Origin of the sequence: Ancylomarina subtilis, from assembly GCF_004217115.1 — a bacterium.
GTDB lineage: Bacteria > Bacteroidota > Bacteroidia > Bacteroidales > Marinifilaceae > Ancylomarina > Ancylomarina subtilis.
Map to the genome: position 1 here is coordinate 1 of NZ_SHKN01000002.1, position 57,671 is coordinate 57,671.

Here is a 57,671-nt window from a genome sequence, read left to right on the forward strand (position 1 = left end):
TTAAAGGGTCGTTGGAGACGACAACGTTGATAGGTTGCAGATGTAAAGGCAGTGATGTCAAAGTCGAGCAATACTAATTACCCATAAGCTTATGAGTGCTGAGGTCCATGGTTGGATTCTTAATGAAGTTTACAACTACTTTTTTTTCAATATGTCTATGATATTTGTTGACAGCTAGTGCACAGCACCAAGCGATAGTTAACTGAAGATTTCAGGTATCTATAGCAATGGGGTTCCACCTCTTCCCATCCCGAACAGAGAAGTTAAGCCCATTAGCGCCGATGGTACTGCCGAAAGGTGGGAGAGTAGGTCGATGCCAACCTTTAAGCGTCTTATTCCTCATGGAGTAAGACGCTTTTTTTATGCCCAAAACTTAAAAGAAAGCATTACGAATTGTTCCTCCCCGCTGGTTTCAGCAGAATTTTACTCGTACAGGCTTTATCATATCCTATATCTTAATAAGTCAGTCCTGCTCAGGATTATATTTTCAGGTACTATAGCAATGTGCTTCCATCTCTTCCCGCAACAATTCCCGGGAACAGAGAAGTTAAGCCTGCATTCCCGATCCATCGGGAATGGTACTGCCGAAAGCTTGGAGAACCGAGCGCAGCGAGCTCATGAACACCAGAAATTTTATGAGTGAATAATAGTCGATGCCAACCTTTAAGCGTCTTATTCCTCATGGAGTAAGACGCTTTTTTTATGCCCAAAACTTAAAAGAAAGCATTACGAATTGTTCCTCCCCGCTGGTTTCAGCAGAATTTTACTCGTACAGGCTTTATCATATCCTATATCTTAATAAGTCAGTCCTGCTCAGGATTATATTTTCAGGTACTATAGCAATGTGCTTCCATCTCTTCCCGCAACAATTCCCGGGAACAGAGAAGTTAAGCCTGCATTCCCGATCCATCGGGAATGGTACTGCCGAAAGCTTGGAGAACCGAGCGCAGCGAGCTCATGAACACCAGAAATTTTATGAGTGAATAATAGTCGATGCCAACCTTTAAGCGTCTTATTCCAATCAGGAGTAAGACGCTTTTTTTATGGACTAAAGTCAAATAACCTATACGAATTAGTCTTCGCAGAAATCTTTCCTGACTAGATAACCAATCTATTGTGAGTCTTAAAATGCAGAGTTAATCTTTTAAACCTCTATGATAAATTCATTTTTGTATACTTGCATTTTGATTCGAAGGTTGAGTTTTACTGTTTCAATTCGGAATTGTTGAAATTCATTGCATAAAAAAAGAGACCATCTAAAAAGATAGTCTCTCTAATATTGTTTTGAATAAACTCTAGAATTGATCCTCGATAACCAGACTAAGAATATCGCTAAGTTCACGATTCATCGCTTTAACTTGTTTAGGAATAAAGCTATTTGCAGTCATACCAGGAATGGTATTTGCTTCGAGCATGTATATTTCATCGTTTTTAATGATATAATCAATTCTAACAATTCCCTTACATTTTAAAGCATCATAGATTTTTGAAGTAAGACTTTGAATTTTATCTGTTAGTTCCGCTGATATTCTGGCAGGTGTTATTTCTTCTGCCATTGTTGGATCATACTTAGCTTCAAAATCGAAAAATTCATTTTTAGGAACGACTTCGGTAATCGGAAATACAATTTCTTCTTTGCTCGTTTTTACAAGGCCACAAGTTACTTCCAATCCTTCGATGAATTCTTCTATGATGACTTCGTTGCCTTCGTTAAAAGCTTTTAAAATGGCGTTTTCAAGTTCATGAAATTGATTAACTTTTGATATACCAAAGCTGGAACCATCCGCATTGGGTTTAACGAAACAGGGTAAACCAACGGTTTGTTCGATTAATTTACAATCGAATTTTTCATTTTTCTTAAGAAGTATTGATTTTGCAAACTGATAGCCTAAAGCTTTCAGATATGTGTTGCAAGCGTGTTTGTTAAAAGTTAAAGAACTACTTAATACATCGCAAGTCGAATGTGGAATATTCATCAAGCTAAAATACCCTTGTAATATACCATTCTCACCAGGTGTTCCGTGAATAGCGATATAAGCAAAATCGAATTTAATTTTGTTGGCAGCAACTGTAATACTGAAATCATTCTTGTCAATATCATACTGATGATCTTCAAGATTGACTTTCCAATTTTGCCCTCTAAAAACAGCAAGATAAACCTGATATTGTTTTTTATCAAGTGTGTTGAAAATGTGCTGCGAAGTTTGCATTGATATCTCAAACTCGGCAGAATCTCCTCCGGCAATTATTAGGATATTTCTCTTCATAAATTTTATACAAACAGTTAGTTATTCTTCACGCATTGATGTGTATTCTCTCCACTTGGTGATAAGTGTTGCCATATCTTCAGGAATTTCAGAGTCAAACGAAATATATTCGTTGGTAGCTGGATGAATGAATCCTAGCGTTTTTGCGTGCAGAGCCTGACGTGGACAAATTTTGAAACAGTTTTGTACGAATTGCTTGTACTTTGTAAATGTTGTTCCTTTTAAAATTTGATCTCCGCCGTAATCCGCATCATTGAAAAGTGGATGTCCGATGTGTTTAAAGTGGGCACGAATCTGATGCGTACGGCCTGTCTCAAGAACACATTCTACTAAATTAACATAACCAAGTCGTTCTAAAACGCGATAGTGTGTCACAGCGTGCTTGCCATATTCTCCGTTAGGGAAAACATCCATGACCTTCCGATTTTTCAAATTACGACCAATATGACCTGTAATTGTTCCTTCATCTTCTTCCATATTTCCCCAAACCAATGCACGGTATTTACGATCGCTGGTTTTGTTGAAAAACTGCAGGGCAAGTTTCGTCTTAGCCTCTTCGTTTTTAGCGATTACGAGGATACCTGAGGTGTCTTTGTCGATACGATGAACCAAACCTGGACGCGGATCTGTTGAATTAAACAGAGGCAAATTCTTAAGATGAAAGGCTAAGGCATTCACCAGTGTCCCTGAGTAGTGCCCATATGACGGGTGTACCACCATGCCTGGATTCTTATTCACAATAATGAACGAATCATCTTCGTAAACAATATTCAAAGGAATATCCTCAGCAATAATTTCGATTTCTCGTGGCGGATAGCTCAGTACGATTGTGACAACATCATGTGGCTTTACCTTGTAGTTGCGTTTCACAACAACATCGTTGACAAAAATATTGCCGTTATTGGCTGACTCTTGAATTTTATTTCGCGATGCATTTTGCATGCGATCAACCAGGTATTTGTCAATTCTTAATGGCGTTTGGCCAGGATCGACTTCAAAACGGAAATGTTCGAAAGCTTCCTGATTTGGATTTTCATCCCCAATATTATCGAATTCTAAATTTTCTTCTTCTTGCATTATATCTAATTCTGTATAATCTATTTCAATAACTGACTTTCAAAATACGCTTTAGCATCTTTTATTTTGATACTGTCAGTCGTCAACCAAATATTGATTCTGCTACCTGGTGCAATCTTGGAGTTCTCATCATAAGCATTTGATTGCTGATAAACCTGTGCATTCAATGAATCCGATAAGTTTCTCACCGAATTGTCGAAATTCACTCGTCCAATATTTAAATTTGATAGTATGATACGCTCTTGTGCATCAGCGTAATATTTTCCGATTAATTCCGGAGTTCTTACTTTCACGTTTTTCCCTTTTCCCAAAACGAGATCGATGCTTGATCCTTTATCAATTAAATCGCCCTGTTTAATTGAATCACCTTTAAATTTGGGGTATAAAACCAGATTGTAGTAGTCGTAATCGACGTAATCGAGCGTGCCAATTTTAAAACCATTGGTGATTAATATTTCGTAGGCCTGTCTAAATGAATTGGCAACCAAATTCGGGAATCTGACTTGTTCCGGTTTTTGTGAATTGATGGTTAAAAATAAATTTCGATTGCGTTTTACCAAGGCGTTTGCTTTTGGACTTTGGTCGAGAATGCAACCAGCAGGTAGGTTGGGATTGTAAACCGAGTCGTAAACGGTATAGCGTAATTTCGTTTCTTTTATTAGGTCTGTGCCTTTCTCTAAACTAAGGCTATATAGGTTTGGAACTTTAATTTCTTCACCATGATTGGTGTATAAACTTAAGCTTTGTAGGGTAATCCACAAGAGGGCTCCGGTAATAAGAATTGAGAGACCCAGGTGTTTATAGAAGGTTTTGCTTTTTAAAAATTGTTTCAGTCGCATATGTATCTAATTTGCTTTTTTAGTCATTTTGAGTATTCGGAATGAAAAAGTTCTCATTAAATGAATAGTTACAAAAATAAGAGAGATTTTTTGATAAATGATGGTTATGCAGGTAAATTATAAAGAATCTGATTGAGATAGATTCATTTTTATAAAAATGAGTTTACTCTCTCATAATGAAAGAGGTTCTGTTCTTGTAGCGGTATTTGTCAGTCAGGTAAAAGCAAAAAAAAAGAGCTCCCTGGGAACTCTTTAAATTTTTTCTAAGAAACATGTAAACACAAAAAAGTAAAGAATGATTCATTCTTTACTTCTTTATATTTTTGAAAGCTAATTAAGCTTTATGTCTACGCTCGCTAGAAACAGATAATTTTTTTCTGCCTTTTGCTCTTCTACGAGATAATACTGCTCTTCCGTTTGCAGAAGCCATTTTGTCTCTGAAACCGTGCTTGTTTCTTCTTTTTCTATTTGATGGTTGAAATGTTCTTTTCATCGCGAAATATTTTTATCGAATAAAGTGATTATATGCGTTGATTTTGGTCTGCAAAAATAAGTATTTTTTTTATCTGGCAAAAGATTAAACCGAAATAATTTGGTTTAAAGTGTCATATGGACAACCTTTTTTGTCTCAAAGAAGTCCTCAGTAAAGAAATCCGTGCAATTGTAGAGGCTTATTTTTTTTCCATATGGCTTGATTTCTGCCTCAAAATCGCCCCCTTTTATATATATGATTCCGTTTGGTAGTGCGTTTTTATTTTCTGACTTACAGTTTTTCTTCACCATATTGACAAAAGCTGGGAAAGCTGTAACGGCACGACTAACTATAAAATCGTATTTGGTTTTGACTTGTTGCACACGTGTATGCTCGGCTTTTACATTTTTTAATCCCAAGGCATTTGCAACTTCTGTTACAACCTTAATTTTTTTACCAATTGAATCAACTAAATGAAAGTTGGTTTCAGGAAAAAGTATCGCAAGAGGAATGCCTGGGAATCCGCCACCCGTACCAACATCCAAAACGTTGGATCCTGGAGTGAATTGGATAACCTTCGCAATGGCTAAAGAATGCAAAACATGATGCAGGTAGAGAGAATCAATGTCTTTTCTGGAAATGACATTGATTTTATCGTTCCACTCTTTGTAAAGATCCTTAAGTTGAGTAAGCTGATTGGTCTGCTCCTCAGATAAATCTTTGAAGTATTTTAAAATTAATTCCATGCTGTAATTTATAATGCACGACAAAGATATAATTATAATTTTAGAGCAGAAAGGATATTAAATAAGCTGAAATGTATTGGGGTGTATTTTCAACACATGATGAGTTATAATCCCTGATCGCTGATATTATCGAAAAGGAGTTTCCTTGCTCTGAAAAGTTGTGCCTTTATTGTACCAATAGGAAGGTTCATTTCTTTGGCAATTTCTTCGTAAGAATATTCTTTAAAGTAGCGTAATTCAATTAAAATGCGATAACGATCCTTCAACTGACTCACCTGACGCCTCATAAACATTGCATTCTGTTTGTTTATAATCTGTTGTTCAGGCGATGGTGTTTTACTTTCGTATGAAGGGTTATCAATGTTATTGTCATCTTTTGTTTCAAATTTGATGATGTTTTTTTTCTTTTTGCGAATAAAATCGATACTGGTGTTTGTCGCTATCCGGAAAAGCCAGGTACTAAAGGCGTATTTTGTTGAATATTGATCGATATTTCGAAATGCTTTCCCAAAACATTCAAGTGTTAAATCTTCGGCATCGGTTCTGTTGTTGATTGTGCGGAGTAAAAAATAGAAAATAGCATCCTTGTACCTCAAGAACAGTTTCTCGAAAGCTTTCTGATTGCCTTTCAACGCTGCTTGTACATTTAGCAAGTCTTTTTTGGCATTATCCGATAAGTTGGAACTCTGATTCATACAAGTAGCTTATAGGGTTGATTGCAGTCGGTAAAATAAGTGATGAATAATTCTATTTTAAAGTGAAATAGTTGTGTGATAAAAGCCTGTAGATAAAATGAGCTCGGTTTATAAAGCCAAGCCTGTTGACTCAATATAGCTTAATAAGTTGAGTGTTTGTTATTCTATTTGACAAATAGAAATACATCTTAGGTAGATGTTTAGCAAAAGCTTGCCTAGGGAATTCTGATATGGCCTCACTTCCACAATTATAAATAAGTTTCAATGCCGATATTATTGTCTATATTTGCAGACTGTTTTTAAATGGGAATAAGTCGAGGTTTAAGATTTATTGACCCAATTTTACTGAAGTTGATATGGATTTTAAATTACACAATACTGACGATAGATCAGGCGCCAGAACGGGTGAATTAACTACTGATCATGGTACAATTCAAACGCCAATATTCATGCCGGTAGGAACCTTGGGTTCGGTAAAAGGCGTTCACCAAAATGAATTGAAAGAGGATATTAATGCTGAGATTATTTTAGGGAATACCTATCATTTATATTTGCGTCCGGGCTTGGATATTTTAGAACAAGCAGGAGGTTTGCACAAATTTAATGGTTGGGATAGACCCATCCTGACTGATAGTGGAGGGTTTCAGGTTTTTTCATTAGCTGAAAATCGTAAACTGACTGAAGAAGGCGCTATTTTTAGATCACACATTGATGGATCAAAACATATGTTTACGCCTGAAAATGTGATGGATACACAGCGCACCATTGGAGCTGATATCATCATGGCCTTTGATGAATGTCCTCCTGGAACGTCGAGTTATGAATATGCTAAAACATCTTTGGGACTGACTCAGCGCTGGTTAGAACGATGTGTTGATCGTTTTGATCGTACAGAAGGAAAGTATGGTTATTCACAGACTCTATTCCCTATTGTTCAGGGGTGTGTGTATAAGGATTTAAGAATAAAAGCAGCTGAGCATGCAGCCTCTTTGAACAGAGAAGGGTATGCCATTGGCGGATTGGCTGTAGGTGAGCCAACACAGGATATGTACGACATGATTGATGTTGTGAATCAGGTTTTACCAGAGGATAAACCACGATATTTGATGGGGGTAGGAACGCCGATCAATATTTTGGAAGCAATTTCCCGAGGTGTGGACATGTTTGATTGTGTGATGCCAACCCGAAATGGTCGAAATGGAATGATATTCACCAGTGAAGGGACGTTAAATATGAGAAACCAGAAATGGGCAAATGACTTTTCACCACTCGATCCTAATGGAACGTCTTACGTCGATCGTTTTTATTCAAGAGCTTATGTCAGACATTTGATTCGATCGAATGAGTTGCTTGGCGGTCAGATTTGTAGTATCCATAACCTTGCTTTTTATTTGTGGCTGGTTCGTGAAGCCAGAGAACAAATTAACAAGGGAACTTTCTCTGATTGGAAGAAAGTAATGGTAGAAAAACTGGGTAGACGTTTATAAGAATAATGTTAAAAAAGCTTGATTGTGACATCTTGAGCTTGACATTTGGCTAATATGGTCTAAATTTAAGCTCGATAAGTTGCTTTTTGTTTGTTAGGATGGGGCTATCTCGGATAAAAAGCAGAAAATAAAAAACCGATATAAAGGATGTTTGGGAAATTAGATTTATATATCATTCGAAAGTTTTTGGGAACTTTCTTCTTTGCAATAATCTTGATCATTAGTATCACAATCATTTTTGATTTTTCAGAAAAGATTGACAATTTTATTGATAAAGAAGCACCTTTTAAAGCTGTTATTTTTGATTATTACGTCAATTTTATCCCCTATTTCGCTAACCTGTTTAGTGCTTTATTTACATTTATCTCGGTTATTTATTTTACCTCTAAAATGGCTTACGATACCGAGATTATTGCGATTCTGAGTTCCGGAGTGAGTTTTAAGAGACTGATGTTTCCTTATTTTATATCGGCTTTGATCATTGGGATTTTTTCTTTTTTCCTCAGTAATTTCATTATCCCTCCTGCCAATGCCAAGCGATTAGAATTCACGGATACATATTTAAAAAAACGATTTGTAAATAAGGAACGAAATATTCATCGCCAGATTGAACCGGGTTTATTTATTTATATGTCAAACTTTGAAACGTCCAGTAAAACCGGATATAAGTTTTCACTAGAGAAGTTTGAAGGGAAACAATTGGTTTCAAAACTAACATCACGTTCTATTAAATGGAATGAAGATAAGGAGAAGTGGACCATTAAAGATTATTTTATCCGTAATATAGATGGGGAAAAAGAGAGTTTTGAAAAGGGTAGATCCATTGATACGCTTTTAAATTTTGGACCTGAAGAATTTAGCAGACGTACAGATGTCGTTGAAGCCATGAATATGTTTGAGCTTGATGATTTTATTGATGAGCAGATTATGAGGGGAGATAGCAATATCAGTGCGTATAAAATTGAAAAATTCCGACGCATAGCCAATCCTTTTTCAGCATTTATCCTGACTTTAATAGGGGTGTCTTTAGCCTGTAGAAAAGTAAGAGGAGGGATGGGTTTACATCTTGGAATAGGTTTAGCCTTGAGTTTTTCATTTATTCTTTTCCAGCAAATTTCTACGGTTTTTGCCACAAATGGAAGCATGGATCCATTGTTGGCAGTCTGGTTACCCAATATTCTTTTTTCCTTTATTGCAGCCTACCTTTATCGGGTTGCTCCTAAGTAAACCTATTCTAAATAATGTCTGTTAAAGATCTTGCTTTCCTACTGAAAAAGCGGTAATTTAGCCTGTTGGTTATTTGTGATGGGGTTCGTTAATTTTTTTGTAGAACAAAAAATGAGTATCCTTGCAGACTATATTGATAAGATATTCGATCTGAAATTTAATTATCTGTTCGAATTGATTTATAATTGGACCACTCCAAAACGGGTGTGTCTTTACCCTAAATGAACAATCAGTCCGTGTTTATTTTCTTTTAAATCTAAAGAAGATGAATGGGGCATGTTTTGTGCTTTAGCGGTAAAATGTTAAAGTTTGGACAAACTTGAAATACAACTAAATGTATACTCGAAAGTATACGGTTTTTAACTAAATGTACGTAATATGTCATTGAAACGAAACATTCTTGATCTGAGAAAGAGAAAAGAAAAAGTGCTTCAAGGTGGTGGCGAAAAAGCTATCCAGAAGCAAGTTGCAATGGGTAAATTGACTGCGCGTGAGAGAATTACATCAATTGTTGATGAAGATTCTTTCCATGAATATGATTTATTCGTTGAGCACGAAGCCCGCGACTTTGGCATGGAGAAGAAACAACTTCATGGTGATGGAGTTATCATTGGAACCGGAACGATTTATGGTCAGCCTGTCTGTCTTTTTGCACAGGACTTTACTGTAGCTGGTGGTTCTCTTGGTCTGATGCATGCACGTAAAATTACAAAAATCATGGATCATGCATTGAAAATGCGTGTGCCTTTGATTGGTATTAACGATTCGGGTGGAGCTCGTATTCAGGAAGGTGTGAATTCACTTGCTGGTTATGGTGAAATCTTTTTCCGTAATACTTTGGCATCGGGAGTTATTCCTCAATTGTCAGTTATTCTAGGTCCTTGTGCTGGTGGAGCCGTTTATTCTCCTGCCCTTACCGACTTTGTGTTTGTAGTAGAAAACATTTCCAAAATGTTTATTACCGGTCCTGAGGTAATAAAAACTGTTTTAGGTGAAGAAATAAGTATGGAAGAACTTGGTGGTGCGAAAGTACACAGCGAGATCACCGGTAATGCTCATTTCTATGCGCTAAACGAGCTTGAATGCTTTGAGCAAATCAAGAAACTACTTACATTCATCCCTTGGCACAACGAGAAGAAAGCACGTCCTTTCCCTCCAAAACCACCTAAGGCTGAATACAAAATTGAAGAAATTGTTCCTCACGATCCAACTCAACCTTACGATATCCGTAACGTCATCAGAGCGATTAGTGATGATTCTGACTTCTTTGAAGTAATGGAAGGCTTTGCACGTAACATTGTTATCGGTTTCGGTCGTATGAACGGTGAGACTGTTGGGTTTGTGGCAAATCAACCACTGGTACTAGCTGGTGTACTTGATTGTGACTCATCTGATAAAGCAGCGCGTTTTATTCGCTACTGTGATGCCTTTAATATTCCTTTGGTAACGCTTGAGGATATGCCAGGTTACTTACCAGGTGTTGATCAGGAGCATGCAGGTGTGATTCGTCATGGTGCGAAAATTCTTTATGCATACTCAGAGGCTACTGTACCTAAAATTACTGTGATTGTGCGTAAGGCATATGGTGGAGGTTATATCGCTATGAACTCTCGTCATATGAAAGCTGACTTCATGTTTGCTTGGCCAACTGCTGAGATTGCTGTAATGGGACCTGAAGGAGCTGCTAACATCATCTTTAGAAAAGAGATTATGTCAGCTGAAGATCCTGAAGCGATGCGTCAGGAAAAAGTTGCAGAATATAAGGAGAAGTTCGCTAACCCTTATGTGGCTGCTGCCAAAGGTTATATCGATACAGTTATTGAGCCGGAAGAGACCCGTAAAATGTTGTTACACTCTCTTGAGGTGTCTATGAACAAAGTTGATAGAAGACCAAGTAAAAAACACGGTATTCCTCCATTTTAAATCGAATTGATTATGAGCAATTTAAAAGAGTTCAACATTGATGGAACCATCTATACAACAGAGGTGCCGGAAAGTGTTGCGAATAGAAAGAAATGGGAAAGACCAAATCCGAACCATATTAAATCTTTTATTCCAGGAACAATTGTTGAGATTTTCGTGAAGGAAGGACAAGAAGTTAAAGAAGGTGAATGCCTTATGATTCTTCAGGCAATGAAGATGAAAAATAAAATTTTGATGCCTTTCGATGGAATAATCGAAAAAATAAACGTTAGCGTTGATGAGAAAGTGCCAAACCGTTTGGTGATGGTTGAGATTAAAGCTTAATTTTCTTCGTTTAACAAGCTATATAAAAAGGCTGTTCTCTTTATTGAGGACAGCCTTTTTTTTGTTGATTCAGCTAGCTCAATTGAAATTGATATTCTATAAAATATATTATTTTCATTATAGGTTATTTACATATTGCAAAACAATATGTTTATCTTTCGAGCTTTAATTATTGATGCTTTAAAATTTGAAAAAACATGAAAATTATTAAATACCTTGGAATCAGCATAGCTGCAATAATTGTTTTGTTTTTAATATCCTTTGTAATAACACTAGCTTCTAGTGAAAGTACTGAAGAGAATATTGAATTAGAACGAATTACCATTACTGAGCCGACCAAGTCCTTTATGGAAGTGGAATTAAAATCCCCTGGAAAAGATCCCTACATTGTAGGGAAATGTAATTTCCCTGATAGTACAAAGTTTTCGATATCTATAATAGATGAAGGATCTGTAATAGGGGGGGGAGCTGTATGGGTTGATAATGGAGAATTTTTATTTTCATTTACAGAAAAAATGATTAATTCAGATAGTCTTTCTATTACTTGTACAAAGCATGAAAACTTTCACAGTCCAAATTTATTAGATCAATTAAAGTTAATCGATCAAGAAATTTATCAGATAAAGTATAAATTTTGTATGCTGGATTTAAAAAGAAAATTTTATCAAAAGTTGTTTGAATACGAAGCACCTCAGAACTTAAACATGAAAACTGTTAAAGTAGAGGATTGGATTCAAAAATACGATTATGCCACAAACGGGATTTGGAAAAGAAAGAATATTAAAATTAAGGCTGATCCATCAATAGGAAAGGACGAAATTACAAAGCAAATGAAACATCTGATGATTGAAGAATTGGTGAAAGATGCCACAGTAATAGGTGTAAGTGCGAATTTATGTGATCAGGAAGGTTATACTCGGTGGAGACTTGTATTTGCCCCCAATGGAGATTGGGGACAAGTAGAGTTCGAAAGTTATTCAGACTACAAATTGGTTACTGAGAAAATATACTAATTGAACAAAGAAGCAAAGCCCTTTATTTAAGGCTTTGCTTTTTTTATTAGACTATTAAAATTGTTCTTGCCAGCAAAATTGTTTTTTCCACTGCAGCAAAATTTGGGGCTCATCTTTAAAAATTCCAAACATACTAGAACCACTACCCGACATGGCTGCATAAACAGCGCCTTGTTCGTAAAGTTCTTTTTTTATCTCAGCTAATTGTGGGTGTTTTGGAAAAATGCTCGCTTCAAAATCATTTTTGATCGTTGCTTTCCAGTTTTCGATGGGTTGTTGTATTAAGTCTCTCAGAGAAATTTCTGTTTTTTTAGGGGTAATATTGGCATAAGCTTCAGGCGTGCTGATATGAATATCCGGTTTAATCAGTAGAAAATAATAGCCCTTTAAGTCAAGTTCGATTGTTGTGAGTTTTTCGCCTTTTTCAATTGCAAAAGCGGGTTTGTTTTTGATAAAAAAGGCACAATCGCTTCCCAGTTGGCTCACCAATTCCTCCATTTCAAAATCAGTCATTTTTAGATCGAATTTCTGATTCAACAGTTTAATCATATAGGCCGCATTGGCCGATCCGCCACCTAGTCCGGCACCAAATGGAATGCTTTTATGCAGGTGAATATCCTGAGCAGGGAAATTGTATTTTGCTCGGATTAAATTATAAGCTTTTACAACAATGTTTTCGCTGGGATCAATATCAATTGGAATTCCAGAAGCTGAAAATGTGTAGTCAGTATCTTCTTTTGAGTCGGCAATTTCAATGGCATCGCGCATGCCAATGGGAAAAAAGACGGTTTCAATATTATGAAAACCATCGGGTCTTTTTTCAACAATATTTAAACCGATATTTATTTTAGCATTCGAGTAAGTCAGCACAAGCGAGAGAGTTTTGTTAATAAGTTGGAAAAACAAAAATACAGCTTTTATATAAATTGGGAATTCAAAGGTCGGATTTTTATTTTCTATAAGTATCTTTGCTGATTATAAAATTAAAAGCACTTTAATAATTTTGGATACGGAATTTTTGTGTTCTTAAATTTTATAAGTTTATAAAAAAAATACAGCTTCGGTGAATTAAATCAACTGAGGCACAAGTGATATACGAGTATGGCAGAAACGAAGAAATACACACCCAAAGCAAAAAAGAATCAGTTGTCAGAACATGGACAAGTGCCACCCCAGGCTGTTGAATTAGAGGAAGCCGTTTTGGGTGCTATCATGTTGGAGAAGGATGCCATTATTGCAGTGGGCGATCTTCTGAAGGCTGATAGTTTTTATAAACCTGCCCATCAAAAAATATTTAAGGCCATCATGAGTCTCTCCTCAAAGGAGGAACCCATTGATATCTTAACGGTGACTGAGGAGTTGAAGCGACAGGATGACTTGGAGAGTTGCGGGGGGCCTTTTTATGTATCTCAGCTGACTTCAAGAGTCGCGAATGCAGCTCATATTGAGCATCACGCTCGTATTATTGCTCAGAAATTCATTCAGCGGGAATTGATTCGTGTGTCGTCTGAAATTCAGAGTTCTGCTTTTGATGAAAGTATCGATGTTGCTGATCTTTTAGATCAGGCCCAGCAGGATGTTTTTGATATTGCTGAAGGGAATATCAAGAAAGAATCAGCTCATATTCGTCCATTGGCCGATGAAGTTATCGATCAGATTATTGCAGCCAGTAAGCGAGAAGATGGTTTGAGTGGAGTGCCTTCGGGCTTTACCGCTTTGGATCGGATTACTTCGGGTTGGCAAAAATCCGACCTTGTTATTATAGCTGCACGTCCGTCTATGGGTAAGACAGCCTTTGTTTTGTCCATGACTCGAAATATGGCTGTGGAGCATAAAGCACCTATTGCGATTTTCTCGCTTGAGATGGGGGGCGACCAGTTGGTTAAACGTATGATCTCTTCTGAAACCGAGTTGGGATCAGAAAAGCTTCGTAATGGTCGATTGGCTGATCACGAATGGGAACAGCTGCATACCAAGATTAAAGGCCTGATTGATGCGCCTATTTATGTGGATGATACACCGGGTTTATCAATTTACGAGTTGCGTTCTAAATGTAGACGTCTGAAAGCCAAGCACGATATTGGTTGTGTAATTATTGACTACCTTCAGTTGATGACAGCAGGTTCCGATATGCGAGGCAATCGTGAGCAGGAGGTCTCTTTAATTTCCCGTCAACTTAAGATTATTGCTAAGGAATTGAATATTCCGGTTATTGCACTTTCGCAGCTGAATCGTGGTGTGGAACAACGTACAGGTGATGCTAAAAAACCAATGCTATCTGATCTTCGTGAATCGGGAGCGATTGAGCAGGATGCCGATATGGTCCTGTTTATCCACCGACCAGAGCGTTATGGGATTACCGAGGATGCTGAAGGAAATTCTTTGATTGGAATTGCTGATATTATCATAGCCAAACACCGTAATGGTGCCGTGGGTGAAATTCAGTTACGATTCCGTAATCAATTGGCTCGATTTATGGATTTGGAGGGAGAAAGTCCTGATGCATTTGGTCATGACAATGTCGTTGCTCAGACTTTTGGTTCGAGTATGAATGAAGAGCCTGTTGGTTATGACGATCCGAATGCAGGTTTGCACGCTGGGGTTGATTTTGATGAGGCTCCACCTTTTTAGATTATGATTGCAGTCAGGTGTTGTCAATTAATCTCAAAACGATTTAAATATTATTTGATTATGAGCTTTGTTAAGAGAGTTGTTTGTTTCTTTTTTCTTCTCATCACAATACCTGCTTTTTCGGCGAATCTACTCATCCCAATGGATGAAACTCAAAAGAACCATCTCAAATCATATGGAATCGCATTTTGGGTTTTGCAGCAGAATCAGGATATCCACTGGTTGCTGAATTATCGGGGGGGGAGCTTTCTGTTACCATTTAGTCCGGAGATTAAATCTGAATGTCAAATCCGAGGTGTTAGTTTTGAAGTGGTCAGTGATGCACAATCAACACTGATTTTTGATGAAATTGCCAATCCGGAAGTCAATATGGATGCGGTTAAGCTGCAAAAACCTCCCAGAATGGCTGTTTATTCACCTCAAGGGAAAAAGCCCTGGGATGACGCCGTGACACTCGCCTTGACTTATGCTGAAATTCCTTATGATTTGGTTTACGATGACGAAGTGATGCAAGGAAAGCTGACTCGGTACGATTGGTTGCATTTGCATCATGAAGATTTCACAGGACAGTTTGGGAAATTTTATGCCGGATACCGAAATTTAAAATGGTATAAGGATGAAGTGCGGGATAATTTGGAGAAAGCCAATCGTTATGGGTTTACAAAGGTTTCTGATCTAAAGCTGGCTGTTAGCTTAAAAATAAAGGCTTTTGTAGAGGCTGGAGGTTTTTTATTTGCCATGTGTTCTGCCACGGATACCTTCGACATTGCTCTATCTGCAGAGCACACTGATATTTGTTCGCATCAGTTTGATGGTGACCCTATGGACGAAAATGCACAAAAGAAACTTGAATTTAAGAACACCTTTGCTTTTGAGAATTTTACCTTAGAGAAGAATCCTTTGGTTTATGAGTTTTCTGATATTGATGTCACGCAAACCCGTAAGGTGAATCAGGATGAAGATTATTTTACACTCTTTGATTTTTCCGCAAAATGGGATCCCATTCCCAGTATGTTGTGTCAAAACCATAATAACTTAATTAAAGGTTTTATGGGACAAACGACAGCTTTTAATACCAAATTGATTAAGCCGAATGTGCTGATTATGGGCGAGAATAAGGCTGCAGGAGAGGCTCGGTATATTCATGGGACATTTGGCAAAGGCACCTGGACTTTTTATGGAGGACACGACCCTGAAGATTACCAGCATTTGGTTGGAGACCCACCAACCGATCTAAACCATAAAAAGAATTCTTCAGGTTATCGATTAATTTTGAATAATGTTTTATTCCCCGCTGCTAAAAAGAAAAAGAGAAAGACTTGATCATTTGTTGATTCGATGACCTAAGTCGAAGCGATTAAAAAAAAACAAAAGGTTGAGCCCCCTAAGCTCAACCTTTTTAACACTTTTGTGAGTACCAAATGACTCAATATATTATTAACCATTTGCAAATTTATCGACCTTAGTAACTTCACTATCCTTTAGAATTGTTTACGAAACTATTGGTACTACAAAGTGTATTTTGAATTTGGTTTGCGGCCAAATTCGATTCTTTACCACTACAAATATACGATATGTTTATGAAAAGGATATCTTAAAATAAGTTAATAAAGATTAATTGCCTTTGTGTTATGAAGCAGAATAGTGTTTTGTATAATGTTTTGATTAACACGTGGTTTTGTCACTAATAATTTGAGGTAGAATATCCGGTTTTATCTTTCTGTTCTTTTATGAATTTTGAATGATTGAAGCTTTCGTTCTCTTCTGATATAGTTCCTATTTGTCAGATTAACGATATGGTGAGATTTATATTGGAAATTAAGGGATTATCTTAAATGAGATCTGTTTAAATTTATTATTTTTGAGGCTCCTTTGTCAATTTTAATAACCTGGATTGAAAATTGTGTGCTTCATGAAACATTTCTACATAAAAATATCCCTTTTGTTTTTTTTTCTAACTTTTGTCTTTATTGATGTTTCGGGACAGAGTGTTATATGGAGTGAGGATTTTTCGTCTTATTCGGGATGGACAGGAATAGATGGTGGGGTATGGCCGTATTATACGAATAGAAATTTAGGTGATTATCCGGCAGGTGTTTCAAAATGGAGCTTGGATGTGAGTGGATGTACACTTTCAGATGATAATGATTTTGTTCAGTTATTGGGTGATGCTAAATTAAATTTCCAGGATGTAGACGGAAATGCTTATTGGTATACTGAGGCAATTCCTATATCGAATTATACTGAAGTTGGAATTTCTATCGATCTTGCGGAATCTGGCAATTTAGAAAATCAAGATCTCATTGTATGTCATTATAGAATTGATGGTGGTGCATGGGTTAGGTTTAGTAGAAAAAACAATGATTTTGGAACTGCAAAAGCAATACAAACAGGTCTTTTGGGGAATACCCTTGAAATTAGAGTGAGGGTTGTTAATAATGAAGGGGGTGAAATTCATAGTATTGATAATGTTATTGTCTCCGGTAAATTGAAGAATACTGTGATCTTGAGTTCTTCATCGAGTAGTATATCCGAGGGAGGGGGAAGTACAACAATTACTGCGACTATTGCTAGTGTACAATTGGTTGATGTTTTAATTAATCTTGGATTTTCCGGTAGTGCTTCAGGTTCAGATTATTCGATATCAAATTCACAAATCATAATTCCGGCCGGGAGTTTGACTGCAAGTGTCACTCTTTCAACTGTAAATGATACGGATATTGAAGGTGATGAAAACCTGACAGTTGATATTAGCAGTGTTGTGAATGGTGTTGAGTCGGGCACTCAACAAGTAAATATTATTATTGTTGATGATGATATTCCTTCAACTGACCCGATTCAGGTTGATAATAAAAGCCCTGAGAGTGGGTATACAGCAGATTTACTTGTTGACAATGTTTTAATTACGGGTTGTCTGACAGCAGATAATATTATTTTTGCTGGAAATGAAGAGTTGGGACTTGGATATTTTGATGCAGGGAGCTCAGATTTTCCACTGAAATCAGGAATAATTATTTCTACAGGAGAAGTTGAAAAGGCTGAAGGTCCCAATGATGGGAGTAATGCCAGTGAAAATATTGGCGGTGTTTCGGGAGATTATGATGTAAATTTATTAACAGGGAATAATGCTTTTGATGCACAGATATTAGAATTTGACTTTGTACCTGCAGGGGATAAATTAGAGTTTCGATATGTTTTTGCTTCCGAAGAATATCCTGAATATGCATGTGGTAATTATAATGATGTTTTCGGTTTTATTATAAGTGGTCCGGGTATAAATGGACCTTATTCTAATAATGGTGAAAATATTGCTATTATACCAGGAACAACCGATCAGGAAGTATCTATTAAAAATATCAACAATGGCTGGTGTGGTAATTCTACTTATTATGTCGATGAGACCGGAGGTTTTGCTACTCGATTTGATGGAAGGACTACAGTTTTAACCGCAAAAGCTGATGTTCAAGCTTGTGAAACTTATCATATTCGATTAATTATTTCAGATGTCGCTGATGCAAGTTACAATTCGGCCGTTTTTCTGGAAGCGGAAAGTTTTAAGACAAATGAAGTTGTGATTAAAAACGGTATAGGAGGAAGTGATGACCTTGAAGTTATGTATGAAGGATGTGACAACAGTTTCCTGAAATTTACAAGAGAAGATAATCTGGATCAAGATTTTACTTTTAATATTACAATTTCTGGAACAGCCGAGAATGGAATTGATTTTGTTCAAACAAATGCTTCAGGAGATGAATTGGGAGCCTTCCCTAATCAGATTACTATTCCAGCTAATGAAACCGAAGTGACCTATTACTATAAAGCAATTTCTGATGCTTTAATAGAAGGAGATGAATATTTTAGATTATCATTTTTAAAGAGCTGCCCTTGTAGCTCTACTCCCGAGTATTATACGAAAGATATCACCATCATTGATGTCCCCGAGATTGAGGCTACTGTGCCAAGTAACGTACAATGTATGTTTGGTACGCCTGTCGCAACACTAACTGTTGAAATGAAAAATCTGTTAGATCCAGCCAATTATGAATATAATCTTGATGGAGGAGCATATCAAAATGATAATGTCTTTACTATAAATAATCCAGTTGTTGGTTCGTCTCATATTGTAAGGGTTCAAGATAAATTTTCGTGTAATCCCGCTACAGATTTTACAGTTATTATACCCCCTGTTGTACCTATTGAGTCTAATGCAGGGCCTGATAAAAATATTTGTGAAGGTGAAACGGTTCAGTTGTCCGGGAGTGGTGGGATATTTTACCAATGGAGCTGTTCTCCAGCTTCAGGTTTAGCTTACTTAAATAATGCAAATGTATCAAATCCAACGGTTGATGAAAACATACCATTTGGAGTTTATACTTATACCTTAACCGTAAAAGAATCAGCATCAGCATCAGCTTTTTGTATCTCAACCGATGAGATGATTCTAACTGTAAAAGAAAATGCTCATTTTACAATAGGAGCAGATAAGACTGAATATTGTAGTGGAGAACAAATTCAGTTAAGTGCTTCAGTACTGAATGCGAGTCAAGGAGATTTTTACTCTTGGATACCTTCGACAGATGTAGATACCCCCAATTCAGCCAACACGACGGTTACTTATAGCGAAACATCACAAAGCCTTAAGGACTTTTCTTTGAAAGTAACAAAATCGAATGGATGTAATCATACTGAGAATATTAATGGTATTTTGATATACCCAACCCCAATTGTTTCACTTAATGCCTCTAGTATTATTTGTACTGAGGGTAATAGTGGGCAGTTAAATATTGATGTTACTGGGGGGACTCCCTTTGGTTCCAGCCCTTTTTATACATACTCATGGGCTCATGATGGGACCTTAACACAGCCAAGTGCAACAGGCTTAAATGCTGGAAATTATTCTGTGACTGTGAGCGATTCTAAATCATGTTCTACGACTAAAAATTTTGATATGAACCAAACACCTAAGCCCATTGGCATCTTTTTTGAATAATTCTTATACTGTAATCTGTTTTTTGTATCTGCCTGGTTTTGTTCATTTGTACAATCTAAATTAGAATTTTTATCTAATCAATTTTGATTAAAGACTCGGAGTTGTATTTTTTTTAAGATTTAATGTTATCAAGTCTTAACAAACATCTCGTTTAACTAATAATAAATCTACTGTAATTAAAGGATTTTTGAGGATAAAATTATGTTTTCATTTTTAAGGCTTTGTAAGCAAATTTATTATTTTTAGACCCCTGTTTGGTTTAAATATCTGTTTTGAAACTGTGTGCTTCATGAATTATCTCTACATCAAATTTACTTTACTTCTTTTTTCTATTTGTTTTTTCACCAATTCTCTGTCAGCGCAGATTATTATGCCTGCAGGTACAACGTCTATGGATGTTAAAGGAGGCGAATTGTTTTACGATGGGGGTGGTGTTAATAACGATTATACCAGTAATGAAGATAGAACTGTAACATTTAGAGTTCCTGCAGGGGCATTTATTAGAGTTGTCTTTAATCAATTTGATCTTGAAGCTCAAAGTAATTGTAATTGGGATTGGTTGAAGATATTTGATGGAAATGATACTAGTGCTTCAGAATTTGGAACTTATTGTGGAACCAATAGTCCCGGGACAATAATTTCAACAGGAAATAGTCTCACCTTTCAATTTCATTCTGATTACTCAGTAGTAAAATCGGGATGGGAAGCGCTAATCGAAGTGTTGATAACTGTTGATTTGGCAAAGTCTTTCGACGAGTCATGTGCCGGGAGCAATGATGGATTGATTCAGTTTTACGAAACAACACCAGGTATTGATACTGACCTTGAATTTAGTATTGATGCGGGAGTTTCCTGGCAGGATAGCCCTGTTTTTACAGGATTGTCTGCGGGAAACTACAATCTTCAAATCCGATTGCCTGGAGGTGGATCCGTTTCACCTAATTATCCGCTGACAATAGGCACGGCAACCAATTTAAATATAAGTATTGATACAAAAACGGATTCGAATTGCAATACTGAAGATGGTAATATAGATGTAACCATTAGTGGTGGGAGAAGTGGGAGTTTGATTACCAATGGGGCGACAGGAATGCTTGATTTGCAAAGTTCATTTATGTCGAATCTAGGTTCCTTTACTATGGAAGGATGGGTGAAATTGGGTGCAGCCCGATCAACCTACACCGGACAGAAGAGTTTCTTTGGGCAAAATGATGCCATTGAATTTGGTTTCGAAAATGGAAACTTAGCCTGTTGGACAGCTGGAGGTGGGCGTGTTGATTATTCAATATCGAATTATCCTGACGATATGAAATGGCATCATGTTGCAGTTGTTGGTACTGGTTTAAACCTGATTCTTTATCTGGATGGAAATGAAGTTAGTCGTAGTTCCAATTCAACAGGTAATTATGGCAGCAATACCAGTTTTACAACTAAAATAGGCGCCGGGGTTTGGGATCCTGGAATAACATCAGAACCCTTTAATGGTGTTTTTTCGCATGTGCGATTTTGGAATGCGGCAAGAAGTCAAACACAGATTAGTACATGGAAAGATCAAAGTGTATTGGGAGATGAGCAAAATCTAATGGCTGTGTATAAATTGGATGTGCCACCGGATGGAGATAAAATATATGGTATTGGAAGCAGGGGGACTGTTGCGATTATGAATAGTGGAGCAACTTGGTCTGATATTGATCCTGTTTATACCTTTGCATGGACAGGACCCAATGGATTTACATCTTCAGATGAAGATTTAACTGCAATTGGTGCAGGTTTGTATAGCATACTTGTTACTGATTTAAACTTATGCTCGGCAAGTCAGGATGTTACTGTTGGGGAGTTGTCTAATTTAGTTGTGTCTGAAATGCATACGCCGATTTTATGTCATGGTGGAAGTACAATTGTTAATATTTCTGCTACAGGAGGAGTTGCTCCCTATACAGGTATTGGTGATTTTACACAGTTTGCAGGAGAAACAACTTATACTGTTTCGGATAATAATGGTTGCTCCGATACCTACACTATAATTCTTGACGATGTGGATGCTTTGGCTCTTTCTTCGTCAATTTCAAAGGATCCAATTTGCGAAGGTGAAGATGTGACGATTTCTCTTGATGATCCGGGAGATTATTCGGTGAATTTTAGTGGAAGTAATGATTATATTTTGATTCCCAATTCTTCTGATATAAATACAGGAAGTTCTGTTGATTTGCGAACGGTTATGATGTGGTTTATGCCAGATAATACCTCGCAACGACAAGTGCTTTATGAAGAGGGAGGTGGTGTTAATGGTTTCTCGGTATATATCGAAAACAACAAAATAAATGCTTACGGATGGAATAATAATAGCTCATGGACCAGTCTTGGTGGAGATATCGTTACTGATAAATGGCAGCATGTCTGTTTTACTTGGAACAGTGCAGGTGCTTCAAATGAACGATTTAAGGTCTATTTGAATGGGATATTGGTTGGACAAACAAATGGTAATACTATGCCTGCACATAGTGGTGACATACGTATAGGACAGGCAGCAAATTTAAGACTCCCAAATAATTCAACCGGTTCTGGTTATTTCTATTCTGGAAATATTGATGAATTTCGATTATGGAATGCAGAGCTGACACTATCACAGATCCAGACTGAAATGACTACGATGATACCTAACTCTGCAAGTCTGATTGTCCACTATAATTTTAATGATCAAGGTACGCCTATAGTTACCGACATCACGGGTGGAAATTCTGGCAGTATTAATGGTACTGTAAACTATGTGTCGGATTATGCTTTTTTATGGAATGATCCAACGGCATCCACAAGCCTTGGAGTAGATGTGAGACCTTCGGCTGAGACAACTTATACGGTAACTGCAACCAATGAACATGGCTGTGTAAGTACAAAGCAGCTAACGGTTCATGTTAACCCAAAACCCAAACCCATAGGCATCTTCTTTGAATAGAATTCCTGCTTCTTTGTGATTTATAGGTTGAAGGCGTATGATGAAACAAAATTAGCCCATCTTATCTGTGCAAAGATAAGCTGTTTTTGTAGAGTTCTACCCATGTGGCTGCTGAGCTGAGTTTTAATTCCGCGTTCCAAAAGAAAAGGAAGAGATGTGTATACTTCGATGCATCCAGTTCAAGTGTGTATGTTTCATTTTGGCGAATTGCCGAACAGGTTAATTCGTCTCCCTTTAATTCAAGTCGAAGTCCAAATATTTTCTTCCTATTATCTCTCTATTAAATTCCAATCAACACTGGGAATATCCAGATTTGTTCCATTTTTGATCCGGACTTGTACCAGTTTTGAAATAGAGTATTCAAAGTATAATTGTAATAATAAAACAGGGGTATGGATCAATCAACTCACCCAAGTAGATGATTTATTGTTTTGATATTTTGCAGTTTGCGATTTATATTATGATATAAATTAATTTGTTAATGTTCTTTTTTATGCTATTTTAGACTGTTGTATTTGTGTTCTTGTTAAGTCCACCCAAAGTTGATGTTATGAAAGAAACTTTTAGGCTTAGTCGTATTTTTGGTTTTTATTCAATTTTTATTGTCTTCATGCTCCTGTTTGATTCTTTTAATTTAGAAGCTCAATCTAATATTATTATTGGGAGTGCCTCTTCGGTAACAGTTCAGGATGGGGATTATTTTTATGATGATGGCTTTAATAATAATTATAAAAAGAAAAAAGATTACACGATAACTTTTAATGTGCCTTCAGGATCATCTATTAATGTTGTTTTTGAATCGTTTTCAGTAGAGCTGCACTCTAATTGCAATTACGATTGGTTGAAGATTTTTGATGGGTCGAGTGTTAGTTCCACTTTATTAGGGACTTATTGCGGTACGAATTCTCCAGGGACTGTATCCTCGACAGGTGAGGCTTTGACTTTTCAATGGCATTCTGATAATTCAGTTCAGTATGCCGGGTGGAAAGCTCAAATTCAAGTTGTCTCAGCATCAGCTCCACCTGTAATTGTTGCAAATGGGAGTCAGACTTATTGCCAGGGTGATATGCCTTTGTCCATAGCAGAATCCATTTCTATCTCTGATCCTGATCCTGGTGATACGCAACTTAATGCCATGTCAATTCAAATCTCATCCGGATACCAGAATGGTGAAGATTTATTGAGTATTACGGGGACGCACCCCAATATCACAAGCAGCTGGGATCTTGCTTCGGGGAGATTAACATTAACAGGACCGGCTGCATTTTCTGAATTTGAGGCAGCCATTTTGGCTGTTCAATATTCAAATAGTAGTAGTTCGCTCACTGCAGGTCAAAGAACGTTTTCAATTACATTGGAAGAAGCCAATTATTTAGCCGAGAGTGGCCATTTTTATGAATTTGTACCTTATGTTGGAATACGTTGGGACGATGCCAGGGATGCTGCCGCTTTACGGACATATTATGGTTTGCAGGGGTATTTGGCTACGCTTTCATCTCAGGCAGAATCTGATTTGGCCGGAGCTCAAATTTCGGGTGCAGGCTGGTTGGGCGGTAGTGATCAAGATACAGAAGGGGTTTGGATGTGGATGACAGGACCTGAAGCTGGAACTGTATTTTGGAATGGAGGGGCTGGCGGAAGTAGTCCTAATTTTGCATTTTGGAATTCTGGTGAGCCCAACAATGTTGGATCAGGTGGAGAAGATTATGTCCATATTACTGATAATAGTATTGGTATTCAGGGGTCCTGGAATGATTTGCCAATAGCTGGGGGAAGTGGTGCGTATCAGCCTAAAGGCTATGTTGTTGAATATGGTGGTTTGCCAGGAGATCCGGTTCTCCAAATATCTGCAACCACGACTATAACCGTTGGTGTAGCACCTTCACCTGTAGGAATATTTCATTAGTAATAATAAATGATTGTTTTTTGTCTGATTTTTATCTTTATAACAGATATAAAGAAAATCTTTTTTTAATCTTACATCTATTTGATAGGATCCGTGTTGTAATATGCTGTTGAGTCATGATAATCTAATAATGACTACTGTTTAATCTAGTAATATTTTTGTATTCGATTTAGTTTTCTTAAATTGAGTTGCTTACTTAGATATTTAGGTATTATGAAGAATTATATACTTCTTTTTTTGATTGTGTTTTGTAGTAGTGAATTTCAACTTTTAGCAGCTCTTTTACCCGCTCCCGGGCAAACTCCAATTACGATTACAACTGAAGATGATCGGCGCTCAGATCCGAATCCGGACCTTATTCTCAATAAAAACCTTCTTACAATTACGGGAACTGGGAAATTACTGGTGAGAAATCTGACAGTCGATAATAATTCTGATGTTGTTATTCAATCGGGGGGTGTTTTAATCGTAGAAGGCGATTTGCTCACTGAAAATAAAATGACAATTGATGCGGGAGGGACTCTCATCGTATTAGGAAACTTTGTTCATACAGGTTCCGATACCAATCAGGGTGGTTTTACAAGTTCGGATCCGTCCAATGTTTATATTCTTGGGACGATTGATGGATATGATGATGGTAATCATCTGAATCCGGATTTGTATCCGGTTTTGCAGTGTGATTATGATCCCAATAATGATTCAGGATTAACTGATTATTTAAATAATTGTAATTATGGAGGAGAAATTGACTTGATGACGAACCCAATCTATCAATCGATCTGTGGTGAAAATTTCGAGGGGGGTGTCATTTCGCAAGATCAGGAAATTTGTGATGGTAATTCTCCTGATCAATTCTTAAGTGTTTCACCTGCGACTACTTCAGGAAATCCAACAACATTTACTTATCAATGGTATTATACAACAGTTCTGAATTCTAATCCGGAAACCGATCTTGCAGATTGGATTCTAATTAATGGAGCCGATCAGCTTGATTATACCCCTGATATCGGTACAATTGCTCAGACCACTTTTTTTGTTCGTCAGGCAGGTAAGGGGGCAGGTTGTGTGACTTACTCCAATATTCTGACAATTGATATTGTGGCAGGTCCCAGTCCTGTTGGGATATTTCATGAGTGATGACTTAAAGAACCTTACTCTTGATTTAAAAAATATCAATCAATTCTTTTAAGTTTTCAATCTCAAAAGTTAGTTTCTCATCGTGATTTGCTTTTTTGGGATTGAAATAGATGTGATCCATGCCCATATCACGAGCCCCTTTTATATCCGTACTTAAATCGTCTCCAATCATGATGCTCTGTTCTATTTGTGCGCCAGTTTGCTTTAAGGCATACTCGAAAATCTGAGCGTGAGGTTTATTTGCGCCTGCATTTTCAGATGTGATGATTTGATTGAAATATTTTTCAAGCTTTGAATTCTGTAATTTTCGTCCTTGCACCTCATTAAAACCATTGGTGATAATATGGAGTTGATAGTTTTTGTTTTTTAGGTATTCCAGGCACTCATGGGTGTTTGGGAACACCTCAGTCTGAAGGGGGCTGAGGTCTATAAAATCGTGAGCAATTTCCTTTGCTAAACCCAGATCATCAAGTCCGGCTTCTTTGAGTGTCAAATAAAATCGTCTGTATGAGAGCTCTTCTTTTTCTATACGATTCTGATAATAGGCTAACCAGAGCTTTTTATTGTGATATTCATAGCGTGACTTAAAAAACAAAAAATTACCAAACGTATTTTGGAGACTGTAGTCTCTAAATAGTTGTTTGAGTGTCTTTTCAGAATTTTTATCAAAATCCCAAAGGGTTCTGTCCAGATCGAAAAATATATTTTGATATTTCATGTTGGTTTCTATTTTGTTTTCAAAGATATTTTAAAATCGAGTCAATTCTGGTTTTGACCTTAGTTTTATTGATTTTTAAGAAATAACATTACTTTATTATACATGTTTACGATCTTTATTGTCTTGTTTTGTATTTGTTATAAATGCATATTGAGTATTGATAAGTTGTGTTTTTTAAGAGATTAAGCTGTTTTTTTGCGTTAGTGTTAAAAAAGTTTAAATATGGAGCATTGGGAAACTTTATCCTGAGAGTTTTGAGGTGTATTGGTAGACATAATTTCTCCGCCCTTTGATAATTATGAATATTAGTGCTCTTATCCATTTTTGTTTGAATCGTTTTTCGGGAAAAAATGATTGCCTTCAATAATTGATTTCGTTTAGGAGCGCCTTTATAATAAGGGGTTTAATTGTTTTTCAAGTTGCCTGTAGTTTAAGAATAATTGGAATTGGTTCTATTGAGATGTAGAGGTTATTCTAAATTGTTGGGCTTGTGGCGTAATAATATCTGCCATAATTATATATTTTGATGAATGGATTGTTTAAACTTGTTTCAATGGTTATATTTGTCCGCTAATTTGTTAGAACGATAGGGGAGTATAATCTTTTACGTGTAAAATCAGCAAATATAATTTGAGTATTGATTTGTGTTTTATGTTATTTTTCTTATCTTAAACACAACTAATACTGAGGGATTGAGATATTTCTCGTTTTTTAAAAGAATAAAAATATTAGTGTTTGATTAAAACTATACACATTAAACTTCTACTAATAATAAGCCTGAGCATTCTGTTCGGGCATTCTGCGTTGGGGCAAAATTTCCCGACGTTCGTTGCGACTCAGAACGTATGTGTCAACGAAGAAGTAACTTATACGGGGTATGGACTTGATGGCTCTCAATTGTTTTTTGATATATACGAAAGTGATGGATCAACTGTTGTTTCATTAGGTAATGTTCTTACTCTTGCAGATCCTCCGGTTACAGTTATGTCGGGGGCAGATATGTATTATAAATATGAATTTGTAAATTACAAGTGGCTTACTCCCGGAACTTATGTTGTTAAAATACGTGAAGTAACTTCATCTGGTTGTGAGGGAGGTAATGCAACGGATTTGACTGTTGTTGTAAGTCCTTTGCCTGATATCTCTAGCTTAAGTTTTAATGTTTCAACACCAGTATGTAAAAATACATCTCCTGTATTTACCGTTTCTGGATTAAGTCCTGCTACAGCTTACTCTATTGGTTATGATGATAATGGCGTATCAAAGATTGTGAATGTCACGACTGATGGTTCCGGCAGTTGTTCATTGCCTGTTGATGCTATTGATGCTACTGCTACTTATAATGTTGAAAGTGTAGCTTTTAATGATGGTAGTGCGAATTGTGCTGCAAGTCCTGCACCGTCATTAACTGCAGAAACGTCTTTAATTGAAAATACTCCTCCAACAATAACTGCACCAGCAGCCATCAGTGTAAATGTAGATGCCGGCACATGTGGAGCAGCTTCATCAGGAGTTACTTTAGGTACGCCAACCACTGCTGATAATTGCGGTGTTGCAAGCACAATCAATGATGCACCTTTGACTTTCCCAATTGGAAACACAACGGTGACTTGGACCGTAACGGATAATTCAGGTTTAACTGCTACGGATACTCAGATTGTAACAGTAGTTGATAATATTTCTCCAACGATAACGGCACCAGCAGATGTTGCAGTGAATTCCGATGCAGGTGATTGTACAGCCAGTTCAGTAGTACTTGGAACACCCGTAACATCAGATAACTGTACCGTTGCAAGTGTAACTAGTGATGCTCCGGCGGTATTCCCACTAGGAGAAACAACCGTGACTTGGACCGTAACAGATGGTTCCGGTTTGCAAGCAACCGCAACACAGAAAGTAACCGTAACAGATAATCAGAACCCCACGATAACAGCACCAGCAGATGTTGCTGTGAATTCAGACGCAGGTATTTGTACAGCCAGTTCAGTTGTGCTTGGAGCACCCGTAACAGCGGATAACTGTTCCGTAGCAAGTGTAACAAGTGACGCTCCAGCGGTATTCCCACTAGGAGAAACAACTGTGACTTGGACCGTAACAGATGGTTCAGGTTTACAAGCTACAGCCACACAGAAAGTAACCGTAACAGATAATCAGAACCCCACGATAACAGCACCAGCAGATGTTGCTGTGAATTCAGACGCAGGTATTTGTACAGCCAGTTCAGTTGTGCTTGGAGCACCCGTAACAGCGGATAACTGTTCCGTAGCAAGTGTAACAAGTGACGCTTCAGCGGTATTCCCACTAGGAGAAACAACCGTGACTTGGACCGTAACAGATGGTTCCGGTTTGCAAGCAACCGCAACACAGAAAGTAACCGTAACAGATAATCAGAATCCAACGATAACTGCACCAGCAGCCATCAGTGTAAATGTAGATGCCGGCACATGTGGAGCAGCTTCATCAGGAGTTACTTTAGGTACGCCAACCACTGCTGATAATTGCGGTGTTGCAAGCACAATCAATGATGCACCTTTGACTTTCCCAATTGGAAACACAACGGTGACTTGGACCGTAACGGATAATTCAGGTTTAACTGCTACGGATACTCAGATTGTAACAGTAGTTGATAATATTTCTCCAACGATAACGGCACCAGCAGATGTTGCAGTGAATTCCGATGTTGATAATTGTACAGCCAGTTTAGTAACACTAGGCACTCCATCAACAGCTGATAATTGCAGTGTGGCATCAGTTAATAATGATGCCCCAGCGATATTCCCACTTGGTGAAACAACAGTGACCTGGACGGTTATGGATGGTTCAGGTTTGCAGGCTACGGCAACACAAAAAGTAACAGTAACCGATAATCAGGCTCCTGTTTTTTCAAGTTGTCCATCTTCAACAGTTATTTGGGCTGAAGATTTTAATAATTATTCGAATTTTACATATCAAGCTACTAATGCAGGTACTACTTGGCAAGGTTATTATTCATATGGTTTACATCATAAAGCTGCAGCTGTGGGAGGTTTATTAGAGATGCGTGTTGAAGAAGGTGCAAATGTCGAATGGCTTACGAATTATATTAATATTTCCTCAGAATCAGATGTACAGGTGTCTTTTGATTTAAGTTCCTGGGCAGGAAGTGCAGCTGATGGTTATATTGAATTTTGGGCGCGTGTTGATGGTGATCAGGGAGGTACTTATCAACTCTTTAAGACTATATCTGGTGCTGTTTCCAACCAAGTTGTAACTAGTCCTGTATTTAATGGGGATAAGCTTGAGTTATGGATACGGGTAGTTAAAGGTAGTTCTGTAGGCATATATTATGTAGATAATATCAGTTTAATAGCTCCTATGGTTAAAAATGTTGATCCTAATCAGTGTACATATACTGTACAAGGGACTGAATTTAATGTAGAAGCTACTGATAATTGTACATTAAGTAGTTTAAATTATAATTTAACTGGAGCCACCACTGGAACAGGAACTAATCTTAATGGCCAAATAATTAACCAAGGGCTTACCACCATAACCTGGACTGCTACAGATGCTAGTAGTAATGAAGCATCTTGTAGTTTTGATGTTGTTATTGTTGACAATGAGGAACCTATGCTTGCTGATTTAAATGTTATCATGTCTAAATCAGTTTGTCCGAATGATGGGGATGAGGGTAATACTCCTCAAACTGCTGTTGTGACCGGATTGAATTTAACTGCGGATTTATATTCTGACAATTGCACTGCAGATGGTAACCTGATTATTCAGTACAAAATCACTTTAGCTGATAATACAGTGGTGTCTGATTTTGGTGAGCAAGCAACAGGAGCTGTGTCTACAAGCGATCCAAGTGGCTATGCTTTTAAGGAAGGAATAACAACTGTGTCTTATAAAATAATTGATGAAGCAACTAACGAATCTGAAATAAAATCGTTTACAGTTACGGTGAAACATAAACCGAATTCTGGATCGATAGAATATTAAAAAAAACAACTAAATATACACACTATGAAAAAATTATTACATCTTTTATCGGTAGTAGCAATTCTTACATTAGGCTCGACTAGTGTATTTGCTCAAAGTGGAACAGGAGGATCACTTGGTGATGGAGATGATCCTTATTTAGGTACAACTCACAATTATAAGGTTACAAAAGATGGTGGAACCATTGTATGGGCAGTTCTGCATGCCGGAGATTCTACAGATGCATCTGCTGATGTGACATTGGGAACCAATGGGGGTGAGAATATTGATATCACTTGGAATACTGCTGGGGACTATATAATTGAATATACCGAAACATTAAATGGATGTTCTACTAAACGTATTTTGGGCGTGACGGTTCATGCAAATTCATTCTATCTCTATTTGGCTGATAATTCAGAAGCATGTAACAGTGAAGAAGGTAATGTGCTTGATTGGGGTGTATATGAAACAAAATCTGATGTTAAAACCGAATTAACCTTTACTGTTAATATGACAAAGGATAGTGGTTTCAGTATCGATAATTATCAGTTTACAGGAGATTTTGTTTTACCTACAGATGTTACAATTGCTGATGCAGCTGATGTGACCGTAGATGGTGGTACTAAAACGAATGGAACTGGAAACGGTAATTTTACAGTTTCTGCTACAGCAACTGATGCCGCAACTTCAGGAGTGGTAACTATTAAAGTACTGGTATCAGGTAAAGTGACCGATGGTGGTAATGTTACTTTAAACCTAACTAATGGTAAAGCAACAAAAGGAAGTACTATAACACCGGATAATACATTATTGCCAGCTTCATCAGATAGAGCGCAGGTTGTAGTACTTAAGCCTCTTCCTGGTTCAACTAATATCTCATTCTAGAATTGAAAAAACAAAGGATATGAAATCGATAAAACTAATAATTGCATCCTTACTACTGATGGTTGGTGGTAATGTATTTGCACAAACAGGGACAACACCCTTTGTTGGATCTACGCATACATATGAGGTTACAAGAGGTTTGGCAACAGGATCAACGTTAACGTGGAGTGTTTTAAATACCGCTGATAAAAGTGGTGCCGATGCTGGTGATTTTTCAATTGCATCTAATGGTGGTGCGACTGTTGATATTACATGGAAGAAAGCGGGTAACTATACTGTGCAGTTAGCAGAGGAAAATTCAACAACTGGTTGTATCACCTTACGTCAGTCAGATGTAGTTGTAGGTACCAATCAATTTGATATTGCTATAGCCGATCTTACAGCAACATGTTCTGATGCAAGTGGAACTGTAATTGTGAATAATGCTAATGATAACCTAGGAACAACAAGCAAGACTTTCACAATTGATATGAAGACTCAGGCAGATATGACGGGAGCAACGTTTATTCCGGACTGGAAATTCGATTATGAAGTGACCAGTACAAATGGTGATCTTCAGTCTGTGACTTTTGATGATAACACGGCCGTTACCTCTCCGGTAGTAGGTGCAAATTCTGCAACGGGAACAGTTACGGTAAACAATGATGATTATAGTATTCAGTTAACTGTTGTGTTTAATAATACCTGGAATAATGGTGATGTTATAACAGTGACATTATCGAATGGAATAGAATTAACATACAATACACCTGATGGTTTGAATACAAATGATGAAGGTGCTATTACGATTAATGCGCTACCTGCTACAACAAATATTACAACTGACTAATAAAAATCCTAAATACACACTATCATGAAAAAAATTAGAAATTTATGTATCGCAATTATAGCTCTCGTTGGGCTATCAAGTGCAGCCGTTGCACAAAATGGTGAAACTCCTTATTTGGGTTCAACGCATTCTTACACTGTTGATGATCATGCTGGCAGCACATATGCTTGGTCAGTGACAACAGACTTTCAGGGAACAGCTGATGCCTCTGGAGTTGTAACTTTTTCGGCGACAACAGGCAATTCTATCAATATTACTTGGGATAGTCCTGCTATTGGGACTACTTATTTTGTGCATGTTGTTGAAACGAATGGTGAAGGCTGTTCTAACCACAAAGTGCTTGCGGTTAATCCTGTGAATGGATTCGTACTTCAATTAGCAAGTGTAAATGACTCAGATGCCGTTCTAACTGGAGCTGATTTACAGCAGTGTGCCCCTGATGCTTCAGTAACTGCTTACGATCCAGGTACAGGAAACTTCACTTACGCTTATGGTACAAATACGTTCTTCTATAAGATTACAGCTTCAGGTATTGGTAATAATGGTTGGAGTCCTCAATTTACATTAGGAACAACTGATGGCGCTGCAACTTATGTTGCGACTTGGGGAACAACATCTGCAGGCACAGGTAATACTGTTGCTAATTTAGATGGTACAACAGTTAATGATATTGATGTTGCCGGAGGTAATGTATCTATATGGATTAAGGTTGTTGTGACAAATGCTGAAGGTGTTACTGCAAACCCAATTGTTGTGACCTTATTGGATGGAGCAAATACTTCTGAGGATGAATATGGTAATGATGTTACCTCAGTTACGGGTTCTGCTGCGACACAAACTGTTAAGGCTCGTCCTAACACAAGTGGAATTACTACGATTTAATAGTTAAGAAAAAACTATTTGAAAACTCAAATACATAAAGGGATTTTATTCATGATTTTCATGATCCTGGCCGTGACCAAAGTCACGGCCCAGGATACTTTTGTGCTATTTGAACAAGCCTCTCACGTTTATACCGTCACTAAAACAGATGGTAATATCTATTCATGGTCGGTATTTGCTAGTACTGATTTGAATAATGAAATAACTGATATAGATATTGTAGAGTTTGTTAGTGGGAAAGACTCTAATCAAACGGAAATAAAGTGGAAACAAGCCGGAGAGTACGTGCTTGTTATAGAGGAAGTTGGCTTGTGTCAAAACTTAAAGGCTCATAGGGTTAGCGTAATTAATTCACCAACTATTGCTTTTGAACAATTAACATCAGAAGATTGTCCTGATGAGGACAGCAGTTTTGCTACTGCATTAGTAGCGAGATTCGATACCGATAATGATTTATCGGAAACAAATTACCCTCTTACTGTAAGCTATAGAATTGCAGGAGAAACAACGGATAGGACTGCAATTGTCAATTTTGCAGAAAAATTGCTTCATATCGAAGGAATAATTGAAGATATCAACAATGAAACCATAAACCGGATAACTATAGTAAGCGCCAAGAATAAATACGGAGGAAAGCTTAATGTGGTTGCCGGACAAGATATACATACAAGAACAATTTTCAAGAAGCCTGTTATCACGGCTATTGAATTGAATTAAAAAAACAACTAAACGAACTAAATAAAATCAGAATGAAAAATTTATTAAAGAAATCACTTTTCACCTTAGCTATTGTGTGTTTGGGCTATAGTGCGTTTGCTCAAGTAGATCAGACTGTAACTAAGGGAAAGAGTCAATCATACAAAGTGGATGATGAAGGATTAACTTATACCTGGAATGTTAATGGTGGAACAGTTTCAGATCTAACTACTCAAACTGGAAATACAGTATTGATTGATTGGAGCATCGAGGGAACATGGGATCTAACGGTGTTTGGTACAGATGCGAATAATTGTATTACAGAAACTAGAACTTTTCAAATTGAAGTAGTTGGAGCAGCTACTGCGAATTTTGCAGGAACATCAGGTCCAGTTGTAACATGTTCTGATCTGAATGGCGGATTGCCAGGCGGATTACTTGATGAAAGTTTATTTGCACTTGATTTAAAAGGAGGAGTTGCTCCTTATGATGTTACTTACGAAGTTCGTGATGCATCAAGTGCTGTTGTTCAAGCTTCTAAGACAGTGACAGGTATTGCTGATGGGGAAGATATTACTATTACAAACGATTTTGTAAACACTTCAGGTGGTGATGAAGTTTATACAGTTGTTATTACTAAAGTAATTACGAAAGATGGTGTTAATGTAACTCTAGGTGCAGATGTAACTAGAACTATAACTGTTCACTCTAAACCAACTATTTCAGGAACCATTAGTTTAAACTAGAATAATTATTTAAAATAAATGTTGAGAACTTTACTACATAAAACACTGCTAACCGCAATAGCCATCCTTTTGGGAGGATGGGCTGTTGTGGCGCAGCAGAATGTAGTAAAGGGAACAGCTCTTAGCTTTAAGGTGGACGACAATCCGACAGTGGATTATCGTTGGGTTATTTACAGTGTCGAAGCGGGTACTACTGTGAATTTAAGCTCGAATACACATATCTCCGACGAATACACCTTTAACGTTGAAGGTAATTTTGAGGTGAGGGTTTATCCTGTGGATAAAACAAGCCGTTGTTTGGGTGAGCCATTGACTCTACCCATTTCGGTTGCTGGCGATCCACCAACAATTGTTTTTGACGACTTGTCTACACCTTATGTGTGTTCTGCAAATAATGGCCTTAATTCGAGAGCCGAGATTGCTTGTACTGTAAATTATACAGGGCCACTACCTTGGACCTTTAAGTATTCTGTAGATAGAGAACCTGCAGTACTGCCTCCAGGGGCTGATGAAATTTGGAGCTCAAGTTTCGATTTTGTTGTGACTATCAGAAATGAGTCGGGCTTAAAGTCTCGCTCTGAAATTATGATTGTTGAAGCAAGAAGTCTCTCAGGTTTAGAGGTTGTTGAGAATATTGATGATCATAGTGTTGAAATTGATGTATTGGGATTACCTGATACGAAATTTACAGACTATGAACCAACGGCTATGGCCGGAACCTTGCAATCTTTTAAGGCAAATATTCTGAGACACGATCCGGATATAACACCTTCATCTCCTGCGAATCGTAAGCGATACGAAATTATTGTTCCGGATGGAGCAACAGTTTTAAACGAAAACACGAGATTATTGGCTGATGAACTGCATTCCGAGTTGAGTTTCGATATTCAGTGGGGAAATGAACTTGGAGCTAAACAGATCAAGTTAATAGAGAAGAATGCATTCAATTGTTATGGTGATACCATTTATGCAGATGTTAATCTGATAGAAAGCTTCATGGTTGATTTGGGTGATGATAAAGAGGTTTGTAAGGGTAATGAGATTACGTTAAGCCCAAGCATAAATATGGAGGGTGATTTCAAATATTCATGGTCTACAGGTGAAAAAACTGAATCGATTCAAGTTAGTGCTGCTGGAACTTATACGGTAACGGTTACTGAAACGAATCTTAATAAAACTTCAATGGCCAGTGTTCAAGTTAATTTACTCGACTTGCCTGTGGTTGATTTAGGTGACGATTATGAGCTGGCCGAAGGTGAAGTCAAAACATTGGATGCCGGGGCTGAAGGAGCTTATTTATGGTCTACAGGAGACGAAACAAAAACCATAGAGGTTGATAAGAGCGGACTGTATTTTGTTACCGTAACCGGACTGAATGGATGTGAAGCAAGTGATGAAATCAATATCACAAGCGTGAATGATGTATTTGCTATTGATTTGGGAGATGATATTCAAGCTTGTGTTAATGAGGAAGTGATTCTTAATCCAAATCCAAGTATTCAGCAGAATTACAAATTCAAATGGGATACAGGAGAAGAAACACAAACGATTCGTGTTACTGAATCTAAAACTTATACAGTTGTTGTAACCGATGATGCAGGTAATGTGAAACGTGATGAAATTGCTGTTGTGTTTAATGCTTTACCTATTGTCGACCTGGGGCCTGATCGTAATATTTACGAAGGTGAAAGTTTGGTTCTTGATGCCGGTAATGCAGGAGCAAATGCAAGTTATTCGTGGAGTACAGGAGAATCAAGTCAAACTATCGAGATAAGCGAGGCTGGCGATTATAGTGTTACGGTTACCAATGGCAATGGTTGTTCAAATGAGGATGAAATAACAATAATCAAAAATGCTGGTCAGAAATTTACGGTTGATTTAGGAGATGAAATCGAAATTTGTGAAGGTGACAGAGCCTATTTGGAGCCAACGATTGACAGAGATATTGATGCTACTTATAAGTGGATTCCGGGAGAGGCAACGGATAAGGGGATTTATGTGGATAAGAAAGGTAAATATTGTGTTGAAGTTTCTGATGCTTTCGGTAATAAAGAAACCGCTTGTGTGGATGTGATTATAAATAAATCACCCATTGTTGATCTGGGAGATGATATCAGTCTTGAAGCAGGTGAAACCGCAGTGTTGGATGCAGGTAACGCGGACAGTTTCTTTCAGTGGTCAACAGGTGATATAACGCAAACTATTGAGGTCGGTACGGCTGGTGATTATTCTGTTGCTGTAACGAATCCGAAGAATTGTATAGGTAGAGATGAGGTTAAGGTTTCTTTCCCACGAGGAGAGACTTTTGTTGGATTTCCGTCAGGATTTACACCTAACGGGGATGGTAATAACGATGTTCTTTATGTGCGTGGTAACAATATCAAAACAGTAACCTTTATTATCTATAACCGAGGAGGCCGAAAGATTTTCCAATCGAACAGACTCGATGTAGGTTGGGATGGAACTTTTAAAGGTCAACTACAAAGAATGGATACTTATGTTTATTATCTAAATGTTGGATTTGATGATGGAACCTCAGTCCAAAAACGTGGAGAAGTGACTTTGGTTAACTAAACTGTGACGAATGGTTCAATTCTAAAGTTTATTCATTGTTCCTTTTGACAGAAGATAAACTTTATGTAATGAATAATATTAAAAGTTTAACCTTTGGTAAAAAAATATTTGTAATTTAACGCACTATGTTTTTGGGGTAATAAACTTTATTACCCTTTTATTTTGATAAGTTTAATATGGCTCGTTTCATAATTTGAGCCACCTGAATTTAATATCAGTAGGTCATTCCATTGTTGAGTATGAATAAGTATAAAATACTATTTAGTGTATTTATTATCTTCTTAGGATTGAAGCATGTTTCTGCACAGCAGGTCTATTCTTCCCAGTTCTACTCGATGCCTGTGTTCCTAAATCCAGCTCTAACGGGGAATTCGGATTACAATATCAGAACAGGAGTTAACTATAGAAATCAATGGAATTCTGTAACCACCCCTTTTGTTTCACAAGCCGCTTATGTCGATGGAAAATTGTCATTCCCTTATTTAGGTGCTTCATGGTTAGGTGTTGGTGGTGTTATTTTTAATGATAAAGCGGGTGAAGGGGGTTTAAAAACGAACCAATTAATGTTGACCACATCATTCAATAAAAGTCTTAATCGGGGAAATACACTATTCTTTCACGGAGGACTTGGGGTTGAATTGGTTAATAAATCAGTCGATTATAACAAGTTGATTTTCGATGAACAGTGGGATGGAAGAATTTTTAACAAGGATTTAGAAAAGGGCGAGCCTTTGGGCCGACAAACCTTGTTTTATCTTGACTTTTCACTAGGGGGAGCATTCACCTATTTCAGGGGGAGAACCCGATACTTTATGGGGATGTCTGTTTCTCACCTTAACCAACCCAATGAATCTTTCTATGAAATTACCAATAACTTGAAACGAAGTTATAATTTCCATGGAGGTGTAGAAACCAGGTTGAACTCAAGATTATATATCAGACCGGAGTTTATGTATAAGAATGAGTATTTGAGTTCAGAAATCGTAATTGGGGCCAATTTCATGATGGCCACTGGTGACAAAGGCATTGTTTTGCATTATGGAGTATGGTACAGAAACAAAGAAGATATAATCCCGACTTTTGGCTTTCAGAAAAATAGATTTAAGTTTCTTCTTTCCTACGATGTAGATGTGTCTGCCTTACAATTGACTTCGGCTAATAAGGGCGGATTAGAGATATCTTTGGCCTATAACTATAATTATTCGAGTCCAAGGAATGTGAAGCGATTGGTAAGACGAAAAAAAGCTAAGAAGTTAGGGGATAAGGCTATTTCGTGTCCTAAGTTTACCAATGAAGATTAATGCATGATAAAAAAATCCCCTGATCTACTTAGAAAAGGGGAAATGTTTGAGAGTTACATCCGATCTTTTTTGATATACTCTTTTTTCTTTTTTTCAATAACTTTACCTCCAATAACAACTACAATTTCACCTTTCACGGTTTTTGCTGAAAAATGAGCAATGAGTTCAGCAAGTGTACCTCTGGCATTTTCTTCGTGCAGTTTGGTGATTTCTCGCGAAACTGAAGCTTTACGATCCTCTCCAAAAACCTCAGCAAATTGGGTTAATGTTTTTACCAGTCGGTGTGGTGATTCGTAAAATATCATTGTTCTTTGTTCTTCAGCCAGTTCGTTTAGTTTGTTCTGACGACCTTTCTTTTGAGGTAAAAACCCTTCGAAACAGAATCGTTCATTGGGAAGTCCGGAGTTTACCAATGCAGGCACAAAAGCAGTGGCACCAGGAAGGCATTCAACCTCAATATCATTTTCTAAACAATGTTTAACCAGAAAAAAACCAGGATCTGAAATAGCAGGAGTCCCAGCATCCGATATCAAGGCTATGGTTTGTCCAGCCAATATTCGATCAACAATTTGCTGAGAGCTTTTGTGCTCATTAAATTTATGATGCGAAATCAATGGTTTATTAATTTCATATCGTTTCAGTAAAAAGCCCGAAGTGCGTGTGTCTTCGGCAAGGATAACATCAACAGATTTTAAAACATTAATGGCTCTAATGGTAATATCCTCGAGGTTTCCAATGGGTGTTGGGACTAAAAAAAGTTTCGACATGAAAGACGTTTTGCGATTTTTATTTATCTGTCAAAGATAAGGAGAATGTGGCGATTACTTCCGAAAAAAAGATTTTTCCGAGCCTAAATTATTCGAATTTTCTTTTGATGAGATCAAAGAATTGAATAACGGGTTCTTCTTCCATATTCCACTCCATTGTTTGATCGAAATGATTTATGATTGTATCGTAATCAGCTTGTGCGTTGATGTATTGTATTGCCGATTTGTAATCTTCAGGCTGGTTGTCGAAAAGCTCACGTATAAATAAGAACTGATCGTTAATTCCAATTGCTGTTTGAATATCAATTAATCTGGCCTTCTGAATTTTCTCTTGTAAATTACTGCCTCTTTCAGCCTGAAGCCTATCATTTAGAGTTGAAACATTTGTTTCGGGGGTTTTTTCGATGGGTATCGCGTTTTCCATCTCCATATGATCCGAAGTGAATGAGTTCGCCACATCATCTTTATCACAGATCTCGTCATTGGATTCTTCGTTAATCAAATCTTTTTCATTTAGAATCGGTTTAGGATCTTCTTCTGAAACGTTTTCTTTTGTAATTGGATTCGAACTTGAATTTGTCTGATTATTTAAATTCAATTTTAGGATTTCAACATCATTATATAAGCTCGATAGGCGAGATTCCAATAAAGGGAAACCATCTTTTAAGTCATTTTCGTCATGTTGAAAATGGTTGATTAAGTTTTGAATTTCCTCAATATTATTTTTAATAAGCTGTATGATTAATTTATTGTTCATTGAGTCTGAATGTTATTTCAATCTGAATACGAATTGTAGAATCGCAATCAGCTTGAAAGATTAAAATTGCCCTGTTTCTAATTAAAAATGGATTAATACGGATTCTTTCAAAATAAGATATCGATCCTGAGATATCTACTTAAAAAAGTCTGTAAAAGCCTGAAAATAGGGTTTCTTTATTTGTATGATCATGGTCTGCCCGTATTAATCACTTTGTGAAAAATGCTGATTAATAAGCGAGTCGCACTTTGCGATAATATATCGCAAATTACTAAATAAATTTAGAGCTTTTCTTATTTTTGTGTGACGATGTAAAATGATTAAAGAAAATAAATATGTTTCTTGAAAACGATATTAGTAGTGCAGGAAGTCGAGGATGGATTGAAGTTGTGGCAGGTTCAATGTTTTCCGGAAAAACAGAGGAGTTAATTCGACGTTTGAATCGGGCCAAAATTGCCAAACAAAAGGTTGAGATTTTCAAACCTAAAGTTGATACACGCTATTCTGAGGATGAGGTTGTGTCACATAATTCCAATGCCATTCGTTCAACGCCTGTCGAAACTGCTGCAAATATTTTACTATTGTCGAGTGATGTTGATGTCATTGGCATTGATGAGGCACAATTTTTTGACGATGGTCTCGCTGAGGTTTGTAATGAACTGGCCAATCAAGGCATTCGTGTTATTGTTGCGGGTTTGGATATGGATTTCCAGGGTAAACCTTTTGGTCCTATTCCCGGACTTATGGCAACGGCAGAGTATGTAACCAAAGTGCATGCTGTTTGTATGCAATGTGGTAATTTAGCTCAATATTCACATCGCCTTTCAGATACGGATAAGCTTGTCCTTTTGGGTGAAAAAGATGCTTACGAGCCTTTGTGCCGTGTTTGTTATGGTAAGGTTCAACGTCATTAATTTCTTATATTTCATTTGTTTAAATTTATTTAAAATCTGATTTTGAATTCATCTCAAACATATCAATTGAATCAAATCGCTCAAATTATTGGGGGAACTTTAGTTGGTAAGGCTGATTTTGAAATAGATCGTTTATCCATTGACAGTCGAACCCTGGTTTTGGCATCAAACACCTTGTTTTTTGCATTGGAGGGGGATAGGCATAATGGTCATGATTACATTCAGGATTTGTATGAAAAGGGAGTTAGAGCATTTGTTGTACGGAAACCAATCGAAAAAGATCTTTTTGAAGACTGTAACTTTATAAGCGTAAAAGATACGCTTAAAGCTCTTCAGGTACTTAGCTCACATCATCGGAAACACTTTTCATATCCGGTGGTTGCCATCACAGGAAGTAATGGTAAAACCATTGTGAAAGAGTGGTTGTACCAGGTTTTGAATCCCTATTTTCGTATCGTTCGGAGTCCCAAGTCATATAACTCGCAGGTGGGCGTTCCCATTTCGGTTTGGCAAATGGAGAAGGAAGATGAGTTGGCTATTTTTGAAGCGGGTATCTCTCAGTCTTCAGAAATGGGAAATCTAGAAGAGATTATTCAACCTACAGGTGGTATTTTTACGCATTTAGGTACGGCTCATCAGGAGAACTTTGAGGATTCCAGATCATTACTTCTTGAAAAAATCAAGCTGTTTAAATCTTGCGATTGGCTTGTCTATTGCAGCGATAATGCAATAGTGGATCAGGAAATCGCTGCTTACTGCGATGAGAAAACAGAATTGTTAAGTTGGTCTAAAACAAAAGACGCCAGTTTACAGATCTTTTCTGTTGGGCATGTTGATCGATATACATGCATAAAAGCCCTTTATAAAGGTAAAGAGAAAACAATCAGGCTTCCGTTTTCTGATGTGGCATCTATTGAAAATGCCATACACTGTTGGTTGACATTTTTGCATCTGGGTTTGTCGGATGATAATATTCGTAAAGGGTTTCTCGATTTGCAGCCTGTGGCTATGCGAATGGAACTGAAGGAAGGGCAGAACAATTGTCTGTTGATCAATGATTTTTATAACTCTGATTTAAGTTCTTTAATCATAACCCTTGATATGCAGAATCAATACGCTCAAGGGAGAAAGAAGACACTGATTCTATCTGATATTCTTCAAACGGGGCTAGATAAAGAAAATTTATATGCACAGGTTGCAGAATTGATTGAATTAAATAAAGTTGAAAAGCTTGTCGGAATTGGCGATCATATTTCTTCACAGTCTGATTTGTTTAAGTGTGAGTCTATTTTTTATCCCAATACTGAAACCTTTCTCAAAACAATAGATACAAAAGTTTTTAAAAACGAAATCATACTCATTCGGGGCGCAAGAAATTTTCGTTTCGAACGCATCTCAAGTGCGCTTCAAAATAAAGCTCATCGTACCATACTCGAGGTGAATTTAACGGCTATGGTGCACAATTTAAATTATTTTAGGTCTTTATTGGATACCAAAACCAAGTTGATGGTTATGGTAAAAGCCTTTTCTTACGGAAGTGGATCAAGTGAGATTGCGAATCTTCTTCAATATCATCGGGTCGATTATTTAGCTGTTGCAATAGCGGATGAAGGTGTTGAATTGCGAACAGAGGGAATTCGTACGCCAATAGTTGTCATGAATCCGGAGTTGCATAGTTTCGAAACAATGCTTGATTATAATTTGGAGCCCGAGATATACAGTTTAAGTGTATTGAAAAATTTTGAATCGGTTATTAAAAAATCCGGATTGAAGAATTACCCCATTCATTTAAAGTTGGATACTGGTATGTATCGTATGGGATTTGTCGGTTCGGAATTGGATGAATTAATCGGTTATTTGAAAGATAATCCTCATTTTTATATTCGATCGGTATTTTCTCATTTAGCAGGTTCAGATGAAGAAATTCACGATGATTATACCCAATCTCAAATCAATAAATTTGAAGTCTGGACAGATAAAATTCGAGCTGAATTTCCCTATCAGATTGACAGACATATTTTGAATACATCCGGGATTGAACGATTCCCAAAGGCTCAGTTTGAAATGGTTCGTTTAGGCATTGGACTTTATGGCGTTAGCGCGACCAATCAAAATAAGTTGATGAATGTTAGTAGTTTGAAAACGACAATTTCGCAGATAAAATGGGTTGATAAAGACCAAACTGTTGGTTACAGTCGTAAGGGGAAACTGAATAAGAAAAGTCGTATTGGTATCATTCCAATTGGTTATGCTGACGGGTTTAACCGAAAGTTAAGCAATGGAGTAGGGCACGTGTTGGTGAATGGAAAAACCGCACCTGTTGTTGGAAATATCTGTATGGATATGTGTATGATTGATTTAACCGATATTGACGCAAAAGAGGGGGATGCGGTTACGATTTTTGGAGATGATTATTCTCTGAATAAAATGGCAGAGCAATTAGATACAATCCCATATGAGATTCTCACAACGGTATCCCGTCGGGTCAAACGAATTTATTTTCAAGAGTAATTCGAGCGATATTAAATATAGGCGCATAAAAAAAACCGATGATCTGATCATCGGTTTTTTAATATCTGTAACGATACGGTTATTCAGGATGAATAGCTTCTACAGGACAAGCATCAACGCAAGTACCACAGTCAGTACATAGATCTGCATCGATAACATAACGTTCATCTCCCATAGAGATTGCTTCAACTGGACATTCTCCTTCGCAAGAACCGCAAGAAATACAATCGTCGTTAATTACGTAAGCCATTGTGTTTTATTTTTTAGTGTTAATACTAATGCAAATGTAATATCATATTTTAAACTCAAAAAGAAAATGGGATAGAATTCCTCTATTTTAAAAGAGATTAAATAGTGAAACAAAGCCTTATTATTTGAAGCTTAGTCTTAATAGTCAGTAAATAAAGACTTTTGTGTCTTGAAAGTGAAAATTATTTACAATAATCTTATTCTGATTTATTTAAGAAATCCACTGCTAAATAGGCCATTGTTCCCATTGAGGTTTCCAGACTTTGATCATCGGCATGGAAATTTGAGGTGTGTAAGCCACCCGATTTTTCTTTCTTAACGCCAAATCGATAAAAACATGCCGGGTATTTTTGGGAATAAAATCCAAAATCTTCTGTGGTCATTCTGATATCCATATCTTCAACCCTTTCAGAATCTAAATAGGCAATGGCTGCGCCTTTCGCCGATCGGGTATGCTCGATGTGATTCACCAAATATGGATAACCATGTTTGATGTCCACTTCACATACTACTCCCATTCCCTTAGCTGTGTTTTGTGCTATGTCTGTGATTAATTGTTTGGCTTCTGCACGCCATTTTTCATCCATTGTTCTGAATGTTCCTTCAATAGCCACTTCTTGTGGAATAATGTTGGTTGCTCCTTCGGCTATCATACGACCAAATGACAGGACAGTGGGGATTCGTATATCGGCACGCCTGCTGACTACTTGTTGCAAGGCCACAACGATATGAGAGGCTATTAGAACTGTATCATCGCAGCGATGAGGCATCGCGCCATGTCCACCTTTACCTTTAATCTTTAAATAAATTTCGTCTCCCGAGGCCATATACATTCCTTCACGAAAACCAACATGTCCGGATTCCATATCAGGTAAGACATGTTGTGCTATAATCAAATCGGGTTTCGGATTAAGCGCACCTTCCTCCATCATCATTCTGGCCCCGCCCGGAAGGAGTTCTTCTCCAGGTTGGAAAATGATTAAAACAGTGCCTTCCCATTCGTTTTTTAGTTCCTGAAGAATTTTGGCTGTTCCAAGTAGGCTCGCCATATGCATGTCATGACCACAAGCATGCATGACGCCACTATTTTTTGAGCAAATTGAGTGGGAATCATTTTCTTTAATAGGTAAGGCATCCATATCTGCACGAAGAGCCAGTACTTTTTTGTTTGGGTTCTTCCCTTCAATTTTTCCAACGATACCCGTTTTTACAAAACCATTCTTGTAGGGAATACCATATTCATCCAATTTTTTTTGAATGAAGGCTGAAGTTTCGAACTCTTCAAAAGAAAGTTCAGGGTATTGGTGTAAATGAGTTCTGATTGCCTTAATATCCTCAAGATAATTACGACTAAGTTCTTTTATTTTATTGATAATTTGTTCCATGAGTCATTTTCTAAACTGTTAGTCTTCATTTTTTATTTGCCGGCAATCATCTTAATTGCAACAATTAACATGAAAAATCCAAATATCTTTTTCAGGGTTTTTGCCGGAAGATGTATAGAAACCAAGGACCCAATATATCCGCCAGCCACAAAGGCAATACATAAGATGAGCGCGACTTTAATGTCGATATGTCCTTCTTTATAATAATTATAAGCTGCCAATATACCTATAGGAGGCAACATAAAGGCTAAATTTGTTCCTTGAGCTTGGTGCTGGCTGTATCCAAATAAGAACATAAGAGCAGGTACAATAACAATTCCTCCACCTACACCTAAGCTGCCCCCAACCAGTCCGGCACTTAAGCCAATCAGGACGAGTAATAAAATATCCGAAATCTGCATGTTTAAAATGAATAGGTACAGAAAGTAAAATTAGGAAAATCAATTTAAGAATCAATTTTAATCTTTTATGGATGAAGATTGTGAAGTATATGATAAGTTAAAGTGGTAAGTTTTTTTCGATTACAGCACTCTGTAAGTCACAATGACTAATCATTAACAAGGATTTAAAGATATAATGGGGAGTTTTATCTGATTTTAATTATTTTTGTCTGAATGATTTCTTAGGAAATCATAATTTAGTCTTTTTTATAACTGTATTTCAAATAGCATAAAAAGCTGTTTGAAATATTTTAATAGAATATTTTATGAGAATTTTTCATGTACTATTGATTGGATTAATCCTATCAAGTTTTGGAGCGATTGCTCAGGACACAAAACCGTTGATAGAATTTAAATCTAAGACTCACGACTTTGGAACCCTAAAAGAAGAGAATGGGAAGCAGGTTTATTCTTTTGAATTTGTAAACAAGGGCACTTCTCCGATTATTATTAAAAATGTAAGATCGTCATGTGGGTGTACAACTCCGGATTGGAGTAAGGCTCCTGTGGCCCCAGGTCAGAAAGGTTTTGTTAAAACAACTTTTGATCCTAAAAATCGTCCGGGTTCATTTAATAAGTCAATAACAGTTACTTCAAATAGCAACCCTCCAATTTCGATTCTTCGTATTACGGGTAAGGTGTCTCCACGTGTTAAAACGGTACTGGATTCATTCCCTCGTATGATGTCAGGTCTTAGAATGCCTAATAATCATTTCCCAATGACTAAGGTCAAGAGCAATGAAATTAAGGAAGCTACTCTTGAGGTGTATAATGATACGGATAGTGTAATGACTGTGGCTTTCAGAAGAGTTCCTGCACATTTGAAAATAAAACTTGTACCCGAAAAAATTGCACCTAAAAAACGAGCTAAGGTTGTAGTTGTATACGATGCAGCTAAAAAGAATGACTGGGGTTTTGTTACCGATTATTTGGATGTTCTGGTTAATGGAAAATTTGAACCTCGAAATCGTTTTACAATTAGTGCTGATATTATTGAAGATTTTGGACAGTTATCTGATGAAGAGTTAGCTAAAGCGCCAAAATTAGAATTTGAAGAAAAAGTTTTCAATTTTGGTGAATTACAGCAAGGTGAAAAGGCTGAACATACATTCTTAATGAAAAACACAGGTAAGTCTGATCTTTTGATTCGAAAGACAAAAACATCTTGTGGTTGTACGGCTATTTCTCCTCAGTCTAAAATTATTAAAGCCGGTGAATCTACTGAGTTGAAAGTTATTTTTAATTCCAGAGGAAAACGAGGCCGTCAAAACAAACGCATTACTGTTATAACCAATGCACCTACATCGTCAACTGTTAATTTGCGAGTTATGGGGAATGTGGTTATGCCAAAAGTAAATTAAATTCAGAAAAGGGATAACAATATCATTATTGTTAGAAAATATAGCGTTAAAAAAGGTTGTTGGAATGTCATTTCAACAACCTTTTTTTTATTCTGAAATGTGATTCTTTCAGGCCGATTTACTTAGGCTTGAGTTCGTTTTTTTTTTAACTTCGCATAAGCATTTGTCATCTTAGGATTTCAAATGTGATAGAATTTCTTTACAAATTTTGATGTAAAAAGATAAGATCGTTATATCGCCTTTAAGTAAAAAATATACAGTCATGGTAGATAAAAAAGATAAAGGACATATCGAAAATGATCCTTCATTCAAGGGGTTGTCTGTTAATTCCGGCATAAGTCAACCACCTTCAATAAACCCTAAAATAGCAGAACGTCTTAAAAATAGGAAAAGAAAGAAATATACTATTGAAGAGTATGTGAAAGGTATATTGGATGGTAATATGGCTATTTTAAGTCAGGCCATCACTTTGGTTGAGAGTTCAAAGTTTGAACACCAAAAGGTGGCTCAGGAAATTATTGAGCGCTGTTTACCCTATTCTGGTAAATCAACTCGAATAGGAATTACGGGTGTGCCTGGCGCTGGGAAAAGTACCTTTATCGAAGCTTTTGGAAAGCATGTAACAGCTATGGGACACAAGTTGGCTGTTTTGGCTATTGACCCAAGTAGTGAGAGAACCAAAGGGAGTATTTTGGGTGATAAAACACGGATGGAAGAACTGGCCGTAGATCCTCATGCATATATACGTCCGTCACCATCTGCGGGTTCATTAGGCGGCGTGGCACGTAAAACTCGTGAGAGTTTAATTCTCTGTGAGGCTGCGGGTTTTGACACCATTTTAATTGAAACTGTCGGGGTGGGGCAGTCCGAAACGGCTGTTCATTCTATGGTCGATTTCTTTTTGCTGATTCAGATTGCAGGTGCTGGTGACGAATTGCAAGGCATCAAACGCGGTATTATGGAGATGGCTGATGCCATTGCCATTAATAAGTGTGATGGAAGCAATATCACCAAAGCGAAATTGGCACGCGTTCAATTTGAAAATGCCTTACATTTATTTCCTCTGTCACCTTCAAAATGGTCACCAAAGGTGTTGAGTTGTTCGTCTCTTGAGCGTACAGGAATAAATGAAATCTGGGATACCATCATGGATTATTGTCAGCATACCCAGGAGAATAATTACTTCGATCACCGTAGACGTGAGCAAGCAAAATATTGGATGTATGAAACAATTCATGAACAATTAAGAGATAATTTTTATCACGATAAGAAAATCAAAGGGATGATTCCTGATTTTGAATCAAAAGTTTTAAGTGATGAGATGAGCTCTTTTATAGCTGCTTATAAATTATTGAACACGTATTACGACGAGGTAAAAAAAGGGGAATAACGCCCCTTATATGTAATACATCTGATTAAAACCAATATTAATGGTTTATATGATACACTTATCGAAATAAGTTTCTGGACTCAAATTAATTAATTAGTTTTAGCGGATTCTAAACTTAAAATTTTAAAACACATTTTATGAAAAAATTACTTTTCGTGGGCGTTGCAATTTCAGTTTTATTTGCTGCATGCAATACTCAAAAAAAATACGAACTTTCAGGTAAGATTGAAGGTCAAACAGAGGGGAAAATCTTTCTGAATATTGAAAAAGACAGACAACTTGTGAAGATTGATTCAGCTGATATTGTAAATGGTGAATTTAAAATCGAAGGAAGTGTCGCTGTTCCTGATATGTATTATTTACAAATAGGAGACAAAAGAGGCGCAATTCCTGTATTTCTAGAGAATGCACCGATTCAGGTTGAAGCAAATATTGAAGCTTTGCGTGATGCAAAAATTACGGGGTCTGCTACTCAGGATCTTTATAAGAAATTTGTGGATTCTATGATGGAATACAAGGCTAAACAAGAACCTATTGTTGCGGCTTATAGAAAAGCAAATGCTGAAAAAGATGAAGAAGCTGTTAAAAAGGCAATTGCTGAATATGATGCAATTGATGCCGAAAAAATGGAAAACATCAAGAAATTTGTTAAAGCGAACAGTAATTCTGCAGCAGTTGCTATTGTAACTAAAAATAACCTTCTTAACCAGTTAAAAGTTAACGAGGTTGAGGAGTTGTATAATACTTTTGGCAAAGATGTTAAAGCGACTCGAAGCGCTATTGCCATCAATGACAGAATTGAATTATTAAATAAAGTTGCCGTTGGTCAACCAGCTCCTGACTTTACTTTAAATACACCAGAAGGTACACCTTTTAGCCTTTCAAGTCTTAAAGGTAAGGTTGTTGTTATGGATTTCTGGGCATCATGGTGTGGTCCTTGTCGTAGAGAAAACCCTCATATGGTAGAAATTTACAATGAACTGCATGATAAAGGCGTTGAGTTTTTAGGTGTTTCATTGGATAAGAAAAAAGAGGATTGGATTAAAGCTATTGAAAAAGATGGCTTAATCTGGAATCATGTTTCTGATCTTGAGTATTGGAATTCTGCTGCTGCTAAACTTTATGGAATCAATTCTATTCCTGCAACTGTAGTTATCGATCAGAATGGCGTTATTGTTGCCAATAAAGTATTTGGTGACGAGCTAAAGGCTGAACTAGATAAATTATTGAAGTAGTCAAGATTTACAGAAGGAAACTTCTCGTAAGAAAAGCCTGAGTGATTATTGTCACTCAGGCTTTTTTTATGGCATTTAAAGGCATGAAAAAAGGGAATTCATATGATGAATTCCCTTTTAATATCTATGGCTAGGATTAACCTAGTTTACTAATTCGATCTAGCTTAACCTTATCTAAAATTTTAATTTTCCGACCATCAATCGCAATCACACCTTCGCCTGCAAAGGTCGATAGTGTTCGAATTGCATTTGAGGTTGTCATGTTGGATAAGTTTGCAATATCTTCTCTTGACAGGTAGACTTTGATGGTGACTCCGTCGTCCTCGAAACCGTATGTGTCGCGAAGGAATAGTAGTGATTCTGCCAAACGTCCACGAATATGTTTTTGAGTTAAAGTAACGGTTCTGTTATTAGAGAATCCCAATTCGGTTGCAAAAGAACGAATGATACTTAATGAAAGTTCAGAATTTGTTTTGATCAGTTTTAGAATCATGTCATAACTAACGGTACAAGTGATTGAATCTTCAATAGCAACTGCAGATGCAATATTGTTTTCTTCTGCGAAAAGAGCTCTGTACCCAATAAAACCAACTGGTTTAGCCATACGTACAATTTGCTCACGACCGCCAACACCTTCTTTGAATATTTTAACTTTCCCTTCTTTCAATGAGATGAGCCCAAGAGGTTTTTCACCTTCTTTGTAAATATATTCACCTTTCTTAAAAAAGCTACAACTCATATTTTGAAGTAAATTCTCTTTTTCTTCTGGAGAAAGAACATTGAAAACTGAATTCGGATTGTTAATTACCTCAACGCAGATTTGTTCTCTAATCTTTTTTTCACTCTCAATCATGATCGGATCTGGTGTATGAATTTTAGTAATCGGATATGTTATAAAACATTCCAAATGTATGAAAATCAAATTAAATGGCAAAAGGAATAAAGAAATTAATCTTCAATCATTTTGTGTGTTTAATTATCAGACATTCAGGTGCTTTTGACTTTTTCTAATGTTTAGCAACCAAAGGAATCTTTCTGCCATAGCCAAAAGCCTTCGACGAAACGCGTAAAACAGGTGCTGTTTGAAATCTTTTATACTCGTTCATATTCACCAAACGAATTATCTTATCAACCACCTCTTTAGCAAAACCTTGTTCTATAATTTCATTCACAGGCATATTCTTTTCGATATATAAAAAAAGAATTTTATCCAGAATGTCGTAGTCTGGTAAGGAATCGGAGTCTTTCTGGTCAGGTCGTAATTCAGCTGAAGGCGGTTTTACAATACTATTAAGTGGAATAACCTCTTTGTCTTTGTTCATATAATAGGCCAGTTTAAAGACATCTGTTTTGTAAACATCACCTAAGACGGCAAGGCCACCATTCATATCGCCATAAAGTGTGCCGTAGCCCACCGCTGATTCACTCTTATTGGAGGTATTGAGCAGGATATGGCCAAATTTATTGGATAAGCCCATCATCAGAGTTCCTCTGATTCGTGCCTGGATGTTTTCTTCAGCAACATTAAAAGGCAAGTCGCCAAAAATAGGAGCGAGGCTGGCTTCAAAAGATTTGAAGATATCCTGAATAGGAACAATTTCGTACTGGATACCCAGGTTGTTTGCCAAATCGATGGCATCTTTTACCGAATGATCTGACGAAAATTCAGAAGGCATGAGTAAAACACGAACATTTTCTTTCCCAAGCGCTCTTTCAGCTAAAACAACGGTGACGGCTGAATCAATCCCTCCGGATAGCCCTAGTGTTGCTTTTTTAAAACCCATTTTCTGAAAATAGTCTTTTAAGCCCAGAACCAGAGCGTCGTGTATTTTTTCGATATAATCGATCTCTTTTTCTTCAACCTTTAAGTTTTCAATTTCATCGAGATTGATAAGCGCATAATCTTCTTCAAAATAGTTGAGTCGACACGCCACGTCTCCCTTTGAGTTGAGCACCATTGAATCGCCATCAAAAATTAATTCGGTATTGGCACCAATTTGATTCACATAGATAAGGGGTAATTGATATCTTTTTGATACAGCATGAAGAATTTCTGTTCGAATGTGTCGCTGATTGTGTGAAAATGGTGAGGCTGCAATATTGACAACAAAATCAGGTTTAAGAGGGTTCAACTGTTCCATAGGTGAAATGGTATACAGGGCTTCCTTTGCAAAATTATTATCAACAGGCTGTTGCTCCCATAAATCCTCACAGATCGTTATGGCTATTTTTTTCCCTTTGTATTCAACCAAACTATACTCCGTATTTGGCTCGAAGTAACGATATTCATCAAAAATATCATAGGTTGGCAGGAGGGTTTTATTGTGTATACTCTGAATTTTCCCCTCGCTGATGAAAAAGGCCGAATTGTACAAGTTTTTTCCTTTAGCATGAGGATTGATTGAAGGACCACCAACAACGGCTGCAATATCGATACAATGAGTGGCTACCTGATTCATGGCAGCCTGTGTTTTTTCAATAAAATCTTTTCGTTCCAATAAATCTTTAGGTGGGTAACCGCAGATTGCCAGCTCAGAAAAAACGACAAGATCTGCCTTCTCAGTCTTGGCTTTTTCGATAGCCGTAATGATTTTATCCGTATTAAGTTCGAAATTTCCTATATGATAGTTAAGTTGTGCTAGAACAATCTTCATTTCTGTATGATTTGTACGATAATTTGATTTAATCCCCTCTTGGGGTGATGGGCAAAGTTAATGATAAATCATTAATCTTTTAAAGCTCAATGCCCTAATGAATAGACAAATTTTAGAGCTAGAAATATGGCTTTTTAACTTTGATGCCTCCCGTATTTTGGTAATTTTGAATGGAACTTATTTTTCAATAAAGTAGAATATGCTTTTTTTGTTTATAAGTTCAGCCATAAATTTAATTGTTATAAAATGAGAAGATTAGCATTGAGTATGCTTTTAGGACTGGCCTGTGTTTTTGTTGCTTGCCAATCGAATAAACTAAAAGTTGATGTGTCTGATATCGAGTTGGATATAAAAATAGATCGATTTGAAACGGATTTGTTTGCTTTAAAAAAGAATGGATCACTTAATGAACTGAAAGAGAAATATCCAAAAGTATTAAAACTTTATTCAGAGAGGGTCATTGGTTTGGGCCAGGTTGAAGATCCAAACTTTCCCATATATCTGAATAAATTTCTCAACGATTCAACCATGAACCTTGTGGCAGATAGAATTGATTCTGTTTTTCCTAATTTGGATTCACAGGAGAACGAATTGACCGAAGGGTTTAAGCATCTTAAATACTATTATCCCAATAAAACGATACCTAAACTTTTTTCACAGCTTTCGGGTTTTAACCAATCTATAGTTGTTGATGAGGGGCTGATTGGGGTGAGTTTGGATAAGTATCTAGGGAAGGATTGTGATTTTTATGCCTTTTTGAGTCGTCCTATATATTTACGTGAAAATATGACTCCCGAGCGGATTGCTCAGGATATTTTATTGGCTTATGGTTTGACTGAATTTCCTTTTAAAGCCAAAGCGCAGAATCTGATGGAGCAAATGATTTATCAGGGTAAAATCTTGTATTTCTTACAAGCCCTAATGCCGGAAAAAGCGGAATATGATATTATGAAATACAGCCCTGAGGATTTGCAATGGTGTGTGAATAATGAGGCGCAAGTTTGGGCTTACCTGATTGAACAAAAACACCTGTTTAGTACAGAAAGCAGTATGCTTCGTAACTATATTCATGATGCCCCATTTACTACGGGTATGCCCCAAGAATCGCCCGGTCGTATTGGAACATGGATTGGATTGCAGATTGTGAAATCGTATATGACCAAACATTCTGAAATAAGCTTACAGGATATGATGGCGAATAATGATTATGCAGCGATACTAAGAGAGTCAGCTTATCAGCCTTGATAAATATTAAGAACAGAATATTATCCTATAATGATAGATGAAGAAAAGAAGCGGATACGTAAAGAGATTCGTCAACTAAAAAATGCGATAAGCCTGGAAGAGAAAGTTCGCCGATCGAAGCTTATTCTGGATAAAGTTGAGCAATTACCCGAATTTATTTCTGCCAAAACAGTGATGCTCTATTGGGCTATGGACGATGAGGTTCAAACTTCTGATTTTGTAGTGAAGTGGGCAGCGAGCAAGCGTGTGATATTGCCCTGCGTGAATGGTAACGATCTCGATTTGCGAGTGTTTAGAGGCGAAGAAGATTTAGTTGCGGGTGAGAACTTTGGTATTCCTGAACCCTCAGGTGAACTCTTTTTGGATTATGATGAAATAGACTTAATTCTTGTTCCAGGGGTTGCTTTCGATGTGGATAACAATCGAATGGGGAGGGGCAAAGCGTATTACGACAGGTTACTCTCAAGCCTTAAGGCATACAAGCTGGGTGTCTGTTTCGATTTCCAGCTATTGCAGTCGGTACCAACCGATGAGCACGATATAAAAATGGATAGAATTGTTTCGGAATAATTTTTATTTAAAGAAGGCGTAGACATAAAGAAAGCCACGATAATATCGTGGCTTTACATTTATATAAATCTAATAATCTTTTCAGATATACTAGATATGAATTACTTCATCATAGGCAGCTGCAGCAGCTTCCATCACCGCTTCACTCATAGTTGGGTGAGGATGAATAGCTTTGATTAACTCGTGACCTGTTGTTTCAAGTTTACGAGCAGTAACCAATTCTGCAATCATTTCAGTTACGTTAGCACCTACCATATGCGCTCCTAAAAGCTCACCATATTTCGCATCGAAAATTAATTTTACGAAACCTTCGTTGGCACCGGCAGCACTCGCTTTACCCGAAGCAGAGAATGGGAATTTACCCACCTTAATTTCGTGACCAGCATCTTTAGCAGCCTTCTCAGTTAATCCCATTGAAGCAACTTCAGGCGTTGTATAGGTACAACCCGGAATTGTTGTGTAATCGATAGGTTCAACATGCATACCTGCGATTTTTTCAACACAACAGATGCCTTCAGCAGAAGCTACGTGAGCTAATGCAGGACCTGCTACGATATCACCAATCGCGTAAACGCCTTCAACATTTGTACGGAAATAATCATCAACAACAACACGTCCGTTTTCGGTTACAACACCAGCCTCTTCAAGACCAATATTTTCAGTATTAGGTGTAATACCTACAGCTGAAAGAACAATTTCACACTCGTGAACTTCAATTTCACCTTTTTTATTCTTGATGTTTACTTTTAGGTCACCTTCGGTTCCTTCAACAGACTCAACCGATGAGTTAACCATCACCTTAATTTTATTCTTTTTGAACGAACGTCCCATTTGTTTTGAAACTTCTTCGTCCTCAATAGGAAGAATGTTTGGCATAAACTCAACCAAAGTAACCTGAGTTCCAAGGCTTGAGTAGAAGTATGCAAACTCAGATCCAATGGCACCAGAACCAACAACAATCATTGATTTAGGTAATTTTTCAAGGGTTAGAGCTTTACGATAACCAATAATAGTTTTACCATCCTGAGGCAAGTTTGGTAATTCGCGAGAGCGAGCTCCTGTAGCTAAAATAATGTGCTTTGCCTCGTAGTTCGTTTTGCTACCATCTTCAGCCAAAACTTCCAGCTTTTTGTCAGCCGTCAGCTTACCAAAACCATTGATAACGGTAACCTTGTTCTTTTTCAATAAATATTGAATACCCGCACTCATTTTATTGGCAACGCCACGGCTACGCTCAACAATTTTTTCAAAATCAGGCTTAATCTCACCTTCAACAGCGATACCATAATCAGCCGAATGCTTCATATAGTCGAATACCTGAGCTGATTTTAATAATGATTTGGTTGGGATACATCCCCAGTTTAAACAGATGCCACCAAGTTCGGCACGTTCAACTACGGCAACGTTCATACCCAATTGTGCACCTCTAATGGCGGCTACATAACCTCCAGGTCCACTTCCTACTACTATTAAATCGTAAGTCATTTTTTATTTTTGTTGTTTAGTTTATTAATACATATTACGTTTTTCGATCTGTTTATGATTCTGTGATTATAGAATCCCGATCTGATCTAAATTTGCTGCTAATTTATTAATTCTAATTCTAAATAACGCTTATTCGTCCACTTTTCTGCTTAGTTTTAAAAGACTTAATTGAACTATTTTGGCAATGATAAACAAAATAACGAATGAGAATATAATGGTTGCACCCGAAGGTACATTTAATTTGTAAGCCATGAATAAGCCTAAAAGTGAGCCAATTATACCGAAGCTTATTGCTCCGAGAATCATTTTACCAAAATCCTGTGTAAACATATTGGCAATGGTTTGTGGAATGGTTAAAAATGAAATAACCAGTATGATTCCCACAACTTTGATATTTAAAACAATAGCCAAGGCTACTAAAGCAATCATCAGGTAGTTGAGAAATTGCACAGGTGCTTTATGTGTTTGTGCATAGGTTTCGTCAAAGGCCACATAAACAATGGGGCGCATCATTAGGGCAAAAACAGAAATGGTTAAAATACTTAAGCCTGAAAGCAGGTATAAGTCGAGACTCGATACGGTGAGAATACTACCAAATAAGAAACTCATAAGATTTGGGGCATAACCTGGAGTCATATAAATAAATATAATTCCCAATGCCATTCCCAAAGCCCAAAGAATGCCTATGACTGAGTCCTGGCGCACATCTGTTTTTTTCGACACCCATTCGATACCCAATGCTGAAAAAACGCCGAATACGGCTGCACCCAGTATAGGATTGAGCCCCAAAAACCAGGCAATTCCAATGCCTCCAAATGAAGCATGCGTTATACCACCACTGATAAATACGATACGGCGGGCAACGATATATGTCCCAATAATTCCACATGAAATGCTGGCTAAAATGGCTGCACCAATGGCATTCTGGAAGAAATTGTAGCTTAAAATGTCAATGATTTCGTTCATGAATCTTTGATTTCAGATGGTCCGTGATTTAATGTTTTTTCAAAACGCGATGGGGAACATCGCCATGAGTAATTAAATCGATCGGACAGTTGTATGTTTTGAGTTGCTCCTGATTGATGATGTTTGAATCGTGATAACACAAACTTCCGTTGACACATGCAATGGTTTTGACATGTGAGCTAATTGTGCCGATATCATGGGAAACCAAAATAATGGCCATGTGTTCGTTAAGTTTATCTAAAACCCCGTACAACTCCATTTCAAAATGACTGTCAACATAGGTGTCCGGTTCATCAAGAATCAGGATTTGAGGATTGGATATGATGGCTCGGCAAAGAAATACCCGTTGTAACTGGCCACCTGAAAGCTCTCCAATATTCTTATTCTTAAGATGAAGAATGCCCATTTGCTCCATTAATTCCTTAGCTTTCTTTTTATCTTCGGATTGATATCTGCCAAATAATTTTTTGTGTGACATCAATCCCGATAAAACAACTTCGCGGACAGAAATAGGAAATTTTTGATCGATGGTATTAATCTGAGGTAGGTATCCAATCAGATTGTCATCAATATTATTGAAATCGATACTTCCTTCAATGGGTTTGATCAAGCCTAAAATCACCTTTAGCAGAGTCGTTTTCCCCCCACCATTGGGGCCAATAATACCCAGGAAATCATTCTTCTTAACAACGAGGTCAACGTTCTTTAAAACGATTTTGTTGTCGTAACCAGCATAAACAGACTTTAATTCAAGTAGTTTGGTCATTTTTTTTCTTGTTGTTTTGAGATCAACTCACATTCTGAGTTCATACAAAATACGAAGTAATTCTCAGAAAATATGATTTTGGATTTAAACACGTGTTTTTGCGATTCGATATTAAGCCTCTATTGTTTTAGATAGCTTAAAATTCGATTCATCTCCGTTAACCAATCTTCACTTAAAGGATCAATTTGAATCAATTCAGCATCAATTTCTGCTGCTATGGTTTTGGCATTGTCAATATTGAATTGTTTTTGCAAGAAAATAATTTTGATCTGGTTTTTTTTAGCCAACTCAAGCATGTTTCTCATATGAGCTGGCGATGGTGCTTTACCATCGTGTTCAATTGAGATTTGAGTCAAACCGTAATCGCGGGCGATATACGAAAGTGCTGGATGGTAGATCATGAATGCTTTTGATGGCATTTGGCTAAAAATAGCTTCTGCTCCTTTATCCATGATGTTGATATCTGCCATCAACTTCATATAATTCATTGTGTATTCCTGTTTTTTTTCAGGTGCCAATTCAACCAAAACCTTAAATGTATTTGCCACCAATTGCTTTGCCGTTTTAGGTGATGACCAAACATGCGGATCAATCCCGCCTTCATGCACATGATCGCCATGACGAAATTCGGGGCCGCGAATAAATTCAATTCCCTCAGAAATATCGATACTTTTAATTTGAGAATTCCCTTCAAA

At 37.1% G+C, this 57,671-nt stretch carries 45 protein-coding genes and 2 rRNA genes (1 of these 47 running past the window's edge); 28 read left to right on the forward strand and 19 right to left on the reverse strand.

Annotated features, from left to right (window positions below; genetic code table 11):
• Together EV201_RS10980 and rrf are read left to right on the forward strand one after the other, a co-directional pair.
• Positions 1 to 97 (forward strand): 23S ribosomal RNA (locus EV201_RS10980); the annotation flags it as partial.
• A 114-nt stretch (positions 98 to 211) separates the two neighbouring features.
• Positions 212 to 322, forward strand: a 5S ribosomal RNA gene (rrf, locus tag EV201_RS10985).
• Between the two features lie 973 nt (positions 323 to 1,295).
• Here the strand turns inward: rrf and EV201_RS10990 are convergent.
• The 6 genes from EV201_RS10990 to EV201_RS11015 all read right to left on the reverse strand — a co-directional run bounded on the left by EV201_RS10990 (position 1,296) and on the right by EV201_RS11015 (position 6,096).
• Positions 1,296 to 2,267: a D-alanine--D-alanine ligase gene (locus tag EV201_RS10990; RefSeq protein WP_130307708.1), complete on the reverse strand. Its 972-nt coding sequence runs from the start codon at positions 2,265 to 2,267 to the stop codon at positions 1,296 to 1,298.
• A gap of 21 nt (positions 2,268 to 2,288) precedes the next feature.
• Positions 2,289 to 3,344 (reverse strand): RluA family pseudouridine synthase, encoded by a 1,056-nt coding sequence (locus EV201_RS10995; RefSeq protein ID WP_130307709.1) that lies wholly within the window; start codon positions 3,342 to 3,344, stop codon positions 2,289 to 2,291.
• 20 nt (positions 3,345 to 3,364) lie between these two features.
• A complete protein-coding gene (locus EV201_RS11000; RefSeq protein ID WP_130307710.1) occupies positions 3,365 to 4,183 on the reverse strand; it encodes a PASTA domain-containing protein in 819 nt (272 codons plus the stop codon).
• A 334-nt stretch (positions 4,184 to 4,517) separates the two neighbouring features.
• Positions 4,518 to 4,676: a 50S ribosomal protein L34 gene (gene rpmH / locus EV201_RS11005; RefSeq protein WP_125029576.1), complete on the reverse strand. Its 159-nt coding sequence runs from the start codon at positions 4,674 to 4,676 to the stop codon at positions 4,518 to 4,520.
• A gap of 104 nt (positions 4,677 to 4,780) precedes the next feature.
• Positions 4,781 to 5,401, reverse strand: coding sequence for a 16S rRNA (guanine(527)-N(7))-methyltransferase RsmG (rsmG, locus tag EV201_RS11010; RefSeq protein ID WP_130307711.1), 621 nt, complete (start codon positions 5,399 to 5,401; stop codon positions 4,781 to 4,783).
• Between the two features lie 104 nt (positions 5,402 to 5,505).
• Positions 5,506 to 6,096 carry an RNA polymerase sigma factor gene (locus EV201_RS11015; protein ID WP_130307712.1) on the reverse strand — a complete coding sequence of 197 codons (591 nt, stop codon included), beginning with the start codon at positions 6,094 to 6,096 and terminating at the stop codon, positions 5,506 to 5,508.
• A gap of 356 nt (positions 6,097 to 6,452) precedes the next feature.
• On the opposite strand from EV201_RS11015, the gene tgt reads away from it, so the two are divergent.
• The 5 genes from tgt to EV201_RS11040 all read left to right on the forward strand — a co-directional run bounded on the left by tgt (position 6,453) and on the right by EV201_RS11040 (position 12,070).
• On the forward strand, positions 6,453 to 7,583 hold the full coding sequence (gene tgt / locus EV201_RS11020; RefSeq protein WP_130307713.1) for a tRNA guanosine(34) transglycosylase Tgt: 1,131 nt from the start codon (positions 6,453 to 6,455) through the stop codon (positions 7,581 to 7,583).
• A 147-nt stretch (positions 7,584 to 7,730) separates the two neighbouring features.
• Entirely contained in the window at positions 7,731 to 8,810 is a 1,080-nt protein-coding gene (locus EV201_RS11025) for an LptF/LptG family permease (protein WP_130307714.1), read from the forward strand.
• Positions 8,811 to 9,188: 378 nt separating this feature from the next.
• A complete protein-coding gene (locus EV201_RS11030) occupies positions 9,189 to 10,733 on the forward strand; it encodes an acyl-CoA carboxylase subunit beta (RefSeq protein WP_129255763.1) in 1,545 nt (514 codons plus the stop codon).
• 12 nt (positions 10,734 to 10,745) lie between these two features.
• On the forward strand, positions 10,746 to 11,057 hold the full coding sequence (locus tag EV201_RS11035) for a biotin/lipoyl-containing protein (RefSeq protein WP_130307715.1): 312 nt from the start codon (positions 10,746 to 10,748) through the stop codon (positions 11,055 to 11,057).
• Positions 11,058 to 11,254: 197 nt separating this feature from the next.
• A complete protein-coding gene (locus EV201_RS11040) occupies positions 11,255 to 12,070 on the forward strand; it encodes a hypothetical protein (protein ID WP_130307716.1) in 816 nt (271 codons plus the stop codon).
• A 54-nt stretch (positions 12,071 to 12,124) separates the two neighbouring features.
• Here EV201_RS11040 and ispE read toward each other — a convergent pair whose 3' ends face one another.
• Positions 12,125 to 12,940, reverse strand: a complete 816-nt coding sequence (gene ispE, locus EV201_RS11045) for a 4-(cytidine 5'-diphospho)-2-C-methyl-D-erythritol kinase (RefSeq protein ID WP_130307717.1) — start codon at positions 12,938 to 12,940, stop codon at positions 12,125 to 12,127.
• 231 nt (positions 12,941 to 13,171) lie between these two features.
• Here ispE and dnaB point away from each other — a divergent pair, with 231 nt between their 5' ends.
• The 6 genes from dnaB (at position 13,172) to EV201_RS11075 (ending at position 25,687) form a co-directional block, all read left to right on the forward strand.
• Positions 13,172 to 14,701 carry a replicative DNA helicase gene (gene dnaB, locus EV201_RS11050; RefSeq protein WP_130307718.1) on the forward strand — a complete coding sequence of 510 codons (1,530 nt, stop codon included), beginning with the start codon at positions 13,172 to 13,174 and terminating at the stop codon, positions 14,699 to 14,701.
• 60 nt (positions 14,702 to 14,761) lie between these two features.
• Entirely contained in the window at positions 14,762 to 16,024 is a 1,263-nt protein-coding gene (locus EV201_RS11055) for an asparagine synthetase B (RefSeq protein WP_130307719.1), read from the forward strand.
• Between the two features lie 589 nt (positions 16,025 to 16,613).
• On the forward strand, positions 16,614 to 19,691 hold the full coding sequence (locus tag EV201_RS11060; RefSeq protein WP_130307720.1) for a choice-of-anchor L domain-containing protein: 3,078 nt from the start codon (positions 16,614 to 16,616) through the stop codon (positions 19,689 to 19,691).
• A 289-nt stretch (positions 19,692 to 19,980) separates the two neighbouring features.
• Positions 19,981 to 22,644, forward strand: coding sequence for a LamG-like jellyroll fold domain-containing protein (locus EV201_RS11065; RefSeq protein WP_130307721.1), 2,664 nt, complete (start codon positions 19,981 to 19,983; stop codon positions 22,642 to 22,644).
• A gap of 550 nt (positions 22,645 to 23,194) precedes the next feature.
• Positions 23,195 to 24,550, forward strand: a complete 1,356-nt coding sequence (locus EV201_RS11070; protein WP_130307722.1) for a CUB domain-containing protein — start codon at positions 23,195 to 23,197, stop codon at positions 24,548 to 24,550.
• A 213-nt stretch (positions 24,551 to 24,763) separates the two neighbouring features.
• Complete coding sequence (locus EV201_RS11075) at positions 24,764 to 25,687, forward strand: hypothetical protein (protein ID WP_130307723.1); 924 nt, start codon at positions 24,764 to 24,766, stop codon at positions 25,685 to 25,687.
• Between the two features lie 25 nt (positions 25,688 to 25,712).
• Here the strand turns inward: EV201_RS11075 and EV201_RS11080 are convergent, their stop codons facing one another.
• Entirely contained in the window at positions 25,713 to 26,405 is a 693-nt protein-coding gene (locus tag EV201_RS11080; protein WP_130307724.1) for a YjjG family noncanonical pyrimidine nucleotidase, read from the reverse strand.
• A gap of 735 nt (positions 26,406 to 27,140) precedes the next feature.
• On the opposite strand from EV201_RS11080, the gene EV201_RS11085 reads away from it, so the two are divergent.
• The 8 genes from EV201_RS11085 to EV201_RS11120 all read left to right on the forward strand — a co-directional run bounded on the left by EV201_RS11085 (position 27,141) and on the right by EV201_RS11120 (position 38,281).
• On the forward strand, positions 27,141 to 30,386 hold the full coding sequence (locus tag EV201_RS11085; protein WP_130307725.1) for an HYR domain-containing protein: 3,246 nt from the start codon (positions 27,141 to 27,143) through the stop codon (positions 30,384 to 30,386).
• Between the two features lie 24 nt (positions 30,387 to 30,410).
• Entirely contained in the window at positions 30,411 to 31,253 is an 843-nt protein-coding gene (locus tag EV201_RS11090) for a hypothetical protein (RefSeq protein WP_130307726.1), read from the forward strand.
• A 19-nt stretch (positions 31,254 to 31,272) separates the two neighbouring features.
• Positions 31,273 to 32,082 carry a hypothetical protein gene (locus EV201_RS11095; RefSeq protein WP_130307727.1) on the forward strand — a complete coding sequence of 270 codons (810 nt, stop codon included), beginning with the start codon at positions 31,273 to 31,275 and terminating at the stop codon, positions 32,080 to 32,082.
• Between the two features lie 24 nt (positions 32,083 to 32,106).
• Entirely contained in the window at positions 32,107 to 32,964 is an 858-nt protein-coding gene (locus EV201_RS11100) for a hypothetical protein (protein WP_130307728.1), read from the forward strand.
• A gap of 18 nt (positions 32,965 to 32,982) precedes the next feature.
• Positions 32,983 to 33,681 (forward strand): hypothetical protein, encoded by a 699-nt coding sequence (locus EV201_RS11105; RefSeq protein WP_130307729.1) that lies wholly within the window; start codon positions 32,983 to 32,985, stop codon positions 33,679 to 33,681.
• A 32-nt stretch (positions 33,682 to 33,713) separates the two neighbouring features.
• Entirely contained in the window at positions 33,714 to 34,406 is a 693-nt protein-coding gene (locus EV201_RS11110; protein ID WP_165389640.1) for a hypothetical protein, read from the forward strand.
• Between the two features lie 18 nt (positions 34,407 to 34,424).
• Complete coding sequence (locus EV201_RS11115) at positions 34,425 to 36,980, forward strand: T9SS type B sorting domain-containing protein (RefSeq protein WP_130307731.1); 2,556 nt, start codon at positions 34,425 to 34,427, stop codon at positions 36,978 to 36,980.
• A 239-nt stretch (positions 36,981 to 37,219) separates the two neighbouring features.
• A complete protein-coding gene (locus EV201_RS11120) occupies positions 37,220 to 38,281 on the forward strand; it encodes a PorP/SprF family type IX secretion system membrane protein (RefSeq protein WP_130307732.1) in 1,062 nt (353 codons plus the stop codon).
• A gap of 53 nt (positions 38,282 to 38,334) precedes the next feature.
• On the opposite strand, the gene rsmI is transcribed toward EV201_RS11120, so the two are convergent.
• Positions 38,335 to 39,048: a 16S rRNA (cytidine(1402)-2'-O)-methyltransferase gene (gene rsmI / locus EV201_RS11125; protein WP_130307733.1), complete on the reverse strand. Its 714-nt coding sequence runs from the start codon at positions 39,046 to 39,048 to the stop codon at positions 38,335 to 38,337.
• 88 nt (positions 39,049 to 39,136) lie between these two features.
• The gene (locus EV201_RS11130) at positions 39,137 to 39,805 is read right to left on the reverse strand and encodes a hypothetical protein (RefSeq protein ID WP_130307734.1); all 669 of its coding nucleotides are present in this window, start codon (positions 39,803 to 39,805) and stop codon (positions 39,137 to 39,139) included.
• Positions 39,806 to 40,140: 335 nt separating this feature from the next.
• Here EV201_RS11130 and EV201_RS11135 point away from each other — a divergent pair, with 335 nt between their 5' ends.
• Together EV201_RS11135 and EV201_RS11140 are read left to right on the forward strand one after the other, a co-directional pair.
• Positions 40,141 to 40,719 carry a thymidine kinase gene (locus tag EV201_RS11135; protein ID WP_130307735.1) on the forward strand — a complete coding sequence of 193 codons (579 nt, stop codon included), beginning with the start codon at positions 40,141 to 40,143 and terminating at the stop codon, positions 40,717 to 40,719.
• Positions 40,720 to 40,761: 42 nt separating this feature from the next.
• The gene (locus EV201_RS11140) at positions 40,762 to 43,230 is read left to right on the forward strand and encodes a bifunctional UDP-N-acetylmuramoyl-tripeptide:D-alanyl-D-alanine ligase/alanine racemase (RefSeq protein WP_207224468.1); all 2,469 of its coding nucleotides are present in this window, start codon (positions 40,762 to 40,764) and stop codon (positions 43,228 to 43,230) included.
• Between the two features lie 79 nt (positions 43,231 to 43,309).
• Here the strand turns inward: EV201_RS11140 and EV201_RS11145 are convergent, their stop codons facing one another.
• The 3 genes from EV201_RS11145 to EV201_RS11155 form a co-directional block, all read right to left on the reverse strand.
• Positions 43,310 to 43,480, reverse strand: coding sequence for a DUF362 domain-containing protein (locus EV201_RS11145; protein WP_125029604.1), 171 nt, complete (start codon positions 43,478 to 43,480; stop codon positions 43,310 to 43,312).
• A 196-nt stretch (positions 43,481 to 43,676) separates the two neighbouring features.
• Positions 43,677 to 44,864, reverse strand: coding sequence for a M20 metallopeptidase family protein (locus EV201_RS11150; protein ID WP_130307736.1), 1,188 nt, complete (start codon positions 44,862 to 44,864; stop codon positions 43,677 to 43,679).
• A 32-nt stretch (positions 44,865 to 44,896) separates the two neighbouring features.
• Positions 44,897 to 45,265: a sulfite exporter TauE/SafE family protein gene (locus EV201_RS11155; RefSeq protein WP_207224469.1), complete on the reverse strand. Its 369-nt coding sequence runs from the start codon at positions 45,263 to 45,265 to the stop codon at positions 44,897 to 44,899.
• 305 nt (positions 45,266 to 45,570) lie between these two features.
• Between EV201_RS11155 and EV201_RS11160 the strand changes: the two genes are divergently transcribed.
• The 3 genes from EV201_RS11160 (at position 45,571) to EV201_RS11170 (ending at position 49,290) form a co-directional block, all read left to right on the forward strand.
• Positions 45,571 to 46,665 (forward strand): DUF1573 domain-containing protein, encoded by a 1,095-nt coding sequence (locus EV201_RS11160; RefSeq protein WP_130307737.1) that lies wholly within the window; start codon positions 45,571 to 45,573, stop codon positions 46,663 to 46,665.
• Positions 46,666 to 46,927: 262 nt separating this feature from the next.
• Positions 46,928 to 48,055, forward strand: a complete 1,128-nt coding sequence (gene meaB / locus EV201_RS11165) for a methylmalonyl Co-A mutase-associated GTPase MeaB (protein ID WP_130307738.1) — start codon at positions 46,928 to 46,930, stop codon at positions 48,053 to 48,055.
• Between the two features lie 137 nt (positions 48,056 to 48,192).
• Positions 48,193 to 49,290 carry a TlpA disulfide reductase family protein gene (locus tag EV201_RS11170; protein ID WP_130307739.1) on the forward strand — a complete coding sequence of 366 codons (1,098 nt, stop codon included), beginning with the start codon at positions 48,193 to 48,195 and terminating at the stop codon, positions 49,288 to 49,290.
• A 136-nt stretch (positions 49,291 to 49,426) separates the two neighbouring features.
• Here EV201_RS11170 and EV201_RS11175 read toward each other — a convergent pair whose 3' ends face one another.
• Positions 49,427 to 50,143, reverse strand: a complete 717-nt coding sequence (locus EV201_RS11175) for a Crp/Fnr family transcriptional regulator (RefSeq protein ID WP_130307740.1) — start codon at positions 50,141 to 50,143, stop codon at positions 49,427 to 49,429.
• 154 nt (positions 50,144 to 50,297) lie between these two features.
• The gene (locus EV201_RS11180) at positions 50,298 to 51,944 is read right to left on the reverse strand and encodes an NAD+ synthase (protein WP_130307741.1); all 1,647 of its coding nucleotides are present in this window, start codon (positions 51,942 to 51,944) and stop codon (positions 50,298 to 50,300) included.
• A 246-nt stretch (positions 51,945 to 52,190) separates the two neighbouring features.
• Between EV201_RS11180 and gldB the strand changes: the two genes are divergently transcribed.
• Together gldB and EV201_RS11190 are read left to right on the forward strand one after the other, a co-directional pair.
• Positions 52,191 to 53,189: a gliding motility lipoprotein GldB gene (gene gldB, locus EV201_RS11185; RefSeq protein WP_130307742.1), complete on the forward strand. Its 999-nt coding sequence runs from the start codon at positions 52,191 to 52,193 to the stop codon at positions 53,187 to 53,189.
• Positions 53,190 to 53,219: 30 nt separating this feature from the next.
• Positions 53,220 to 53,759: a 5-formyltetrahydrofolate cyclo-ligase gene (locus EV201_RS11190; RefSeq protein WP_130307743.1), complete on the forward strand. Its 540-nt coding sequence runs from the start codon at positions 53,220 to 53,222 to the stop codon at positions 53,757 to 53,759.
• A 90-nt stretch (positions 53,760 to 53,849) separates the two neighbouring features.
• Here EV201_RS11190 and lpdA read toward each other — a convergent pair whose 3' ends face one another.
• The 4 genes from lpdA to EV201_RS11210 all read right to left on the reverse strand — a co-directional run.
• Entirely contained in the window at positions 53,850 to 55,244 is a 1,395-nt protein-coding gene (lpdA, locus tag EV201_RS11195; RefSeq protein WP_130307744.1) for a dihydrolipoyl dehydrogenase, read from the reverse strand.
• Positions 55,245 to 55,373: 129 nt separating this feature from the next.
• Positions 55,374 to 56,210, reverse strand: coding sequence for a metal ABC transporter permease (locus EV201_RS11200; RefSeq protein WP_207224470.1), 837 nt, complete (start codon positions 56,208 to 56,210; stop codon positions 55,374 to 55,376).
• Between the two features lie 28 nt (positions 56,211 to 56,238).
• Positions 56,239 to 56,976 carry a metal ABC transporter ATP-binding protein gene (locus EV201_RS11205; RefSeq protein WP_130307745.1) on the reverse strand — a complete coding sequence of 246 codons (738 nt, stop codon included), beginning with the start codon at positions 56,974 to 56,976 and terminating at the stop codon, positions 56,239 to 56,241.
• Positions 56,977 to 57,095: 119 nt separating this feature from the next.
• Positions 57,096 to 57,671, reverse strand: partial view of a metal ABC transporter solute-binding protein, Zn/Mn family gene (locus tag EV201_RS11210; protein WP_130307746.1) — the 3' portion only. It continues 294 nt past the right edge of the window; 576 of the gene's 870 nt are visible here — the last part of the coding sequence; its start codon lies beyond the right edge, outside the window; its stop codon occupies positions 57,096 to 57,098.

Coding starts and splice junctions, on each gene's coding strand:
- EV201_RS10990 (WP_130307708.1), bottom strand. CDS start 2,267: ATGAAGAGAAATATCCTAATAATTGCCGGAGGAGATTCTGCCGAGTTT.
- EV201_RS10995 (WP_130307709.1), bottom strand. CDS start 3,344: ATGCAAGAAGAAGAAAATTTAGAATTCGATAATATTGGGGATGAAAAT.
- EV201_RS11000 (WP_130307710.1), bottom strand. CDS start 4,183: ATGCGACTGAAACAATTTTTAAAAAGCAAAACCTTCTATAAACACCTG.
- rpmH (WP_125029576.1), bottom strand. CDS start 4,676: ATGAAAAGAACATTTCAACCATCAAATAGAAAAAGAAGAAACAAGCAC.
- rsmG (WP_130307711.1), bottom strand. CDS start 5,401: ATGGAATTAATTTTAAAATACTTCAAAGATTTATCTGAGGAGCAGACC.
- EV201_RS11015 (WP_130307712.1), bottom strand. CDS start 6,096: ATGAATCAGAGTTCCAACTTATCGGATAATGCCAAAAAAGACTTGCTA.
- tgt (WP_130307713.1), top strand. CDS start 6,453: ATGGATTTTAAATTACACAATACTGACGATAGATCAGGCGCCAGAACG.
- EV201_RS11025 (WP_130307714.1), top strand. CDS start 7,731: ATGTTTGGGAAATTAGATTTATATATCATTCGAAAGTTTTTGGGAACT.
- EV201_RS11030 (WP_129255763.1), top strand. CDS start 9,189: ATGTCATTGAAACGAAACATTCTTGATCTGAGAAAGAGAAAAGAAAAA.
- EV201_RS11035 (WP_130307715.1), top strand. CDS start 10,746: ATGAGCAATTTAAAAGAGTTCAACATTGATGGAACCATCTATACAACA.
- EV201_RS11040 (WP_130307716.1), top strand. CDS start 11,255: ATGAAAATTATTAAATACCTTGGAATCAGCATAGCTGCAATAATTGTT.
- dnaB (WP_130307718.1), top strand. CDS start 13,172: ATGGCAGAAACGAAGAAATACACACCCAAAGCAAAAAAGAATCAGTTG.
- EV201_RS11055 (WP_130307719.1), top strand. CDS start 14,762: ATGAGCTTTGTTAAGAGAGTTGTTTGTTTCTTTTTTCTTCTCATCACA.
- EV201_RS11060 (WP_130307720.1), top strand. CDS start 16,614: ATGAAACATTTCTACATAAAAATATCCCTTTTGTTTTTTTTTCTAACT.
- EV201_RS11065 (WP_130307721.1), top strand. CDS start 19,981: ATGAATTATCTCTACATCAAATTTACTTTACTTCTTTTTTCTATTTGT.
- EV201_RS11070 (WP_130307722.1), top strand. CDS start 23,195: ATGAAAGAAACTTTTAGGCTTAGTCGTATTTTTGGTTTTTATTCAATT.
- EV201_RS11075 (WP_130307723.1), top strand. CDS start 24,764: ATGAAGAATTATATACTTCTTTTTTTGATTGTGTTTTGTAGTAGTGAA.
- EV201_RS11080 (WP_130307724.1), bottom strand. CDS start 26,405: ATGAAATATCAAAATATATTTTTCGATCTGGACAGAACCCTTTGGGAT.
- EV201_RS11090 (WP_130307726.1), top strand. CDS start 30,411: ATGAAAAAATTATTACATCTTTTATCGGTAGTAGCAATTCTTACATTA.
- EV201_RS11095 (WP_130307727.1), top strand. CDS start 31,273: ATGAAATCGATAAAACTAATAATTGCATCCTTACTACTGATGGTTGGT.
- EV201_RS11100 (WP_130307728.1), top strand. CDS start 32,107: ATGAAAAAAATTAGAAATTTATGTATCGCAATTATAGCTCTCGTTGGG.
- EV201_RS11110 (WP_165389640.1), top strand. CDS start 33,714: ATGAAAAATTTATTAAAGAAATCACTTTTCACCTTAGCTATTGTGTGT.
- EV201_RS11115 (WP_130307731.1), top strand. CDS start 34,425: ATGTTGAGAACTTTACTACATAAAACACTGCTAACCGCAATAGCCATC.
- EV201_RS11120 (WP_130307732.1), top strand. CDS start 37,220: ATGAATAAGTATAAAATACTATTTAGTGTATTTATTATCTTCTTAGGA.
- rsmI (WP_130307733.1), bottom strand. CDS start 39,048: ATGTCGAAACTTTTTTTAGTCCCAACACCCATTGGAAACCTCGAGGAT.
- EV201_RS11130 (WP_130307734.1), bottom strand. CDS start 39,805: ATGAACAATAAATTAATCATACAGCTTATTAAAAATAATATTGAGGAA.
- EV201_RS11135 (WP_130307735.1), top strand. CDS start 40,141: ATGTTTCTTGAAAACGATATTAGTAGTGCAGGAAGTCGAGGATGGATT.
- EV201_RS11145 (WP_125029604.1), bottom strand. CDS start 43,480: ATGGCTTACGTAATTAACGACGATTGTATTTCTTGCGGTTCTTGCGAA.
- EV201_RS11150 (WP_130307736.1), bottom strand. CDS start 44,864: ATGGAACAAATTATCAATAAAATAAAAGAACTTAGTCGTAATTATCTT.
- EV201_RS11155 (WP_207224469.1), bottom strand. CDS start 45,265: ATGCAGATTTCGGATATTTTATTACTCGTCCTGATTGGCTTAAGTGCC.
- EV201_RS11160 (WP_130307737.1), top strand. CDS start 45,571: ATGAGAATTTTTCATGTACTATTGATTGGATTAATCCTATCAAGTTTT.
- meaB (WP_130307738.1), top strand. CDS start 46,928: ATGGTAGATAAAAAAGATAAAGGACATATCGAAAATGATCCTTCATTC.
- EV201_RS11170 (WP_130307739.1), top strand. CDS start 48,193: ATGAAAAAATTACTTTTCGTGGGCGTTGCAATTTCAGTTTTATTTGCT.
- EV201_RS11175 (WP_130307740.1), bottom strand. CDS start 50,143: ATGATTGAGAGTGAAAAAAAGATTAGAGAACAAATCTGCGTTGAGGTA.
- EV201_RS11180 (WP_130307741.1), bottom strand. CDS start 51,944: ATGAAGATTGTTCTAGCACAACTTAACTATCATATAGGAAATTTCGAA.
- gldB (WP_130307742.1), top strand. CDS start 52,191: ATGAGAAGATTAGCATTGAGTATGCTTTTAGGACTGGCCTGTGTTTTT.
- EV201_RS11190 (WP_130307743.1), top strand. CDS start 53,220: ATGATAGATGAAGAAAAGAAGCGGATACGTAAAGAGATTCGTCAACTA.
- lpdA (WP_130307744.1), bottom strand. CDS start 55,244: ATGACTTACGATTTAATAGTAGTAGGAAGTGGACCTGGAGGTTATGTA.
- EV201_RS11200 (WP_207224470.1), bottom strand. CDS start 56,210: ATGAACGAAATCATTGACATTTTAAGCTACAATTTCTTCCAGAATGCC.
- EV201_RS11205 (WP_130307745.1), bottom strand. CDS start 56,976: ATGACCAAACTACTTGAATTAAAGTCTGTTTATGCTGGTTACGACAAC.